This window comes from Reichenbachiella sp. (assembly GCF_965233835.1).
In the GTDB taxonomy this organism is placed as follows: Bacteria; Bacteroidota; Bacteroidia; order Cytophagales; family Cyclobacteriaceae; genus Reichenbachiella.
On the sequence record NZ_OZ247585.1, the window covers coordinates 1,942,672 to 2,000,342 of the forward strand.

Below are 57,671 nucleotides of genomic sequence, written 5' to 3' on the forward strand. Positions count from 1 at the left end.
AAAATGCATTTTTCAAAGTCGACACTAAACTAGCTAAACTGCTAGGTGAAACATATCGTTCAACCGAAGAAGCTGTAAAAGAGCTTATCGATAATGCTTACGATGCGGACTCAGAAAACGTAACAATTACACTTCCAACTGAACTTGAAGCTTCACCTGTGATCTCCATTACAGATGACGGTACTGGAATGAAAGAAAATGAATTAAGGAGTGAATACTTGAACGTTGCGAATAGCCGAAGGTCGAGAAAAGGTGACCGAACACAAGGAAAAAATAGAAAAGTGAAGGGTAGAAAAGGTATTGGTAAATTTTCAGGATTAATGGTAGCCGAAACCATGAAGGTTGAAACTAGTGCCAATGGAATTACTACAATTTTAACAATTAACAGAAATGAATTGGCTAAGGGAGATTATGACTTAGAGAAAGTGCCTTTGCCTATTGAAACCAGAGAATCAAATCCTAATGAACATGGAACAACTATAACGCTGGAGGGACTTAACGATAATTATCACTACCCAAATCCGACAAGACTAAAACAGTTACTCATCATTGATTATGGTAGGGAGAAAGATTTTACAATTAAAATTAACGATGAAGTAGTAGGAGTACTAGATGTTCAAGGCCAATCATATAACGAGGAAATAGAAATTGATGGTGTAAAAGCCCTTCTAAAATATACTGTAGCAGATAAACCTATCAAGCAAGCGGGTATATCTATCAGAGTCAATAATAAGATTATTGGAAAGCCTAAGAATTATTTATCTGAGGATGAATTAATCCCTAAGAAATTGCAAAACAGAATCTACGGAGAAATAATATGTGATGAGTTAGAAAATGACATTACAGCTGATTTTGGAGCGGTTATTGAAAACAGCAAGCTAAATAAGGTGCTTACGGAAAAAACCGTCTCTCATGTCAAAAAATCAGTAGATGCTGTTTTCGCAACTGATATGAAAATGGCTCGAGCTCGTTATCAAAGAAAAATCAATAAGGAGCTTGAAAAGCTAGAAGAGTTCAAGCAGCCATTTGCTAGAAAAGCTCTTTATAAAACACTTGAAAAGTTCTACGGTGAATCCGAAGAAAGAATCAATACAGTCATTTCTGTTATGGTTTCTGCTATGGAAAAAGACCATTATTGGGGAATCATCCAAAGTATTGAAGATACACCAAACCATGATGTAGAAAAGCTAGCTGATGCTCTAGGACAATTCGGTCTCATCGAAATGAGCATTATATCAAGCCAAGCTCTCAATAGGTTACGATATTTAGACGAATTATCCATTATAATCGACAACCCTAAAACTAAAGAAGGAACAATACATAAAGCATTAGAAAACAACACTTGGGTCCTAGGTGAAGATTACTCCGTTCTTATTTCTGATCAAAACTTAAAAGCAGCAGTCAGCAAAATTCATAATAAGAAATACAAGGGTGACAAGGCAAAAAACAGACCTGACTTACTTCGGGGAGAAAATCAACTAACAAGCTTGTCCTAATCGAATTTAAAAAACCTGACGTTACTTTAAGCAGAAAAACTGAGCAACAAGCTCTTGAGTATCGAGATGAATTGAATTCATATTTCCACAATCAAAAGATTGATATAGTATTAATGGGAGGTAAAGTCGTTCAGAACATAAGTTCTCATAACGAAAGAACAGATGTAATCTATAGAACTTACTTTGATGTCATTAGCTCTGCTCAGTCTCGGCTAAACTGGATGCTAAATGAATTAAAGAGCTAAAAAGGCATCTAACAATAGATATAACAGCAGGAAGATTCAGAAATATTGGATTCCATACTCCTTTTGCAAGTTCCATCGATTCTGCGAAGTATCTCATAGTAAATAAAAATGCATGAGTCGAATCATAGATTTGACTATAATCGTACAGAAACATGCCTCAGAACAAGAACTCATAGCATATCTGGGCTCAACCCCCTTCAAAAATCCTTCTTATCCGCCAACCTCAATAAATTCAAAGCAGGCACCAACGTCCAAATAAACAAAGCCAAAAAGGAAAGAACAGCGCCCAGACCAGAACCAAAGAACTTCTGAAAGATGGCACCCGTATAGCCGAGCAAGGCAGCGATATCCAGCTTAAGCAAAATCAAAATTCTGGAGAGATCTATCGGATTGGCGATGCTGGCGATAAGTGCAAACTGGTCCAGTGGGTAATCCTTGAATACCATCAGGAGAATCATGAAAATCCCATCGTACATCACCGCCAGAAAAAGCCACAGAAGAATGGAGTAACTGAAGCCTTTGATTCGGTTTTCATTGGCCAAAGCAATATTGATGGCCAGTCCTACAAATATGAATGTGAGGAAAGTGCCCGTGATGATCAGTAGTGCAAAGTTCCAAAACTCAGAAGACTGACTCACGCCGTAGATCAAAAAAGGAATACCCAGACCAAGGACCAAACTCAGCGATAAAGAAGTAGCAATTCCCAAATACTGTCCCAAAAATATCGTGCGACGTCTGATCGGCTGAGCCAGCAAAAGCTCGGTAAATTCTCGCGCACTATAGTGATACATAATTCCGAATATGGTACCGATCATGGGGGAGAGTACGACGATGATATTCATCAAAGTGATTACTGCTTTGGAGATGCTGCTATTCAAAAACAAAAGCACAAACCCTAGTAATAAATAAAAGGCGAAATAGACATAGCTCCAGCGACTTCTGGCTAGATCATAAAAGCTATATTTTAGAATCTTAATCATTGTAGTATTTGGGCTATAGCGTGTTCTAAATCTGTTTGTTTGGTCTCGGTTTTCAGCTGATCGAGTGTGCCTTTGAAGTAGATCTTTCCGTCGAGGAGGAAAACGATTTCATCCGACAATTCTTCCACCAGGTTCATGATGTGGGTAGTGATAAGAAAGGTCTTGCCTTTGGCCTTTTCTTCCATGATCAACTCTTTGAGCTGAATCAAGGCCACAGGATCCAATCCAGCAGTGGGCTCATCCAAAATGTAGAGTTGGCAATCAAACATGAACGTCAGCACGATGTTCACTTTCTGTCTGGTACCACCAGATAGCTTGCCTAGTTTTTTGTTCATAAATGGCATCAAACCAAATCGATCAATCAACGGTTGGTCATCTGCCTTTTGTTCGCGAATAGATTTGATCATTTCTATGACTTCGCTCACGGTAAGGTTGTCGGGAAATCGGGCGATCTGTGGCAAGTAGCCTATCTGATCTCTATAATCCCAAGCCCTGAAAGTAGACTGACCATTGAGTTTGATGTCTCCATCTTGTGGAAGCACCATGCCCAGAATGCTTTTCAGTAAGGTGGTTTTTCCGGAACCATTGGGCCCCAGCACGGCAAAGATGCCGGGCTGATCTATCTGTAGACTGACTCCATCCAAGACTTGAAGCTGGTCGAATCTTTTCTTTATGTTTTCTATCTGTATCATAGCAATTGCTGCATGGCAGGCGTTGGGTCCAATAAATTATCTGGCGTAAATACCGGAGAGACTTTTTCTGAAAAGTTGATAATATCTACAAACAAGCTTCTGAGTAGCACGATAGATTCCGGACATTGACCGATGATGTACGAGAAGAGCTTCACTGGGCGGTAGGGCACATCCCCAATGCCATCGCGATCGAGATCGTAGCCCGTGTAGCTGCTCCAGTAGTTGTGCGTGAATTCATTGTCGTTCATCTTGCTGTTGTAGGCAATGTCCAGTGCGTTGTTGATGAAATTGTTGTCAAAAAAGCGGTTGGTGTAGCAGCCTCCGGATACCTTGATGCCCCAGCCGTTGTTTAGGAATTGATTTTTTTGGTAATTGATCCTACCCGTACCTTCCAGAAATATGGCTATGGTATTTTCATCAAACACGTTGCCGGTAACTTCTGCATCGTAAATTTCCTTAAGTAGGAGACCATAGGAGGCGGTTCCCCAGTTTTTGGCAAACGTATTTTCCTTCATGATGATGAACTTGGAAAACATCACAGCTACCCCAGCGCCATTGTGGTGGAAGTTGTTGTTCGTGTACTCATCGTGATTTGAAAACATGAAGTGTAATCCATAGCGCACATTGTGGTGGCTGTTGTTGTTCACCACTCTACTTTCTGTCACAAATTCGAAGTAGATGCCATCTCGTAGACCGTAGGTTTCGTTGTCACTGATTACCACTTCTGAGCAGTGCCAAAGGTGGATGCCATTCCCTGAGTCGGTTTCTGTTTTGGTTTCTCCGGAAATGGTATTGTCGCTGATAAGTCCAAAATGAGACTTTTCAATCAAAAAACCGAAATAGGGTTGAATCACTCTATTGTCGCTAAGTACGAAATACTTGACTTTGTGAGCATAAATGGCCGCATAGTCTTTGGTGAAACTTCTGCCTGCGTTGATGAAGGTCAGGCCGATCACCTGGATGCTATCGGCTTGTAAGTGTAGGATATGGCGTTGTGTTTGCCCATCCAAAATAGCATCCTCGTCCCCAAGGATAGTTAGTGGCTTGTCGATGGTGACATCGATTGCCTCATAAGTACCAGCCTGAACATTGATCGTATCGTGAGGAGCTGCCAGAGCTACAGCCAGATCCAGTGCGTTTACAGGACAGGTTTTACAAACAGTAAGCTGACTGGCCTCAACCATCGTAGCTGAAAGTAAAAGCCAAAATAAAAGATATCTGAACATGATTTTGTCAGATTAATTAACTGAAAATTTTAGTTCACTCCAGGTTAGTTTTTGGTCGATAGGATTGCTGGCCAATTCGTCTCGGTTTTCCTTTTTCGAGAACGCGGAAAGATGAGCACCCATTGGGCTTGGTATAGCCTTGCTAATTAGATAGTAAGCATTTTCAGCTTCGATCAATTCCCTGGGTGTGGTGTAGTCTGTGACCAGAATGGTTTGCAGCTCTTCTGCTTTCCATTGTTCCAAGCTCCTTACCATACATTCGATCGCATCGAAAGAATAGGTTCGTCCCTTTTTGGTCATGACTTGTGCTGCATGCTGCTGATCGACAATAGTCATTTTGCAGGAGTGGCAGCTGGAAATGCCATATTCAATAGCTGTGGGTTGACGATTGCAGCTAGTTAGCGTAATAAATAATAAAAGTGTATAAAGTGTTGGTCTGATCATCATTGATAACTGTTAAGTTTTGACTGAGTTTTCCTCTTCTTTTTTTGCAACAAAGAAGGCGGCTAGGGTGATGAACATTCCTCCGAAGAGGCAATAGGCTCCACTCATAGGCAGAGAAATGGCATTAAAATTCAAAATCATTTTTGAGCCAATCAGCGGAGGTTGGTAGGCCATAGGTTCTCCTTTATCGTCCAGAAATTTGATGGCCGCATTTTCTTTCAAGTTGTGACCGTAGTCGTATTCCCAGCGGTAGAAATCGTACATGCCGGCTGTGCCCAGCAAGCTCATTACGATAAACCAAGTAAGGTAGAGTTTCTTGTTGCCGATAAACGCGAATACCGCACCAATAATGGCCATACCAATAATGACAGGGGGGAAGATGTCGAATTCGGCCATTTCTGTAGGTATGTCTTTCATTCCCACATAATGATTCATCAAATTGATGTTCTTGATGTCATTAGGATTATGATCAGCGATTTTATTGATCCAGATGTCCATACCAATGGCTTCTGGATATTGAGGGGCTTCCAGGGTGATGTTCCAGAGTGGTAAGACGAAGAGAAGGAGGATCATCAAAGAACCCACGATCATCATTATTTTAGATAATTTCATTTTTTTGTTGTTTGTGATGGGAAGGGAGTGGTAAAGTAGGGGGACGAACCTTAGCAAACGCCCCCCTCAAACCAACACTTTTTACTCTCCGTCGAGTGTCCAGCTTAGTTCTATGTTAGAACTTGCAGGAGATACTCTTACATATCCTTGCATTTCCTGGTGTAATGCAGAACAGAAGTCCGTACAGTAGAATGGCCATACACCTTCTCCTTTTGGTTCCCAAACAAAGGTTTCTGTTTGTCCAGGCATGATCAAAAGTTCAGAAGTATTTGCACCGATCATACTGATGCCATGAGGTACATCGTAATCCTGCTCCAAGTTGGTGACATGGAAATAGACTCGGTCACCTTCTTTAATCCCTTCGATGTTGTCTGGTGCAAAGTGGCTTCGAATCATAGTCATATAAATATGCACGTCCTTACCATCTCTCACCACCTTGGCGTCCTTCTCAGACTTGGTCACATAAGGGTGCTCGTTTTCTTCCAAAGGATAGATCTTTTTAGAATTCGGCTTAATCAAATCTGCTGGGATACCTGCCGCGTAGTGAGGCTCTCCGAGCGTCGGGAAGTCAAGCAGCAATTCCATTTTCTCTCCAGAGATGTCGTAGAGCTGAGCAGACTGAGTCACTTCTGGTCCGGTAGGCAAGTACCTGTCCTTGGTGATCTTATTCATAGCAATCAGGTATTTACCGAAAGGTGCCTGAGAGTTACCGCCAGGGATCATCAAGTGACCCACAGAGTAGTAGGTAGGTTTTCTATCAATCACTTCCCAAGTGCCCAGTTTCCATTTCACTACTTCAGAAGAGATGAAGAAAGTGGTATAGGCATTGCCTTTGGCATCAAATTCTGTATGCAGTGGACCCAAGCCTGGTTGTACAACCACTCCGGCTAATACGTCTTCGAAGTTTAGGATTGGAATACCATAAGCTTCTCCATCGAATTTTTCGTTTTCGATCGCGTCGATCATTTTAGTGTATGAGTGAACCGTTACGTTAGCAGACAGCTTGCCACTACCCACGATGTACTCACCTGTAGGATCCACATCACAACCGTGAGGAGACTTAGGCATCGGCATGAAATACACCAAACCTGGGCATTTAGCAGGGTCAAGTATTTTTACTTCTTTCTCCCATGTGGTGGTTGCCATGTGCGTTTTTTCATCGTACACATTGTGCGCATAGTTGGTTGCCATGGTAGTGAAATTGCCTTGAGCAATATACTCTTCAGCTTTTTTCCAGTTGATAGCCGCTACGAAATCCTTGTCATTTTGAGAAGCATTTACCTCCATCAAAGTGTTAGCTTCTTCAGTATTGTATGTGGTAAAGAAGAACCAACCGTGAGATTTTCCTCTACCAGGGTGAGCTTTGTCATAATCGAAGCCTGGCATCATGATTTGGAATTCGATGTTCATTTCACCGGATTCCTGATCTACTTTCAAGAAAGACATGGCGCCTTTGAAATTGCCTTTGTAGTCGGCAATTGGCATGTCTCTTTGAGGAACGGGAACAGCGAATCTGGTACCAGCAACTACATACTCAGTATTGTCAGTAACATAAGATGAACTATGGTTACCCGCAGAGTTTGGAATCTCGATAGTCTCAACAGTTTCGAATGTAGTCAAGTCAATACGAGCAATTCTTGGTGTATTGTTTTCATTGATAAATACCCAACGTCCGTCCAGTTTTCCATTAGTTTGAGATATGTCCGGATGGTGGGCATCACCCCAAGGAATGAACCCGTAAGAAGTGTTTAAAAGTGCTTTAGTCTCTTCATTGAAACCATAAGCTTTCTCAGCATCTACGGAAAACACAGGAATGTTTTTAAATACTCTACCTGATGGCATACCGATGACTGATAGTTGGCCATTGAAACCTCCGGAAATGAATCCGTAGAATTCATCATGCTCTCCTGGTGCCACGAATGAACGTGAAGCTAGATCGCCGCTCAGGGCACCACTATTTTCATTGCCTCCTGGCTGGCACCCTACTGCAAAAAGTAAGGCAACACTCGCCAAAATGCTTGTTATGTTTTTAATACTCATTTTATGATCGTTTAATTGATGATTTATAATATGATTTTGTCCACCACATTGATGACTCCATTCGTAGTTTGGATAGTGGCTAAAACTTTAGCACCAGCCACAAAAACATCCTCGCCCTCTACAGTTACTTCCAGATACTGTCCGGTTGCCGTATAAATTTTTCGACCTTTTCTAGCTTCTTTTTTCAAAGCTTCGAGGTCGTAAGACCCTGGTGCTGCATGGCCAGTTAAAACATTGGCGAGCTTGGCCTTATTCTCTGGCTTGAGTAGATCGTCTACGGTGCCCTCGGGCAAAGCTGCAAATGCGTCATTAGTGGGGGCAAATACAGTTAATGGACCAGCGTTGACAAGCACATGTTCGATCTCCGCAGCCTGCACTGCTGCTACCAATGTGCTGTGAGCCTCTGAGCCAATGGCTACTTGTAAAATATTTGCTTCAGAAACATTGTCTTCTACAGAGGCTTGACCTTTAGGATGAGAAGTGGCTGCTTCCGTTTCCGAGACAGGAGCGGTATATCGCTCTACGTTTTTGTTGCACCCGATGGTACCAAATACCATCAGCGCAAAGAGTAGTTTGGTGAATGGGTGAGTTTTCATAGTTTTTTTGTTAGTTGAAAATTCATTTATAGCGTTCTGAAGTATTCCAGAACTGCTCTTGCTTCATCTTCGGTTAAGTTTTGATTGGCCATTGGAGATCCATTAAACTCAATCAATAATTGTTTTGCTAGTGGATCTTTCTGAACCATTTCATCTGGGTTCAAAATCATATTCATGACCCAAGCTGGATTTCTTCTTGTTAGAATGTCCTTCGGAGAAGGACCAATGAATTTTTTATTCACTTTATGGCAAGCTGTACATTTGGCTTCGAAAATCGTTTTACCTTCTTCTGCTTTAGCCTGATCTATATCAGCTGGTAACTCGAATGACGATATGGGCCCCACACCATCATACTTTTGATATTCTTTTTCCATCTCTGCGACGGATTTTGGGACCTTTTTGGCGAACTTCTCTTTCACACTTTCGCTGCTACTTTTTTCGCCGCCGCAAGCTCCCAATAGAAGGAGTAGGCCTAAGAGTGGATATGTTATTTTTTTCATGATACTCGAATTGTTTTGAAGTAAAAGTATGGTCGGATCTTAGCTGAAACTATGACGATGGTCAGGTTTGCATAAGAGAGATGTCAGCTAAATAGGGCGATTGAAAAGTTTTTTCTGTGTCAAATGAGTAGTGTCTGATATCAACACTCTCTTAAAAGAAAAAGAATAGTATGATCAATCATTTGTTAAGAAAATCACGCCACCTATCCTTCTTATTTAGCATTGTTTGTTTGGACTCTTGCGAACAATCGAATTGGGTTGCTGAGCCCGCATCTTTCGTCAATCCATTTATTGGAACTGCAGGTGAAAGAAGTATAACCGATGCTGCCAATACGGTTCCAGGAGCCGTCATGCCATTTGGAATGTTGTCGTTTGGACCAGAAAACTCCTTTAGTGAAGACATGAAAGAGCATCGTAGATACAAAATGGTAAAGGAGTCTAACCGTCGCCTTCCGATCTCACCAGGAGGATACAACTATGCAGCCAGCAGGGTTAAAGGTTTTTCCTTGACCAGACTTTCTGGCACAGGCTGTATTGGTGCCTCTGGCGATATACCCATATTACCTTTCACAAAACCTATGCTACATTCCCCGGATGTTGATACCATGGACGCTTACTATAGCGCTGGTTATTCTCATGAAAATGAACAAGCAAAACCGGGCTATTATCAGGTAGGACTCGATAACGGAGTGAATGTAGAATTAACAGCAACAGAGCGAAGTGGCTTGGCCAGATTTTCTTACCCCGAGGGTCAGCCGGCTACTTTGCTTTTTCGAACTTCGTACTCCCAGTTGGGAAGTGGAAATGCTTCTACCCAAATTAATATTGATGCCAATGAGATCACGGGATCAGTAACTAGTGGTAACTTTTGTGGATACCTGGGAGATTATAATCAAAGAGATTACTACACGCTTTATTTTGTGGCTGAACTTGATGCTGATATTGTTGAGTACGGAGGATGGGAGAATGAAAATATGCTTCCGTCTACTCAAGTCACTAAGGGAGGTATGTCCTATGGAGAAAAAGGAATTCCATCGCTGGGAATGGGGTCTGGTGCCTGGGTCACGGTCGAAGCACGGCAAGGAGTAGTGAATATGCGGGTAGGTATTTCTTACGTAAGTGTGGAAAATGCTCGATTGAATTTACATGAGGAACAAGCCAAAAATGACAATATTGAGACTATCAGTCAAAAGGCTTATCAAGCCTGGAATGGGTCTTTGGCTCAGATTGAGGTTGAATGTGAAGACAAAGAACAATTGACAACCTTTTACACGGCGTTGTATCATTCGCAGTTTCATCCCAACGTATTTAGCGATGTCAATGGCGAGTATGCGGGATTTGACGGGCAAAAGCAGCAGATCAAACCTACCCAAACTGCACAATATGCGAATTTCTCCGGCTGGGACGTGTACAGATCGCAATTACAATTACTGACACTTACTCATCCACAGCGTGCCAATGATATAGCACAATCGCTATTGAATCAAGCAGACCAATACAATGGTGTTTGGGACAGGTGGACGCATAACAATGGGCCTACTGGAGTTATGAGTGGAGACCCGGCAGCCATCGCTATTGCAAATTTTGTAGCCTTTGGTGCTGATAAGTTTGAGGTGGAACAGGCTTATCAGTCATTGGCTACTGCGGCTAAAGTGCCTACTGATCTGGATTTGAGCGACGAGGGATGTCCGATATTCTGTCGTGGACAGAAACCTTCACTCGATCAATGGCAAACGTTGAAATATATCTCTGACTCATCCAATACCTGGGAAGGCGCTTCAGAGACGCTGGAGCAAGCTTCATCTTACTTTGCCCTATCTCAATTGGCAAGTAGACTTGGCAGGAAAGAGGATAGTGAGTTGTTTTTGGAGCAGTCGGGCTATTGGGCCAACCTGTTCAACCCGAATGCAACGGCTGATGAAGGCTATATTCAAGGACGAAACTTGGATGGCAGCTGGAAAGAAGGGTTTGATCCTACCAGCACGCACCTATTAGTGGAGGGTAGTTCTCGTCAATATACCTGGATGGTTCCCTTTGACGGAAGGGGCCTATTTGAAAAAATGGGAGGCCCTGAAATAGCTGCTCGTCGCCTGGACAAGTTCTTTCACAAACCTGATGGAAGCTGGGCGTTGTATAGAGAAGGAGGTGCCTATTCGGACGTATCCAACCAGCCTTCAATCAATGCGCCTTGGATGTATTTGTTTGCAGGAAAGGCCTACAAAACACAAGAAACCGTGAGGGCTACCATGCAGCATCTTTGGAATTCAAGTACCACTGGAATACCGGGACAGGATGACTTGGGTCAGATGTCTTCGTGGTACGTGTTTTCTGCGTTGGGTATGTATCCCTTATATCCCGGGCGTGCAGACTTGGTTTTAGGAAGTCCTTCATTTAGTAAGGCAAGAATAAGAAGAAACACAGGCGATATAGTGATTTCTGCCAATTCGGATAGCCCGTCTCTGTCTTCGTCAGCTATCTATGTTCAGTCGTTGAAAGTGAATGGTCAGGAGTCTCCTAAAGCATGGATATCAGAAGAAGATATACTTAGAGAAGTTAACCTTGAATTTGAAATGGGCAGTGAGCCAAATAAGAAATGGGCAAGTGAGGAGGAGCATCTTCCACCATCTTTTGCCAAATAATTTCATACTATGATTAGTGTTTAGTGGTCAAAAGGCAGTCGAGGTTCGACTGTCTTTTTTTAGGCCTGAGTCTGATTCAGATACCGAAACACCATAGGAACAAATAGGCTAAATAAGGTACGAAGAGACAATAACGCTCTTCGTAGTACATTGGCTACGGATTGCTTTTCCATGTCCATGACTTGAGCGATTTCTTCATAGCTCAAACCAGAATAGTATTTGAGGTAAATGGCCTCTCTTTGTCGGTCAGGTAAATTGGAAATGGCCGCTTTGAGTTTTTCTTGGACAGCTTTGTTGTTTTCATTGTCAATTAGAAACTTCTCGTGGGAGAAACTGAAAAAGTTGCCTTTGGTCTCGGCTGCAAAATTTTCAACTCGATCGACTAGCTTTTGATCCTTCGTGCTGAGTTGGTTGATTACTCGTCGTCTGAGTGACTTGATGAGATAGGCCCTCACCACGTTTACATCTGCTAAGGTGTCACGATGCTCCCACAGATAGATGAATAGTTCCTGGATGCAGTCTTCGACCAAAGACTGGTCTTTAGATATTTTACATCCATAGTTGAAGAGCAGTTGGTAGTGCGAGCGAATGATGGAATTGAAAGCAGTTCTGTCACCTTGCTTCAGCTCACGCCATAGGTTAGATTCCAGGATCTTACTTTTCTTTTTCCCGTCCATTTTCTGCTTACAGTATTCTTTTTTCCGTTAGGATAATATCCTGCGGTATTCAAATATATATGCAAAATCCAGAATAAAAAGGCCTTATGAGTCATTATAAGGTGATTTTGAAAAAATAGTTGATTAAGTGAGTATGTCTTATTTTTTACTCGCTCTTACCTATACGGTAAAATATATAAACATGAAAAAAGTGCTGGTTTGGATAGGAGTTTTGGTGTTGTTGGGCTGTGCTGAACAAACTGAAATTATAGATAAAAAAGAAGTTGATTTCTTTGATATTCTTGGTCCTGAAGAAACTGGAATTGACTTTGTCAACTACCTGAAGGAAGGCGAACGGATGAATGGATTATTTTACGAGTACTTCTACAATGGAGGAGGGGTAGCCGTGGGTGATGTCAACAACGACGGAAAGCAAGACATCTATTTCACATCCAATCTTCAGTCGAATAAGCTTTACCTAAATGAGGGACAAATGAAGTTTCGAGACATAACGAGACAGGCGGGAGTTAGAGGCAAATACGGGTTCAGCACAGGTACCACGATGGTCGATATCAATCAGGATGGGTGGATGGATATCTATGTTTGTAAATCTGGACAATTTAATGATCCGGATAAAAGAAGAAATGAACTTTGGGTAAATCAGGGAGTGGATGAATCCGGAGTGCCTACCTTTGTGGAAAAAGCAGCCTCCTACGGCTTGGATTGCCCTCAGTTTTCTACGCAAGTAGCATTTTTTGATTTTGATCGCGATAATGACTTGGACATGTTCTTGATTAATCATGGTATCAAATCTTTTGAAGGAGGTCGAGTGGCAGAGTTGGCCAAAGAGCAAGGTGATTTGCGTGGAGAGCGTCTTTTTGAGAATCGAGATGGTTTTTATCATGATATCACACAGGAAGCAAAAATCATAAATAACAATCTGGGTTACTGTCTGGGGTTGGGTATTGGAGATTTGAACAATGACCAGTGGCCGGATGTCTACGTGAGTGTGGATTATTCAGGTAAAGATCACTTATATATCAATCAGCGAGATGGTACTTTCAAAGAAAGTATTATTGAAACTACAGGTCATATCTCTAACTTCTCTATGGGCAATGATATTGCCGATTTCAATAATGACGGTCGGGCTGATATCGTGGTAGTTGATATGGCATCTGAATCTTACTACGATATCAAAACCAGCATGGGAGGAATGAACCCAAAGAAATTCAATGAATTGGTAGACCTCAACCAGCACTACCAATACATGTTCAATACCCTTCAGCTAAACAGGGGAGTGAGTTCGGAAAAGGAGCTTCCAAGGTTTTCGGAAATTGCTCAAATGAGCGGTGTGTCCAGTTCGGATTGGAGCTGGGCACCTCTGCTTTTTGATATGGATAATGATGGCCAAAAGGATCTATTTGTTTCCAACGGTATCAAAAGGGACTTTAGGAATAATGACTTTGTTATTTATCGAAAAAAGCAGGATGAGAAAGTAAAACAAATTATTAAGGAAGGAAAAAAATGGGATATCAAGCGATACGTAGAGGATCTGCTTCAAAGAATGCCATCCAGAAAGAAACCTAATAATTTCTACCTCAATGAAGAAGGCTTACGTTTTTCTAAAATAGAAAAAGAGACATTGCAGCAGGCCAGTTTTGCCTCCAATGGAGCGGCTTATGCCGACTTTGATCAAGATGGTGATTTAGATTTAGTAGTCAATAACTCAGATGACCCTGCTTTCATCTATCGCAATAATGCAGACCAAAAAAATGACAACAACTATTTGAATGTAGCACTCAAAGGCCCTCAAGGAAATATCAATGGTTTGGGGGCCAAGATTGCTCTTTTAAGTCAAGGTCAATGGCAATACGTGGAGCAATTTACTTCTCGTGGTTTTCAATCCTCAGTAAGTAACGAAATCCATTTTGGCGTAGGGCCGGCAGAGGATATTTCGGAGCTAAGGGTAACATGGCCAGATGGCAAACAGCAAACTCTCGGAGGTTTGGAAGTGAATCAAAAGATCACCCTAAATCATGAAAATGCTGCTGATTCAGAGCTTGACACTACCATTCAAACCACTTGGTTTTCTGAGACTTCTAGAGAAACCTTGAATTTTAAGCACAAAGAAAATGGCTTTGACGATTTTTCGAGAGAGTCCTTGCTTCCACATCAAATGTCTCGTTTCGGTCCGTCTTTGGCCGTAGCCGATGTGAATGGAGATGGGTTGGAGGATGTTTATCTAGGAGGAGCTGTAGGCCAGGCGGGTACCTTGTTTTTGCAAACTACAGCGTCCAGTTTCAGAAAAGTTAAAGGCCAACCTTGGAGTATGGAAAAAAATTGTGAGGATGTAGATGCGCTGTTTTTTGATGCAGACGGCGATGGTGACAATGATTTGTATGTAGTGAGTGGGGGTAATGAGCATGAAGTCGGTTCAATTCAATATCAGGATAGACTATACCTAAACGATGGGAAAGGTACCTTTAGTAAATCTCAAGCTTTACCGCGTTTTCCTAATAGTGGATCAAAGGTTGTTTCATCTGATTATGATCAGGATGGTGACCTGGATTTGTTTGTTGGCGGTAGACAGGTTCCAGGTCAGTACCCATTACCTGCGAGTAGCACCTTATTGAGAAATGATTCTCAAAGAGGTAAGGTGGTATTTACAGATGTAGCTGAACAATTGGCTCCAGGTTTACAAGGTGTCGGAATGGTTACAGGTGCCTCTTTTGGGGACTTTAATCAAGATCAGGTGGTGGATCTAATGATTGTTGGAGAATGGATGAACCCCGTATTGCTTGTCCAGATACAAGGCCGGTTTGTTAACCAATCTGAAGATTTTGGATTGCACAATGAAAAGGGCTGGTGGTTCAGTTTGCTTTCTTATGACTTCGATCAAGACGGTGATTTAGATTTTGTGGCAGGCAACCTTGGGGAGAACTATAAATATCACGCTTCGCCAGAGGAACCGTTCGAAGTGTATGCTCATGATTTCGATGGAAGTGGTTCGTTGGATATTGTTTTAGGGTATCAAAAACAAGGCAGTCAGTATGCACTTAGAGGGAGAGAATGCTCAAGTAATCAAATGCCCTTTATCAAAGAGAAATTCCCCACCTATGACCAATTCGCCAAAGCAAGCCTGGTTGAAGTATATGGAGAAGCCCCCTTGCGGGATGCGTTGCACTACCAGGCGTACAATTTCAATACGACGTATTTTGAAAATGTAAACGGAGCAGGTTTCGAAGCTCGACCCCTCCCTGTAGAAGCCCAACTCTCCGTTGTGAATAGCTTACTTTCTACGGATGTGAATGAAGACGGTCATATGGATATCATCATGGCGGGAAATCTGTTCGTAGCGGAAGTAGAGACGGTTAGAAGTGACGCAGGGATGGGCATAGTTTTGCTTGGGGATGGTAGCGGAAATTTTACCCCTGTAGAATCGGAAAAATCAGGTTTGTTCCTTCACAAGGATGTAAGAGGAATAAAAGCCATTTCTTTGGGAGAAAAGAAGAACAAAGGCATAATTGTGGCCAATAATGATGACTATGTCCAAGTCATTCAAAAAAATATGGATTAGGGTGAGTATTTCTATAGGAAGGAACGCTCTACTGATTAATACGCGTAACTATTAAGAATAAAGAAGACAATGAAGTACAATTACTTTTCGGCTGAAGACTTCGCCTTGGATGACGCTTTTAGGGCTCATGTATTGCGTCCGAATGCAGAATCAGAGGTATTTTGGGAAGAATGGATCGAAGAGAACCCAGACTATGCTGAGGAGTTAGAATTGGCTCGTCAAATGGTGCTTTCCATTCAGTTTTCCGAGATTTCGATATCGGAAGAGAAAGTGGACTCGATGGTTCAACAGATCAATGAGGCCATTGATAACCAGCCATCTCAAACCAGGAAAAGAGGGTATGTTTTTTGGGGGAGTAGAGTGGCTGCCGCGATACTTCTATTAGCTGTTTCTGTGCTTTCCTATCAGAGAATAATGAACCAACAAGACGTGGACCTGGAAGTAGTGGAGGTAGCTTATGTGACCAAGGAGGTGCCATTAGGGCAGAAATCAACGATTACTCTTGGTGACGGAACTAAAGTTAAGCTCAATTCAGGCAGTACTTTCCGTTTTCCCGAGACCTTTTCAGATACTTTGAGAGAGGTTTACTTGACTGGAGAGGCCTTTTTTGATGTAGCAAAGAATCCTGATAAACCATTTGTGATTCACTCTCAAGGGGTAGAAACTCGAGTTTTGGGAACGTCATTCAATATTAGTGCTTACCCCACATCCGAAAATGTATCAATCGCGGTAGCTACTGGCAAAGTCAAGGTCAAACTCAGCGAGAACAAGAAGAGGTCAGAGGTGCTGATTCCTAACCAAATGTTTGTCTACCATAAATCTAAAGGACGAGCCTTTAAGGCAGAGGACATCAATCTAGCTGATTTATTGGCATGGAAAGACAAGAGAATTGTATTCAATAAGTCACTTCACGACGAAATCATTGAAACCTTAGAAAGGTGGTACGGTGTCACTTTCGTTGTCAACAAAAAATTAGAAACCGGTACTGGGTATACCGCTCAGTTTAAGCCCAATAAGTCTCTGAAAGCTACTTTGGAATGTATGAAATATTCGTTGGGCTTCGAATATAAACTCGAAAATAATATCGTAACCCTTAACTAATATTTAATCAAAACAATGCCTATGAAACATAACTAGACAACCACAAAAAATCCGACAACGCAACCGGGAGGGTCGTGTCATCGGAAATTTTTTTAAACGCTTGCGCCTACCAAAAGGCCTTCAACTCCATTCCGGCAGGATCAAGCGAATCGTTAATTAAAACTTTATAAAATTATGAATTTAAGGATACTTAAGCAAATACTGAGTATGACTAGATACGCATTTTGGGGAATTGTACTGCAAGCTACCGTGGCCAATATGATCATGGCGGCAGGTGCGGGGACAGCGCAATCTGTGAGTATCAATCAGGTATATCTCACAGTAAATGCTGGAAATAATGTAGCAGATGTTTTTAGCGAAATAGAACGGCAAACAGATTTTAGGTTTGCATACAAAAATGATGCACTGGTGGAGCAGAATGCAGACTTAACCAGAAGCAAAAATGAAAGTTTGGGCAATGTACTCAGACAAATTTCTAAGAGTACCAATCTCAAATTTAGAAGAGTTAATGATTTGATTCTGGTGAGTGAAAAGCCTCAGACTAAGAAGGCAGCCAAACGTGCTGCGATCGTAGAAGAGACTATTAATATAAAAGGTACGATTACCGATCAGGATACGGGTGAAACGCTTCCTGGTGTTAACGTTGTGGTGAAGGGAACGACAAGTGGTACTGTGACTGATATGGATGGACAGTATACCATTGAGGCTGAAGCTGGAGCCACATTGGTATTTAGCTATATCGGTTATCTATCTCAGGAAGTTACTGTTGGAACTCAATCTGTTGTGGATGTATTGTTGGCTGTAGATGCTAAGCAATTGGAAGAAGTTGTCGTAGTAGGATATGGTACACAGAAGAAGGCTCACCTGACAGGTTCCATAGCCAGTGTCAGTAGTAAGGATATCAATCAAAGTGCTTCAACCAATGTTACTAATGGACTGGTAGGTCGAGTGCCTGGTTTAGTGGGTATTCAGCAAAGTGGTCAGCCAGGAGAGGATGTAACTCCTTTCTACATTCGTGGCCAAAACTCCCTTAACGACGGTTCTACCCCATTGATTTTGGTAGATGGAGTGCAACGAAGCATGAACCAACTGAATGGTTTGGATATAGAAAGCTTCACTGTGTTGAAGGACGCATCTGCTGCTGCCGTATATGGTGTCAGAGCAGCTAATGGTGTGATTTTGGTCACGACTAAAAGAGGGCAATTGAATCAAGCTCCAACGGTTAGTTATTCTGGAAGTGTGAATTTCGCAACGCCAACTATATTGCCAGAAATGGCTGGATCTTACGATTTTACTAGGTTATTCAATGAAGCCAATGCCAACGATGGCAATCCGGCTGCCTATACAGATGATGAAATTGAAGCCTATAGAAATGGTTCTGATAGAGAACTTTATCCCGATACCGACTGGATCAGTGCAGGACTTAGAGACAGACAGACTACCACGAGCCATAGCTTAGGCGTGCAAGGTGGAGGCGAGCGCTTTCGATACTATATTGGTACTGGTATTCTCGATACTGAGGGTTTGGTGGCCAATGTTGGATTTAAACGTCAAAATTTCTTAGCCAATTTGGACTTTGATGTTACCGAGAATTTGGCGATCAAGCTTGACCTTCAAGGCAGACACGAAAAAAGAACAGCACCAGGAAGTGGAGGAGGAGATGCTCCATCTATTATGGGCAACTTCTATTCAATGTGGCCAGTGTATAAAGACAGATATAGCAATGGTTTCTGGGGAAGAGGCCGAAACGGAAACAACCCAATCCAGCAAATGTATGAGTCTGGCTTTTCTGAAGACAATAGAGACATCTATACCAGTACCATAGGCTTCGAATACAAATTGCCAGTGGATGGATTGAAGATTGTAGGTAACTACAGTTTTGATAGAGGAAACCAGCATTCTAAAGTATTTGAAAAGCCGTTGACTTCTTATCAAATGACTGGATACGATGCCAACGGTGAAGCTGTCTTTGATAAGAGTAGCGCAGGCCAAATTACTTTGCAAGAATCCATGATCATTCAGAACCTGAATCTGTATGAGACTTCTTTGAATTATGAAAAGGAGTTTGGGAAACATATGATCAAAGCCTTGGCTTTGTATTCTCAGCAGGAAACAAATACAAGATTTATCAGCGCTGGTCGTATCAATTTTGCTAGTGATCAAATTGCTCAACTATCGGCAGGTAGTGCCAACAAGGATGATCAAAATAACAACGGTGGTGAAGACATCACCCGTCGTTTAGGTTTTGTGGGAAGAGTGAATTACGTCTACAATAATAAGTATTTGATTGAGGCGAGTTTGAGATACGAGGGTTCAGAGAAATTCTCTGAAGATGAGCGTATGGGTGTATTTCCCGCGGTGTCCGCTGGTTGGAATATCGCAGAAGAAAACTTCTTAAGCGGTGTAAGCTGGTTAACTCAGTTGAAAGTTAGGGGGTCTTGGGGTAAGCTAGGTTTTGACGGCATCCCTCCATTTAGATTCCTGTCATTCTACCAAAATGGTGCAGGCTATGTATTTGGTGGAGCTAGTCCAGTAGCGGCATCTAGTTTGGTGTCAGGTGCGATTCCAGACCCGACAGCTACTTGGGAAAAATCTACGACCTCCAATGTGGGTATGAACGCAGATTTCTTGGATGGTAAATTCGGCTTAGAAGCTGATTTATTCTGGAGAAACACGACTGATATTTTGGTGCCAGACGAAGGAGAAATACCTGCTACCATTGGGGCTACATTGCCAGATCAAAATATCGGAGAGGTGAATAGCAAAGGCTGGGAAGTTAGCTTGACACATAGGAATAAGATTGGACCTGTGGATGTAAATGCTAACATCAACTATACGCAAAACTCCAATGAAATTATTTCTACTAGTGAGCCGGCTACACTAAGACCTGAGTGGAGTCAGATTGGTAGATCAGTGGGAACTGGCCTATTGTACGATGCGATAGGATTGTTCCAAACCCAAGAGGAGATCGATAACTCTCCAGTACAAAGAACCGGAGGTAACCAGCCTGGGGACATCAAATACAGAGATGTAGACGGAAATGGAGTCATCAACGAAGACGATCGAGTGAGAATGGATATGAATACCATTCCTAGAAAAGTGTTGGGAGTCATCTTAGGTGCTAATTATAAAGGGTTCTCTTTGAATTTTCGTTTTCAAGGACAGTTCGATTTCAAAACTTATTTGAATTCTACGATAACCAAAGCCTTTATTGATGGAGCCCCATTACCTACTTGGATCAGAGATGATCACTGGACGGAGGACAATAGAGATGCTGGCTACCCAAGACTGTCGGCAGAGCGTGATGGTAGTAGAGATGCCGCCTCAGATTTTTGGTTGAAGAACTCATCTTTTGTGAGATTGAAAGAAGTAGGTCTAACCTACAACTTGCCTGGTGATTTGGTCAATAGATTGCGCATGCAAAGAATGAGTGTATATGTCAAAGGTTTCAATTTGATTACCTGGAGTGATTTGGATATTGTTGATCCTTCTGCACCTAGTGGTGAAGGAGCAAGCTTCTATCCAGTTATGAAGAACTATGAAATGGGTATTAATATCACCCTGTAGTCATTATCAACAAAAAGAGAAACAAGATGAAATATATAAATATAAAGTCACTAATTGTTGCCGTCTTAGTGTTGGCAGGATGTGAAGAGAACTTTTTGGAAAAGCCACCATTAGATCTGTATTCGGATGCAAACGTTTGGTCTGATCCGGTATTGGCAGAACAGTATGTAAATGAAATATACGCTGGCCTTAAATCAGGCTGGACATGGTCTCCAGGATTTGGGCTGATCGGGAGATATCATTTGGCTGGAGCTACAGACGATGCCGAGGTAGGTTATCAGTGGGCGAGCTCACATGAATTGAATCGTGGTGATGTGACCACTGCCAATGCACCCTTTAACGAGCATTGGGCAGATGGATATCGCTCCATCAGACAGACCAATGAGTTTTTTGAGAAGATAGTCGATTTCGAATCAGACGATCCTGATCAGGAAGCACACGTCGACCGTTTGAAGGGTGAAGTTCATTTTCTAAGAGCTTTGACTTATTTCAAGTTGATGAGATTGTACGGAGGCGTACCAATCATTACTGAAGCGCAAGGGTTGGATGATGACCTGAACGTATCCAGGTCAACATACGAGGCTTGCACGGATTATGTGATTGCAGAATTGCAAGAGGCTTACGATCTACTTCCTACTTCCTACGATGACGCTAATAATGGTAGAGCAACCAGATATGCAGCGAAGGCTTTGGAAGCAAGAGTATTGCTATATGATGAAAGATGGTCAGGCGCGGCTACTGCTGCCAAAGATGTTATTGACAATGGCGGGTACTCTCTCTTTCCAAGTTACGAAGGTTTGTTTTGGGAAGAGAATGAGAACAATCAGGAAGTGATATTTGATATCCAATATGCTGTGGCCGCTGATCGTGGAGTTTATATCAATAGATTGAACAATGTTGATTCCTACGATAACGGGTGGGGAGGAACTACTCCTTCACAAAACTTGGTAGATGCTTACGAAATGACCAATGGTTTGCCAATTACCGATGTGGCTTCTGGTTATGACCCTGATAATCCTTATGATAATAGAGATCCTAGATTGGATATGACGGTTAATCACAATGGCTCCATGTGGCGAGGAAGAGAATTTGAAATCAGATACGATGGGATTGATGCCATAGGCTCTCACCCTACTGACGCTACTAAAACAGGCTATGCACTTAGAAAGTGGATGGATGAGGATCATGCTGATATCAAAAACACTGATGCGGGCATCAACTGGATTGAGATTCGTCTGGCGGATGTTTTGCTGATGTATGCAGAAGCACAAAACGAGGCCGCAGGGCCAGATGCCAGTGTTCATGATGCTGTCAATCAGGTTCGTGGTCGAGCAGACGTAAACATGCCGAATATTCCAGCAGGTCTTTCTCAGTCGGAAATGAGGGATAGAATTAGGCAAGAACGTAGAGTAGAGCTGACTTATGAAGATCATCGTTATTTTGATGTGCGACGCTGGGGTATTGCCGATCAAGTATTGAATCAGACGATCCAAGGCATCTGGATTGGACCTAATGGAGAAACTACAGGTTCGATCACGGAGGATGATGTGACACAGGAGTTTGGTATATTCGATTATGAAGAGCGAGTATATAAGTCGCAGCACAGATGGCAGCCTATTCCGCTATCTGAAATCGAAAAGAATGAAAATCTGGAGCAAAACCCAGGTTATAATTAAAATAATGAATGCCCTTGTGACTCAATTGGGTTAATTGATTCACCTGTTTGAGGCTGTGTCAAAAGTCTTGACATCGTCATCACGAGTGCAACGAAGTGATCTTAGAGTCCATTTCCGGATATGATGTTAAGATTGCCTCACGTTGTTCGCAATGACGGTTAACTTTTGAGACAGCCTCTTTTACAAGAGATTTGAAATGATAACTGAATATATGAAGAGTAGACTAATTATTGGAATTTTGATCTTTACAGGACTATTTCAATCAGCTGAAGCGCAACAAACAAAGAAAGACAAATCCCCATATGACTATGTGAACCCATTTATAGGTACGGGTGGTGATGGACATACTTACCCTGGTGCTACGGTACCTTTTGGTATGGTACAGCCCAGTCCGGATACAGGCATCAAAGACCTGACCGTCGATAGAGGGGCAGCCTATCATTGGTGTGCAGGTTATCGCTACGAAGACACGTCTATTGCTGGTTTTAGTCACACACATTTCAGTGGTACTGGGCATGCCGACTTGGGTGATATACTTGTTATGCCAACTGTTGGCTCAGTGAATTTCAATAGGGGAACAGTGGAAAATCCTGATGAAGGTTATCGTTCAAGGTTCGACCATGAAAATGAATCTGCGGCACCAGGCTACTACCAAGTAAAACTCCAGGACTATGGAGTAAATGTAGAATTAACGGCTACCAATCGTGTAGCTCTACATAGATATACTTTTCCTGAGAGCAAAGATGCTCACGTGCTTCTTGATTTGACTACGAGCATGCACGACTACCCAGGCAAGGTGATATGGTCTCAACTCAGGGTAGAAAATGAAACTACCGTGACTGGCTTTCGCCAAACCAGAGGCTGGGGAGCAACCAGATATGTCTATTTCGCTATTGAGTTTTCTAAGCCTATCAAAAACTATGGTTTATTAGACGAGGATCAAGAGGTGAAATATACTGGTTTCGGCTATCGCGGACAGCGTGTGGAGAACTATCCAGAGAAATTTGGAAAGTTACTCAAGGCAAATTTTGATTTTGAAACCAAAGACAACGAAGAAATTTTAATGAAGGTGGCTATATCTGGTGTAAGCACAGAAGGAGCCATGAAAAACTTAAAAGCTGAAATCCCGCATTGGGATTTTGAAAAAGTAAGAAATGAAGCCAAAAAGGCCTGGGAAAAAGAACTTGATCAAATCGTAATTGAAGGAAACGATCGAGATAAAGAAATTTTCTACACCTCTACCTATCGCACCATGTTGGCACCTGTTACTTACATGGATGTTGACAATAAGTATCGAGGAATTGATCAAAACATTTATACCGCAGACGGTTTTACTAACTACACCATATTCTCATTGTGGGATACGTATCGAGCCTTGCACCCACTGTTTACTATTACGCAGCCAGAAAGAACGGTCGACATGATTCAGTCCATGCTGGTTCATCAAGAGCAAAGTGTGCATGGATTGTTGCCGGTTTGGTCTTTTCACGCCAATGAAACCTGGTGTATGATTGGCTATCATGCGGTGCCTGTGATTGCGGATGCTTATGCAAAAGGCATAAGAGGTTTTGATGAGGGAAAAGCGCTCAATGCCATGACTGCCAGTGCCACCAATCCGCAATATGGCGGTCTCAATTTTTACATGGACAAAGGTTATATTCCATTCGATAAGCACAGAGGGTCCTCCGTTTCGAAAACACTGGAATATGCTTATGATGATTGGACCATATCAAAAATGGGTGAGCTACTTGGTGAAAATGAAACGGTTCAAACCTTTAGAAAAAGGGCACAATACTATCAAAATATCTTCGATACCTCAATTGGCTTCACCAGAGGTAAAAAAAATGATGGGACCTGGAGAGAAGATTTTGACCCGATCACACCGAGTACGCTAGGTGGAGGTGATTTCACAGAAGGAAACTCATGGCAATACTCTTGGTATGTACCACACGATATGAATGGTGTGATCAACCTCTTGGATGGGGAAGACAATTTTACGGCCAAGTTAGATTCTGTATTTGAAGTGCAGTTAGACAAGTCGAAGTTCGATCATGTTGAAGATATGGTAGGTTTGATAGGACAATATGCTCATGGCAACGAGCCTAGCCATCATATTGCCTATTTGTACAACTATGGGGGTAAGCCCTGGAAAACGCAGGAAAGAATTCATCAGATAATGAATAACCTGGTAGATAATACACCGGATGGCTTGGCTGGCAATGATGATTGTGGTCAAATGTCTGCTTGGTATGTTTTTAGTTCTCTTGGTTTTTACCCTGTTTGTCCGGGGTCCAATGAATATGTTTTTGGGAGTCCATCAGTGCAGGCAGCAGTGATTAATTTACCTAATGACCTTTCGTTTGAGATAAAGGCGAAAAAACTATCCAAGAAGAATATATATATTCAAGGAATAAAGCTAAATGGTAAACCATACAATAAATCTTATCTGCGTCATGAAGACCTGATGAAAGGAGGAACATTGGAGTACCAAATGGGCAGCAAACCCAATAAGTCTTGGGCTGCGGCAGTAGAAAGTAGACCCTTTTCTATGTCAACGCTCGATAACTAATCCTCAGATTCATCATAAAATTCCAATAACATGGCCATAGGTACGATCAAAACACCTCCTACACCTGCAGCTTCAGAAGGCGCACAAAAAGACTACACGCCAGCGTTGGTCACGCTGACTACTTTATTCTTTATGTGGGGATTCATGACTGTAATGAATGATATACTCATTCCTCACCTACGAAATATTTTCGAGCTGGACTTCTTCAGATCTATGCTTATCCAAACTGCTTTTTTTGGAGCCTACTTCGTGGGGTCTGTGGTTTATTTCATCATATCCTTCAAAAGCGGAGATCCGATCAATAAGATTGGATACAAGAATGGAATCATTTTGGGTTTGTTGATATCAGCGATTGGCAGTGCCATGTTTTATCCAGCTACTTATATCAATGCTTATGGGTTCTATTTGTTCGCATTGTTCGTGCTAGGGTTAGGATTTACGGTGTTGCAGATCGCAGCCAATCCTTATGTGGCTATTTTGGGTAGTCCACAAACAGCCTCAAGTCGCTTGAATTTGGCTCAGGGTTTTAACTCACTTGGAACTACTTTGGGGCCGATCATAGGAGGAGTCTTAATATTTAAGTTTTTCGCAGGGCCAGATGCGGTAAAAGTGCCATACTTGATGATGGCAGCTATGCTTGTCCTTTTGGCGGTGGTGATCAAATTCGCAAAGCTTCCTGAGTTTACCAATGAAGAAACCATAGAGCGTGGACGAGGAGCACTGAAGTTTCCAAACCTGACACTCGGGATGATAGCCATCTTTATGTATGTAGGGGGTGAAGTAAGCATAGGTAGCATCTTGGTGAATTATTTTGGACTGGCTCATATAGCGGGTATGGAAGAACATGTAGCTAGCGGATACCTTAGCTTGTATTGGGGAGGTTTGATGATTGGACGGTTTTCTGGAGCTATTTATTTGAGTGAAATCAATCAGCAGACTAAGAAAATAGGATTAATGACTTTAGCTGCCTTATCTGCCTTTGGCGTTATATACCTCGCCAATTACCTCAAAGGTGGTATGCCGCTAGTTGAGATATTGCCTTTACTGCTCTTTGTTGCGATAGCTTTTGTTCTGTTTATTGTTGGCAGATCCATAGCCTCACGAACGCTTTATTTGTTTGCCTTATTGTCGATAGGACTCCTTCTCATTACTATTTTTGGTTCAGGACCATTGGCGTTTTGGTCAGTGATTGGTATTGGCCTGTTCAACTCTATCATGTGGTCCAATATATTCACGCTGGCCATTGATGGTCTGGGTAAATACACAAGCCAGGGATCTTCACTACTTGTGATGATGATATTGGGAGGAGCTATTGTGCCTCCTGTTCAGGGAATTTTGGCCGATTATCTAGGGATTCAATTGTCCTTTATTGTTCCGGTTTTCTGCTATCTATATATTTTTTACTACGGCTTTTCGGGCTACAAATCAACCTCAAAATGAATCGTTCCTTAGTCACTTTTGGTGTAAATTTAAATTCAAGATTGCATTCCATTATGTTATTGCAAAAGTTGAAAATTTCATATTTTATTCTGCCCATTTTGTTGTTGCAGGCCTGCGATTCTAAAAAGGAATCAACTGAAGAGGTGACCCAATCCGCCTCCACGTGGGAGGAATTTCATTATCCAGAAGTTGAATTCGTATTGGACGATCCACAAGGGAGGGCAAAGAACTTCAAAGAGTTTGTTCCGGACTTGGAAGAACTTATAAAAGAGGAGGCACTGGCTGTCTCAAAAATTTTATACGAAAAGCCCAATGAGGTTCCCCGTGTCGATTCTGTTATTTATACCGTTTGTGAGTTTGAAGGGCTCTCAGGCAAGGGTGGGGTTAGGCCCATCATTCACTTTGTTTTTGGTAGTCAGTACTTTGCTACTATGCTGGATTCTTTAGACAAAGAGGCTATTCGGGAAGAAATCATCGGGGTAATGGTACACGAAGTGGCACATGCTTATCAAAAAGACTGTAAGTACGAAGGAGATGGCTGGAGTGTAATAGAAGGAATTGCTGACGCAGTGCGTTATTTAGAAGGATACGTTGACTTATCGCATCAGAAAGTAGGGGGTTCTTACCAAGATGGATATAAGACTACAGGGTTCTTTATGGTCTGGATCATGCAGAACAAAGACAAAGACTTTCTAAAAAAATTAAACAAATCTTTGGAGGAAAACTATGATTGGAAATGGGATGAAAATATTCTGAACCTGACTGGTCAGTCTGTGGATAGTCTCTGGGAAGAATACCAAAACTATTTGCAAACCAATGAAGCTGCGGCTCCTCTCTCTTAAATTCCACCGCAAATTTTAATCAAAATCTAAAAACATTTTAAAAATGAAAAGATGTATTTTTTACCTACTTATGGTAGGTCAACCGGGTATGTTATGTCAATGCAAATCATCGAATGAACAACCTGAAATTATAGAAGAAATTGACGTTTGGTCAACTTTTAGTTATCCGCAAGTAGATTTCACCAATGAAGACCTCGAAGGCAAAGGAGCGGAGTATGCGACCTATATTCCCAATCCAGAGCAAATGATTAAGGAAACGGCCCTTCGTGTTTGTCAGCAACTTTATCTTAATCCTGAAGAGGTACCCAACGTGGAAAAGATCGTGTATCGCGTACATGATTATGACGGCATATCAGGAAAGGGGGGCGAACCTCCAGTGATCCATGTGTCTTTTAGCAGTGATTATTTAGATAAGCAGATTAAGGCGGGAGCTTCTAAAGAAACTATTGTAGATGAAGTAGTAGGAGTTTTGGTTCATGAAATGACCCATGCCTACCAGCAATCTTGCAAATACGAAGGAGATGGATGGAGTGTGATAGAGGGAATTGCTGATGCCGTTCGCTATCGAGAAGGTTTTATTGATTCGTCTTTAAGACAGCCTGGCGGATCCTGGACAGACGGCTATAAAATGACTGGTTTTTTTATCGCTTGGATCACGGAATATAAAAAACCTGAGTTTCTATGTGAACTCAATCAAAACGTAGGTCAGGACTTCGATTGGGCCTGGGAGCCAAACATTCAAAAGCTGTTGGGCGTGTCGGTGGAAAGTCTATGGGGTGAGTATCAAAGCCATTTGAAAACACTCGAAAGCCAGAATTAAAGCAAATCGAACTTATCTTAAATTTTCAATTTGACAATAAAACACCAGTATTATTAAATAATATACCAGAGAAATTCACTATTACTTAGTACGTTTGCAATGCGCTAGCGCCCATAATGCAACTAACCCAAAATTGTATTTCTAGTAGGAGTATAAAAAATAAGCATACTATGGTAATTGGTGTAGTGAAATGTACAGAGGAGAATCTGGTGGCTTTGGTGCCACAGGTTGCTACCAAACTGATAAAAGACGAATATCAAATCGTTGTAGAATCAGGAGCTGGCAAACTCTCTGGATATAATGATGAACTGTACGAGTCTACAGGCGCAGTGATTTCTTCTCGCAAGGAAGTCCTTTCCAAAGCAGATATTATTCTTACTGGCACCAGTATTCCTAAATCAGACATTGATCAAATCAAATCCAACGCACTATTAGTTGGTAAATTCAATGGTCGTGTAGAATCAGAGTTAATCACTAATCTAAGGACGTCTAAAGCTCAAGTATTTAGCCTTGATTTATTGCCTAGATCCACCATAGCTCAATCGATGGATGTACTTTCATCATTAGCTTCTCTTTCAGGTTATAAAGCGGTGCTTACCGCAGCCGATGAGTTTGCGGGTTATTTTCCTATGATGACTACGTCAGCGGGTACTATACCACCAGCTCGTGTTTTGGTATTAGGCGCTGGAGTAGCGGGATTGCAAGCCATAGCCACAGCAAGAAGACTAGGAGCTATTGTAGAAGCTTTCGATGTGCGAACAGCGGTAAGAGAAGAAGTACAAAGTTTGGGGGCTAAATTCATCGAAGTGGAGGGTGCTCAGGAAGATAGCGCTGCCGGAGGTTATGCTGTGGAGCAATCCGATGAATACATTGCTAAACAAAAAGAACTCATCCACGAGACTGCAGTGAAGGCGGATGTGGTAATTACTACAGCCAATATCCCTGGAAGAAAAGCACCTGTTTTGATAGAAAACAGGACAGTAAATGCTATGAAGCAGGGCAGTGTCATTGTGGATATGGCCTCAGCGAGTGGCGGCAACTGTGAGTTGTCTAAAGATGATCAAACGATCGATATCGATGGCGTTACCATCATTGGTGATGCGAAACTCTATAATCAGATGGGCAAGCAAGCCAGTTTGTTGTACAGCAACAATATTTACAATTTCTTGAAATACATTCTCAAAGAAGGCAAGGAAAATTTACCCTATGACAGTGAGATTGTTAGCCAGTCATTGTTGAAGACAGAAGAGAAATCTGCCGTTACCGCCTAATTATTACCATTAAATTCAGAAAACATGTTAGAGATATTAGATTATCTGAAGGATCATGTGCTTATGATCAACCTATTAATTATCACTATTTATCTGGGCTTTGAAGTCATCTCCAAGGTGCCTACCGTCTTGCATACTCCATTGATGTCCGGGTCGAATGCAATCAGTGGTATCGTTATTATTGGGGCTATTATTTTGGTTCGACAGGCAGAAGCGACTGACTATATAACCTTAGGGTTGGGAGCTTTAGGAATAGTGTTGGGTACTATCAATGTGGTAGGCGGTCATGCCGTGACCAACCGTATGTTGGAAATGTTTAAGAAGAAATAAGATGCAGTACATAGAACTATTATATATCGTCTCAACTGTATTGTTGATCATAGGCTTAAGAAAATTGAGCAGTCCATCTACAGCGAGAAACGGAAATGTGATTGCTGCATTGGGTATGGGCTCGGCTATTCTTGTGGCCATATTCAGTCCAATGACAAATGATCAGGGTAACCTGTTGTATATTTTTGGAGCTATAGCTGTAGGTTCCGCCATCGGCTTGGTGTATTCCAAGAAAGTAGAAATGACCGGTATTCCAGAATTGGTTTCAGTGTTTAATGGCTTTGGTGGTGCGTGTGCAGTTAGTATTTCGATTCTTGAGGCTAATAAGTTTGATGTCTCTTCTTCTTATGGATTGATGGCTACCACTTACATGGCATTATTTATTGGTGGTGTAGCGTTTACCGGTAGTTTGATTGCTTATGGAAAACTAGCTGGTAAAGTCAAGGATTGGAGAAGTGCAATCTCTTCCTATTTCAACCTGATCTGGTTGGTGCTATGCTTAGGTCTTATTGTATTTCAAGTGGCTAACCCTGCTGCTTATGAATACTTGCCTTTAATTATTCTTGCCGTTTCACTTATTTACGGTTTGACTTTTGTCTGGCCAATCGGTGGAGCTGATATGCCAGTTGTTATTTCTTTGCTCAATGCTCTGACTGGTATAGCTGCGGCTCTAGCAGGTTTGGTCTATGGTAATATGGTCATGTTACTAGGTGGTGTATTGGTTGGCTCCTCCGGGGCCATACTCACCGTCTTAATGTGCCAGGCTATGAACCGATCTTTGATCAATGTGGTAGTCGGTGGCTTTGGTGGTTCTGCAGGGGCTACTGCAACTGATCAAGGCGACATCAAAGAAACAACAGCTAACGACACAGCTATTATGATGCGTTACGCGCAAAACGTAATGGTCATTCCTGGTTATGGTATGGCGGTGGCTCAGGCGCAAAAGGCCTGTAAAGAATTAGATAAGAGTTTAACCTCTAGAGGAGTGAATGTTAATTATGCCATACACCCAGTGGCGGGTCGTATGCCAGGTCACATGAATGTGCTTCTTGCGGAGGCAGATGTGCCGTACAATAAACTTATTGATTTGGATGCTGCCAATAGTATGCTGATCGATACGGATGTATGTTTGGTAGTAGGCGCCAATGACGTGGTGAATCCCTCAGCACTGGATGACCCAGGAAGTCCAATTTATGGCATGCCCGTGTTGGAAATTCTTAATTCTAAAAACGTGGTGGTATTAAAGAGAGGAATGAGTAAAGGGTATTCGGGCATTGAAAACCCATTGTTCTTCAACGATAAAACCAAGATGCTCTTCGGAGATGCTAAGGATACTATCGAAACTTTGAATAATGAAGTGAAAGTGATGGATTAGGTAGTGCAGTTATATGGAATAGGTCAAATCACCAGTGTTTTAATTAGGTATAATAGCCTATTGTTTCTACTCCATTGACAAAGTACATTTGATACAGCAGCATTTAAATGAGATGAATTGAATAGGTCATGAAAAGGTTTCATGATTTTTGGTCTTATTTAATTTTTCACTATGAAAACTAACTTAACCTTAAGCACAATTTTGTGCCTTGTTGTAATCTTATGTCCTTTTCAATCTAATTCTCAGAGTGGCATTTCCTTAGAAAAAATATCAACCTATTACAATGATGTCTTTGATGAGAGTGCTACTGAAATTGTCGCTCATGATCCAGCTACTCAGAGATTATTTGTTACCAATGGTTATACTGGCGCCATAGATATTTTGGATATTTCTTCACCCGAGGCAATCGTCCTACATGCTTCTATTAGTCTCACGGCCTATGGAAAAAGCGCCAATAGCGTAGCAGTTCATAATGGAATTGTTGCCGCGGCTGTAGAAAATGTAGATAAACAGGCTAATGGTAAGGTTGTATTCTTTAATACCAATGGCCAATTTCTGAACGAAGTCGAGGCGGGCGCTTTACCGGACAATATAGTGTTTTCCCCCAATGGTAGATATGTACTTACAGCCAATGAAGGAGAACCAAATGATGACTTTACCATAGACCCAGAAGGTAGCGTTACAATTGTCAATTTACGGAGAGGGGTGCAAAACATAACTCAAAGCGATGTGATTCAAGTAGGTTTTACTAGTTTCAATCATGCGTTTTTGGATCCAAGCATCAGAGTATCTGCTAATCCCGGGTCATCTACTGTTGCACAAGACTTGGAACCGGAGTATATCACAGTATCGAAAAATTCACGATATGCATGGGTGGCGCTTCAAGAAAACAATGCTTTGGCAATCATTGATATTCGAAGGGGAGAAGTAAAGAAACTTGTAGGGTTAGGTTTTAAAGATCATTCACAATATGGCAATGGGCTAGACGCCAGTAATGAAACTTCAGATATTGATATAGCCACATGGCCAATTAAAGGGATGTATATGCCAGATGCCATAGCAAACTATAGAAAGTGGGGGAGAGAGTATATTGTTTTGGCTAACGAAGGAGATAGTAGAGATTATGCAGGATATAGCGAAGAAGTAAGAGTTAAGGATTTAGTACTTGATCCGGCGGTGTTTCCAAATGCAGCTGAGCTTCAGGAAAATACTGCCATTGGTCGTATGAAGACTACTATTGCTACAGGCGATGCAGATGGTGATGGGTTATTTGAAGAGATCTACACTTATGGGGCACGATCATTTTCAATAAGAAGAGCGAATGGTAGACTGATTTATGATAGCGGGGATGAATTTGAGCAAATTACTGCACTTGAGCTTCCTGATAATTTCAACTCATCAAACGATGAAAATGGGTCTTTCAAAGATAGGAGTGATGATAAAGGGCCTGAGCCGGAGGCTATTGAGATAGCGAGGTTCAAGGGGAGGACTTATGCTTTTATTGGTTTAGAAAGAATTGGAGGTATTATGATTTATGATATTTCTAATCCCTTTTACCCTCAGTTTGTGGATTACTCGAATAACAGAAATTTTGATGTTCCAGCTGATACCAGAGCAGCTGAAGACCTTGGCCCAGAAGATGTGCTTTTTGTAAAGAAACGCCACAGTCCTATAAACTCTCCTATTTTGATATCTGCAAATGAGGTGAGCGGCACGATTACGATCTTCAAAGTCAACTCTACACAGTCGAATCAGAGCAATTCTTCTGGAAGAACGGTTGACGTAAATGAAGAAGTAATTGCAGAAGAATTGGAGCAACTGAAAGATGAGCTACTTGTGTTTCCAAATCCAGTGGAGAATGGTATGTTATATCTAAATAAAGCTAGTGATGCTAGTATCTTTAATGTCCATGGACGAAAAGTATTGACCAGTCTTGCGAGCAAAGAGATTGACGTTTCTACATTAAAAAAAGGCCTTTACATTCTTAAAACAAGTGAGCAGGCCAGCGCCAGATTTATTATAAAATAATTCCAATTAATTCTTAACCTAAATTAGATGAAGTCAAAAATATTACTATTGACGGTCATGTTGCTTTCATTTGGTTTGAAAACCATGTCCCAACAGTTAAGCGAAAGAGTCAGAATAAATGGCTACTCCAGTTTTGAATATGAAAACATGATATCTGATGAAGGCGAAGGTGACCCAAATGGGTCATTTGATGCCGATCTGATTGACTTGGTGATCAATATTGATCTTTCAAATAAACTAAGGTTTTCTACTGATTTAACTTGGGAGCATGGTTCAGCAACAGAGGACGGACGAGGAAATGTCGCAGTAGAATATGCATTTCCCGAATATACAGTTAAGGACTGGTTAAAATTTAGAGTAGGAAAGATGTTTGTTCCATTTGGAATATACAACGAAATTCATACAGCAAAACCAGCTTTTCTGGCAGTCAAAGAACCTTTGAGTACAAATAAACCAAATAAGTTTGGTGCCGATGAGCGGTTCTACCCGAGGTGGGCTACTGGAATATCAGTACTTGGAAATTTCATGATTAATTCCATCGAATTTGAATATCATGTGCAACTGAGTAACGGTTCTCAGGAAAACACCAATCCATTCGAAGAAGACGACAATAAAGAAAAGGCAATAGCCTCTAGACTTCTAGTTAGCCCTATCAGTAATCTGAAGTTGGGTGTTTCGACATACTCTGACCGAGTGTCAGAATTAGACGGAGCTGGTGATGATACCGGTAATAGAACAAAGGTCTTCAGTGTGAGTACCCATGCAGAGTATACAGTTGGAAATGCAGGCTTGGAATTGGAATTTGTATCTGGTAAAGTTGCTCCATCAGCTGGAGGTGATTTGAAAAAGAATGCTATTGAGGCAATGGTGTATTATACGTTTATCGAAAGATTAACACCCTATGTTCGCTATGAGTACCTGGATCCGAATAAGGACGTAGATGAAGACCAGGCCAATATGTTTAGTATTGGATTGAATACTCGAATAGATAAAAATTTCTTTCTAAAGACGCAGTATAATTCGATCTCATCGGGAGTTCAAAATTCCGAGTTTACTGGAGTGGATTACAGTGAGTTTCAAGCTGCAATCGTTCTAGGGTTTTAATATGAAAATGATGAAAGAGATGAAAAAGAAAATATCTAAATATGGGTTAGTACTCATTGGATTATTAATATTAATCGCATTGAGCAATTATGAAACTAAAGCACAATCGGAATTTGTGATAGTTGCAAATGCGGATGTTCCGCTTGAGTCTATTGATAAAAACACGTTGAAAAGAGTTTACAATGGATTTACAACACAATGGAAGAATAGTACTAAAATTAAACCGTGCTACATTCAGATCAAGAATGAGGCATTTTGGAAATATATAGGTACTACCAATGCAAATTTTCAAAAGTTTTGGACCAAGAGAGTATTCTCTGGAAACGGAGTTTCACCTGTTGAACACAAAAGCAGTGCTGATTTGATCAAGTATGTGAATGAAATTCCAGGGGCAATTGGGGTCTTAAGCGCTGAAGACCAAAAGTTAATAGGGCCTAATAGCAAAATCCTATCACTGGCAAATTAGAGGATAAAGTGGCTGTGTTAATCACAGCCATTTTCAGATTTACTTCCTTAACCTAACAAATCTAGACATCTTATATGGGCTTAATTAAACGATTCAACATTGGGAAAAAAGTTACTGTAGGGTATGTAGTAATAATTAGTATCACAACAGCCTGTAGTTTTTACAGTGTTCTGAAGCTAAGAGAGAGTCGAAATACTGAAGAAAAAATATCAGAAGTATTTAGTGCTCTACTTATCAAAATGGACCAAATGCAAGATTTGGTGGATAATGCAAAAAAATACTCCAATAACTGGATATATAATCCTAGTGAAGAAGAGAAGACTGCTTTGATTGATCTGCAAAATGAGAAATTTCCAACTTTGGTCGAAGAAATAAATCTGCTTCAGACCAATTGGACCAGAGATAATCGGTTGGATAGTCTTAATCTAATGCTAAGCATGTTTAGAGAGAATATTGGCTATCAAAAGCAGATCATGAATCATTTGAGCACCCTAGATAGCTACACCAATGATTCTATTATATTTTATTTAGCCATTCCCTTATTTGATGAAAAATTAGAGCCGCAGTTAATCAACCTTTCAGAACGATTGGAATTATTTACGTCAGGGTTGAAACAATTTTCAGATGAACTGATTATCGAAAAAAATGCTTCACTAGATAGAGTGGAAAACATAACTATATTGTTGACGCTATTGTCTATTGTACTTGGCATTATAGCGTCATTTGTAGTTACCTCTTCAATCGCAAAACCAATCAAGCTTCTAAATGAAAACATTCAAAAAATGGGCCTGGGGGAGCTGCCAAAATTTGAATTTAAAACTACATCAGATGAAGTTGGGGATATGGTAAAATCTCTAACTCTACTAAGAAACAACCTTGAAGTCACATCAACCTTTGCACTAAATATCGGTGATGGTCAGCTCGAACAAGAATATAAGGTGCTTAGTGAAAAAGATGTTCTTGGAAAGTCTCTGGTTGCAATGAGAAATAATTTAAATAAAGTTATCACTGAGACTCAAGATGTGGTTCAAAAAGCTGGGATGGAGGGCGTGCTGAAAAGCCGGATTGATTTAACTGAAAAATCCGGAGCTTGGAGAGAATTATCTGAAGCTATAAATAACTTATTGATATCAATATCTGAGCCGGTATTGTCAGTGAATGAAATTGTGAATGCCATGGCCGATGGAGATCTGACAAAGAAAATGAAGGACAATTTAAATGGTGATTTTAAAGTGTTGTCAGATAATTTGAATCAGGCGCTAAGTAACCTAAATGGCTTTTTAAATCAGATAGCAAATGATGCCGATTCTATGAATTCGTCTTCTAAGCTCATGCAGGTTTCAAGTGATGAAATGGCGTCAAGCACTAGTGAAATCGCGACTGCTATTGGTCAAATGAGTAGCGGAGCACAAAATCAGGTAGGAAAAGTAGATGAGTCATCTCAATTAATTGAAGGAATTCTGACCTCTTCAAATGAAATGGGGCAAAGAGCAGATAGAATAAATAAAGCTGCTAAAACTGGAGTAGACAATAGCGAGCAGGGAATGAAAATGGTTGAGAAAGTGGTAGTTAATATGAACGAAATAGCTACTTTCTCGGACAAAACCAACGCTTCAATCAATGTACTTACGGAAAGGTCAAATCAGATCACTACTATGTTGGCTGTAATTAGTGATATTGCAGCGCAGACCAATTTACTGGCATTAAACGCTGCAATAGAAGCTGCTCAAGCAGGTGATGCGGGAAGGGGCTTTGCGGTTGTGGCCGAAGAAATTAGAAAATTGGCCGAGAGTTCAAGATCATCCGCAAAAGAAATAGAACTGCTTGTTACAGGCGTGCAGAGCGATACAAAAGAAGCGGCAAAAGTGATTGAAACTATGCATAAAAGTGTGGTGGAAGGTAATACCACTTCTAATCAAGTTTTGGAATCGTTTAGAAAGATTACAGAAGCATCTCATAATACACTAGAATTTTCGGAGGAAATTTTAAATGCCGCTAAAATTCAGATAACGGATATAAACAATGTTGTAAGTATTACCGAAGGAATTGTGGTAATAGCTGAGCAGACAGCCTCCGGTACAGAAGAAGTAGCGGCTAGCGCATCAGAGCTTTCTGCCGGAATGGAAAATTACAACAATAGAACAGCAGAGCTCTCTAATATTGCTAAGAGGTTGAATGAAGGGCTAGGTAAATTTTCTCTTGCAGAAATACAAAATGATATGATTGATGCGCAAAATGAGGAGGACAGCGTAGAAACTTTTGATTCCAGTTCAACACATTCAGAGGTTTATTTTAGTCCAAATTAATTTTTTGTTAGTCAAGACTTTGCCGTTCAGTTCCAACTAGCTTAATTCTACCATTTGAATCCTTGAATATTGATGAAGACTGTTTGAGAACTTGACCTTTCCCTAAATTCAAAACGTTGCGCGGGCTCATATAGGAGAGTAATTCCACCATCCAGCGAAAAAGGAATCTCATCTATTCTTTGATCCTTTACTTTTATGAAAATATTCAATTTTATGCGAATTACATTTTCATATACCACTCTTGTATTGCTGATGCTAAGCTGTGCCCAAAAACCAGTCCTTTACACGGCTGTTGACTTTGCTTTTGTTGGGGAGTTTACCCAAGGACTTGAAGGCCCTGCGGTGGATGCTGAAGGCAATCTCTTTTTTGTAAATCCTGAAAGAAACGGCACCATCGGTAAATTAGATATAAAGGGGAAATTTGAAATCTATATAGATAGCTTACCGAATGGTAGTGTGGCCAATGGTATTCGATTTGATCGGAATGGAATCATGTTCTTAGCGGACTATGTCAATCACAACATACTCACCATAGACCCGGTCCATAAAGATGTTGTGGTTTATGCACATGACAGCACCATGAATCAGCCCAATGATGTTGCTATTTCTAGTAACGGTACGTTATATGCCAGCGACCCTAACTGGGCAGAAAGTACAGGCAACCTTTGGAAAGTAGATAAGGGAGGAGATTTTGTTTTGTTAGAATCAAATATGGGCACAACTAATGGTGTAGAGGTAGCACCAGGAGATAGCTTGCTCTACGTGAATGAAAGTGTACAACGGAAGGTTTGGGCATACGATTTATCCCCAGAAGGCAAAGTTTCCAACAAGCGTCTACTTATAGAGTTTCCTGATCATGGATTGGATGGTATGCGTTGTGATGAGGAGGGTAACCTTTACATTGCGCGATATGGCAAGGGAACAGTTGCCATGGTTTCTCCTGTCGGAGAATTGCTAAATGAAGTTAAACTCAAAGGCCAGAAGCCCACCAATATTACTTTCGGAGGGCCCGAAGGTAAAACTTGCTACGTGACTTGCCAGGACCGAGGGTATATTGAAACTTTTGAGGTTCCGTCTGTCGGAAGATCCTTTTCTATCCGCAAATAAACAAAACTTACACACTGAGTTAGATATTTTTCTTAGTTTAGAGATTGAATCATTTTAATCCTAAATAATGAATTTTATGCTAACTAGACTTTTTAGCTTTCTTCTTACACTTGTTGTATTATTCACGTCCTGTGAATCAACTAAGGAAGCGGCAGATTCAGGATTCTCTATTGAGTCCGAAAAATACCAATTGGCTAATGGTTTGGATGTTATCCTACATCAGGATAAATCAGACCCAGTAGTCTCTGTAGGGATATTGTACCATGTAGGTTCCAACCGTGAAAAGCCAGGACGTACTGGTTTTGCTCACCTTTTCGAACATATGCTTTTTCAGGAATCTGAAAATGTGCCTCAAGATCAATTTTTCAAAATTGTACAGAATGTAGGAGGAACGCTCAATGGTTTTACCTGGAAGGACGGTACCATGTATTTTGAAATTGTACCAAAAAATGCATTGGAGACCATGTTATGGTTAGAGTCTGACAGACTCGGTTTTTTGTTGAATACCGTTACCGAAAGTGCATTTGCTAATCAGCAGGAGGTAGTTCAAAATGAAAAAAGACAGCGTGTGGACAACAGACCCTATGGCCATACGAACTACGTGATTGACAAAAACATGTATCCAGAAGGCCATCCATACAATTGGCAGGTGATCGGAGAATTGGTGGATTTGCAGAATGCGACCGTAGCGGATGTCAAGGAGTTTTACAACCAATTTTATGGTCCGAACAATGCTACTTTGGTCATAGCTGGGGATTTCGAAAATGCTGAAATCAAACCATTGGTAGAAAAGTACTTTGGCCCGATTGGAAAAAGGGGAGAGGTATCAGAAATGAAACCTCAACCAGTAAAACTGGATAAGTCCAAAAGATTTTATCATGAGGATAACTTTGCGACAGCTCCCCAGCTGAATATGGTATGGCCTACGATCGAGGAGTATAACGAAGACGCCTATGCACTGGATTTTCTGGCTGAAATTTTATCAGATGGTAAAAAAGCACCGCTTTATAAGGTACTGGTGAAAGAAAAAAATCTAACATCTAATGTAGCTGCCTGGAATAGATCTCAAGAACTGGCGGGCTCCCTAAGAATATCAATAAATGCAAACCAAGGAGTTCCTTTGGACTCTATTGAGTCAGGTATATATGAGGCTTTCGCACGTTTTGAAGCGGATGGAGTAACAGACAATGATATTGCTCAGGTAAAGGCAAAAATAGAAACAGATTTTTATAACGGCATCAGTAGTGTGTTCAACAAAACATTCCAAATTGCCTACTACAACACCTTTGCTGGTAGCCCTGATTTCATTGAAAAGGATGTTGCCAATATTCAAGCGGTTTCTAAGGAGGATGTCTTAAGGGTGTATAATGCTTACATTAAGGACAAACCCTTTATTCTTACAAGCTTCGTCCCTAAAGGAATGATGAATTTGAGTGCCTCCAATTGTGAAAAGGCGACCGTAGTAGAGGAGGTTATTCAGGAAATGGTTGCAGACAATTCGAATACAGAAGAGACTGCAGATGAAATAGTAAAATCAGAAACCACATTTGATAGAACCGTCGCTCCAGAGATTGGGCCAATGCCTGAGCTTACTATACCAGTTCAGTGGAATACCACATTGCAAAATGGCTTAGCCGTTTACGGTATTGAGCAAAGAGAACTTCCATTGGTTCAAGCTAGCTTAGTGATTAAGGGAGGACATCTTATGGATGATTTGAACAAGATTGGAGTAGCCAACTTGATGACTGATATCATGAACGAGGGAACGGCCAATAAAACTCCTCAAGAATTGGAAGAGGCTATTGCTCTGCTAGGAGCAGATATTAGCATGTTCACTTCGGAAGATGCGATTACTTTCACGGTCAACTCTTTGGCTAGGAATTTCCCTGCAGCGATGTCATTGCTAGAGGAAATTGTTTTAGAGCCGCGTTGGGATGAGGAGGAGTTTGATTTGATCAAAACAAGAACCATAAATATCGTAAAAAGAAGAAATGGTGACCCTGGCGCGGTAGCCGGCAAAGTTTACAAAAGATTGTTATACGGAACAGATAACATTCGCGGCTACTCCACCATGGGAACTGCTGAAGATGTGGAAAATATCAACTTAGAAGACCTCAAGGCTTTTTATCAGAATAATTTCTCACCTTCAATTTCTACGTTCCATGTAGTGGGCGATATTTCTCAAGCGGAAGTAGTCAAGGTGCTTGGTGGACTGGAGTCAAAATGGAAAGCGAAGGAAGTGCAAATACCTTCGTACGAAGCTCCTTCCGGCCCTGATAAGCCTTCCTTGTATTTTGTTGATTTTCCTGATGCAAAACAATCTGTGATCAATATTGGGTACTTGTCTATGCCAAGAACAGATCCTGATTTTTACGCAGCCACGGTAATGAATTACAAATTGGGAGGGTCTTTTAGTGGTAACGTCAATTTGATTCTAAGAGAAGAAAAAGGTTATACCTATGGAGCCAGAACCGGATTTGCTGGTGATGTCGACTCCGGTGAGTTTACGGCGAGTTCAAGTGTGAGAACCAATACTACTTTTGAGTCTGTGAAGATCTTCAAAGAAGAAATGGAAAAGTACCGAGAAGGGATTAGCGAGGAAGATCTTGAGTTTACCAAAAATGCCTTGATCAAATCTAATGCTAGAAGATTTGAAACCTTAGGTGCTTTGAGAGGAATGATAGAAACCAGAAGTAAATACGGTTTTGGTCCTAACTACATCAAGGAAGAAGAAAACGTGGTTAGAAATATGACTTTAGAAGAGCATAAGGCTTTGGCCCAAAAGTATATCACACCCGATCAAATGGTTTATCTGGTATCAGGAGATGCAAAAACGCAACTGGAACAGTTTCAGAATACTGGTTTTGATAAAGTGGTTCTTTTGGATAAAGAAGGAAATGAAGTCGAAGAGTCTATTATTCTTGTGAAATAGGGAGACTACAAAGATTAACAAGAGGCCGATAGAACATGTGTTTTGTTGGCCTCTTTTTTGTTTTTTTTGAAACTAAAAAAGACGAAATGGGTACATTTATAGCATGTACGTCTCCATAACCCGTCTCAAACTTAAATCCATTTGGCTGCTGCCAAAATTTGCTGGTCAATCCAACAAAGTGGCTCGTCAAGCCAATCAATCTTCTGGCATATTGAAGGTACGGTTGTCCAACCGGTGGTTTAAATATTTTTACACTATGACGCATTGGAATAGCAAGGAGGCCATGCAACAATTTATGATCAATGGAGAACATAAAGTGGCCATGAAACAATGGAGTGACTATGCGTCTGAAGTAAAAGCATACGGCTTTGAAACCAATGATCCACCCAAATGGAAAGAGGCAAGGTCGCTTATCAAGAAACAAGGAAGGATAACCAACTAAGCTATGAATAGAATCGATCGACTCACCGCCATTATGCTCAAGTTGCAGAGCAAAAGACATGTAACCATAGATGATATTTCTGATCATTTTGATATCAGCGAGAGAACTGTCTTTCGTGATATTAAAGCGCTTGGAGAAGCAGGAGTGCCTATAGGATTTGAAAAAGATCGAGGGTACTTTATTGTCGAGGGTTATTATATCCCACCAGTGATGTTTACGAAGGAGGAGGCTGGAGCCATATTATTGGCCGGCAAATTATTGGAAAGGCAAGGAGACAAATCTTTGGTAGATCAGTTTCAGCAGGCGCTTACCAAAGTAAGAGCGGTACTCAAGAATACCCAAAAGGACTATGTGCAGGAATTGGAAAAATATATTGAGATAGTTTCTCCTACCATTCCGGTAGAGCAGGCTTTCCCAGATCTTTTTTTGAATGATATAAAGAATGCCTTGATTAATCATCAGGTTTTGTCTTTTGAGTACTATGCCAACTACAGCGACTCATATTCTTCAAGAGAGGTGGAACCATTAGGTATTTGTCATTACGCGAATCACTGGCACTTGATTGCCTACTGCAGAATGCGTAATGGAGTGCGTGACTTTAGAACTGACCGTATTAGTAAACTGAATGTGTTGGATCAGCATTTCGACCCTTCCTTAAGAGACGATTTTAAAGATCACATATTTGTGAGGCAAATGCCACAAGATGTGAGTGAGGTGAAAGTGCTGTTTGATAAGAAAATTGCCAGGATCATTGGCGATCAGCGGTACTTCTATGGGTTCATAGACGAAAAGAAAACTGAGCATGGGACAGAAATGACGTTTATGGTAGGAGAGTGCGAGTACTTTGCTCGTTGGCTGCTCATGTTTACCGATTCTGCACGAATTCTCAACTCAGAAAAGATGGAATCGCAGATGCAGAAATTGATCGATGAGCTAGAAAGGCACTATCAAGCTCAATTATTGTCTTAAACAAAAAAGACCAGATGTTAGTCTGGTCTTTTTTGTTTTTTTTAATTGAATTCTTAGTCACATAAGTTGCAAACAACGTTTATTACTATGCTATCTATCTCTCCCGAATCAGCATTATATGCATAAATAGTCTTCTCTCCGTTGCAGTCTGAACTTGCTGTTACAACTCCTGTGTCAGAGTCTACTGTCGTCGGGTCACAAGCTACTGCGGCGGCGGCTGTGCGCGCTTCAGGATGACTTGTTGACCAGTATATTTCTGCATTCGTTGTGTTCTCAGGAAGAACTGTGGCTGAAAGAGTTATAGTCTCTCCTCTTTCTAATTCGATAGCGGCATCTCCTTGATCGATGGTCACACTCGTAGCTAAAATGTCACTAATACTAAGAGCGGCGCTTTCAGAAATGCCGTCATCTACAGAGGCAGTTAACTGTATTGCACAATAGTACTCAACTTTTTTTATTGCAGTTACCAGCCCGTCTTCATCAACTGTAGCAAAATCCGTAACATCGGGAATCTCTAAAGCCGAAACTCGACATGGCGCACTGTCGTCTTCTTCTATCACCCAGGTGATAGTCTGGTTAGTAGCATTGTCAGGTGTAATCGTCGCTGTCATTTGTTGTGTGTCACCAGCATTCATATCCAATGATGTAGGATCCAGAGTTATTCCCGTTACTGCTACATAAGTCACTTTTGCCGTGCGATCACCAGATTTTGCTCCGTCTTCACTGGTAACTACCACTGTCAATCCACAACCATCACAGTCTTTTTTCCCTTTCAAAAGTCCGGTTTCGGCATCTATCTCAGCATAGTAACTAGCATCAACAGCTGCGCCCGTTCTTGCAGCAACTTCGTTGAGTTCCAATGACCAGGTGATTTTTTTATTAGTAGCATTTTCTGGTAAAATAGTAGCAGTAAGTTGAACTTCTGCATTACCTACCACATCTATGGTTTCTTGATCGATGGTTACAATTTCTACAGCCACGTTAGTGATGGAAATGGTTGCGCTAGCAGTAAAATCACCATCTTTTGATTTAGCAGTTACCACTACTTCGCCTGCAGCTATTGCAGTTACCAACCCTGCATCGCTTACTGTAGCTATGTCAGTAGGCTCATCCTCTTTTGTTTTAGAACCTGATGGAAAGGCAACGGACCAAGTAACTCCTTGCTCTGTCGCATCAGCGGGAGCAATTGTCGCTACAAGTTGTAGCGTTTCTCCAACCTTAAGATCCTCAGCTTCTTTGTCAAGAGAAACACCAGTTACAGCCACCAATTTGGCAATGACATTCACATTTACTGTGGCTGTCAAATCTGAGTTGGTTTCAGTAGCAGTCAGTGTAGTTGATCCCACTGCTTCAGCGGTTAGCGTTGTGCCATCCACGCTCACAATATTAGCATCACCCGATGTAAATGTAATATTTGCTTGATCAGCATCGCCACCTGTAACTACCACTGCATCTGAAGCATCGTAGGAAAGACCTTCAGTAACAGTAATTGTGTCACCATCAAAGCTAATACCTGTTATATCCACTTTTTCGTCTTCTGTACAGCCGACGAGAAGGCTGAAAATCATCAGCGAACTGATGACGAATTTTAATTTGCTCATGAGAATATGTTTATGTTTTGCTGGCAATTTATACATTGTTTTCGATCCTCTGGATTGTTTTAGATATAAATCTTATGATCTTAGATGAATGTTATTTTTGGGTCGATTGATAATCGTTTACCATTCCTAATGTCACAAAATTGAAAGGAATTCGACAGATGGATTGATAGTCTTGCCCAGCCTCTAGCATATCGTCATCGTCTGCGTCATGATACCAGGATATAGTCACTGTCAGCCCATAGGATTGTAGCTGCCTGAGAATCTTCATCAGGTCAAACAAGCACTTGGCGGTGCTGCTATTAAAATACGTGAGACTGAAATGAACGGCTAGCCTGTTTTTACCGGTGAGTAAATAATTTTTCAGACCATGAAAGATCAGATTGTAGAATTTCACCGTGTCTTCGGGACTCGATTTGCCTTTAATTAGGCAAACCTGCTGTGTTGGATCTATTAGTACATAGGGAGTGATTTTTGATGGGTAAATTCTAAGTTTTGAATCTTTTGATATCTTTTTTTTAAAGAGCAAAGTCGTCACATGAGGACTTTTCTTTTTCCTTTCCATAGCTGATTTACAATTAATTTCAGTTCAAAGAACGATGAAAAAGGCATGGGGGTAAAAGGATATGTATTACCAAATAATGAATTGAATGTGAAGAGAAGGTAACTTGCATTGAAACATTCTATTGAAGACATGGCAATGATTGGAATTATTTGATTGCTTTGCTTTCTTAATAATTGAGTAATGAAAAACAATGTAACCCAAATTGAAACACCAAATTTGATCCTTCGCATCTTTCAACCACAAGATGCTGAGTTGTTAAAATCAAGGTTGGATGATAACCTAGAAATCATGATGCCTTGGATTCCATGGGCAAAAAACGAACCCGAGCCGGTAGAAGATAAACGGGAGCGAATTCGTAGCTGGATGGGAGACTTTTATTGCAATCGTGAGTACAGCTATGGTGTTTTTGAAAAAACTACTGGTGATTTTGTAGGAAGTAGCAATCTTTTTGGTAGAAGAGGAAAAGGAACCACCGAAATCGGATATTGGATAGATCACCTCAAGTCAGGCAAGGGGTATGCCACAGAAGTTAGTTATGCTTTAACGAAGTTGTCCTTCGAGCACATGAAAATTGAGAAGGTACTACTCTACATTGATACTCGAAACAATGCGAGTCAGCGAATTCCTGCAAAATTGAATTTTACCCATGAGTATACCTACCGCGAGTTGCCAAAAGGTGAAAACGGGGAGAGATTAAAATTTCAAGTTTGGGTAATGTTTGTTGAAGAATTCAAAAAAGTGGATAAATTCGAGGCTGTCGAATTTTTTTATCTCTAATTCGAAGTGCCATTTCAGTGAATTGCACAAGATACTTTTGTTGCTGTAAAATGGACTCTATTTAAACTGAATTGATTTGGAACTGATTGAGGAAGAAAACCTTTTGTACAAAGCCGGTGATACGGGCATTTTTTTAGGAAAAGTTGAAGAAAATACCTTTCATCAACACTATGCTCTTCAGCTTACTATCGGTATTGACCAAGCGTTTGAACTCGAAACTGAAGATGGGATCGTATTGTCAAAATCACTCATTGTGCATCCTGAGGTTTCACATCGATTGGATAGCAAAGGTCAGACGGTTTTAGTCATATTACTCAATCCGGCAAGTACCCTCGGCCACTTTCTGGCGAAACATATGACATCTAACCCTGTAGAAGAGTTTGATGAAGAGTGGGTAGGATATCTACGGATGTTTGTTCAAGATTTATCCAAAAAAGAAATTAATGAAAAAACGTTCTTAAGCGCCTGTATCAACTCTATGGCCGAATTCAACAGTCGTTGCCTAGCCGCTAAACATCAGATTGATAAAAGGGTATTAGCCTCTTTACAATACCTGGATAGGCATACCAGAGAAGTGGTTTCGCTTAAAGAAATCGCAGAAGAGATGTGTTTATCAGAAAGTAGGTTTCAGCATTTATTCAAAGAAGAAACTGGTATTTCCTACCGAAGGATGCAATTGTGGAAAAGACTATTGGCCTCATTTGATGGTATTAAATCCACCAAGACCTTGACGGAGCTTGCGCATCAATCAGGGTTTTCTGATAGCTCACACTATAGCAAAACTTTTAAGGAATCTTTTGGTTTTCCACCTTCTGAGGTGTTTGCTAACAGCCACTTAGTGATGGATTAATCTACTTTAAATACTTCTTAGGAAGAGGATTGTTCTCTGTTTCTGCCGCCCAATACATATTTACAATCCACCAGCGTTCTCCGTCATTCATCAGCTGTATGCTATTAATACCTCGTGCAAAAGGTTTTTCTTCTGGTGCCCATCTCGATTCATAGGTGCTCCATGCATGAGTGATGAGGCCATAGGTCTCCGAAGTTCGAGCTACTTCGTTTTCGAAGAATCCATTATCAATCAGCCATTGATCACCTTGCTCAATAAATTGTTCCAGAGTCAAATAGCAAGGCACACGCTTGGTTTCTGAAGCAGGACGAGTAGGAATGAGACGGGCATCCGGCGTCATTAGAAATCTCAATCGATCCCAATCTCTTCTTTCGCCTTTTGGCCCTGAAATGGTTTCGTACAAGGCTTTGATGATCGCGTCTTCGCTAATTACGTCGTTCTCATATTTCTCTTGAGCCTGAGATAGAGAACTCCAGAAAACAATTATTAATAAAAGAAAGTGCTGCTTACTCATTTTGCAAAAGTAAAACACTAAGCTTTAAAAATTCAAAAGTTGTAATGATTGGTAGTTTGAAGGTGTGATCGGTTTTAATTCTGGCTTTTTTTGATCAAACCTATCAAGAAAATAAAGGTATGAAGTCCGGTACCCGCCAATGAAAGGAAAATGCCGATTCTTGTCATTGCTCTTTCGATATGCCCAAGGTTAGCCTCTTGATAAAATCCATAGAGGAAAATTACGGGTGAGACGAGCAGTAGAATAGAACCAACATATTGCACTTTCTTTTTCCATGCTGCGGTTGAAAACTGGAGTTGGACGCCTATAGAAAGGTTGAGTAGCCCGCTAAACAAAAAGTAAATGTGACCTGCTCTATAAATCATACGCTCTGTATCTGAAAGGTTGCCGATATCATTGGTTTTCATGTACCAGCCAGTTTGTAGGAATATGACAAAAGTGAGTAGTCCTACGATAGCGTGAACGATAGATATTTTGATAGGAGCTTTCATTCTTTACTTGGGACAAAAATATATTTTATTCTCAAGTCAAAAACCATTATAACTATATTTACTCTTTTTAAATGACACCATAAAATGAACTTAAATTTAGAAGGAAAGTCTGCCATAGTTTGTGGTAGTACGCAGGGAATAGGAAAGGCAATAGCAGAAGAACTGGCACAAATGGGCGCGAGTGTGACCCTTGTGGCTCGTAACATATCCAAATTGAGAGAGGTGAAAGACGGTCTGTCGGTGGCGCACAAGCAGGCACATCAATTTATTCAGGCAGATTTTAGTGACCCTATAGGACTTAAGAGTAAGATCACGGAATATTTAAAAGAGAATCCTACCCCAGAAATTTTAGTGAATAATACTGGAGGACCTGCTGGTGGACAGATCATAGATGAACCCTATACTAAATTTATGGAGACCATGACTGCCCATTTGGAATGTAATCATTTGCTTGCTCAAGCTCTGGTTCCAGGAATGAAAGAAAAAGGTTTCGGTCGAATTATTAATATTATTTCTACTTCCGTGTATGTTCCTATTCCAGGATTGGGTGTATCTAATACCGTGCGAGGTGCCGTAGCCAGTTGGGCTAAAACGCTTTCGCTAGAGCTTGGACAGTTTGGTATCACAGTCAATAATGTGTTGCCTGGTTTTACTGACACGGTTCGACTCGAGGGCATAGTTCAGGCTAAAGCGAAAAAGACTGGAAAAACAGAAGAGGAAATAATAGCTGCCATGAAAATGGAAACACCAGCACGTAGATTTGGCCAGGCTGAAGAAACGGCCGCCGCTGCAGCCTTTTTGGCTTCTCCTTCCGCAGGATACATCAATGGAGTGAGCATTCCTGTAGATGGTGGTCGAACTGGATGTATCTAAACCGTAGGACTAACCCAAATAAACTTATGCAAAAAATTGAGAACTACATCAATGGTGAGCTCGTAGCACCCGTTTCCAAAGCATATATTGACAATATCAACCCTTCTAAAGGTCAGGTATATTCTCAAATCCCGGATAGTAATGCGGCAGACGTGAAGCTAGCCGTAGAAGCAGCAAAGGAAGCCTTTCCTTGGTGGTCGACTTGTGGGATAGAAACTCGCGCAAATATCCTGAACAAGATTGCTGACCTAATTGATGAAAACCTTGATGACTTGGCTAAGGCAGAATCTATTGATAATGGTAAGCCTCTGAGTTTAGCCAAAAGCGTGGATATCCCTCGAGCTTCATCAAATTTCAGGTTCTATGCTAGTGGTATTCAGCATTTCGCTGCGGAGTCACATTATATGGAAGGTACCGCCATCAACTATACCAAACGATCTGCTGTAGGTGTGGCGGGTTGTATTTCTCCTTGGAATCTGCCTTTATACTTGTTCAGTTGGAAAATTGCTCCGGCTCTTGCTGCTGGAAATACTGTGGTGGCAAAACCCACTGAAGTAACCCCCATGACAGCCTATTTATTGTCCAAGCTTTGTATTGAAGCAGGTTTGCCTAAAGGTGTTTTGAATATAGTGCATGGCTATGGTCACAAAGCCGGTCAGGCTATTGTTGAGCACAAGGATGTGCCCTTGATTTCATTTACTGGAGGAACAGAAACTGGAAAGAAGTTGGCAGCCACGGCTGCACCGATGTTTAAGAAATTATCTCTTGAATTAGGAGGTAAAAATCCTAATATCATTTTTGCTGATTGCGATTTTGATGAAATGTTGAAAACAACCATTAGGTCATCATTTGCTAATCAAGGTCAAATTTGTCTCTGTGGTTCTCGGATTTTTGTTGAAAGGCCTATCTACGAAAAGTTTAAAAAAGCCTTTGTAGAAAAGGTACAAAAGATGAAAGTAGGAGACCCTTTAAACGAACAAACTCGAATGGGCGCCGTGGTATCAGAAGCTCATATGAATAAGGTGTTGGGGTACATAAAGCTCGCTCAAGAGGAAGGAGGAATGGTGTTGGCAGGAGGCGAACGAGTCATTGTAGATGGCGGCTGTGCTGAGGGTTATTTTATCGCGCCTACAGTGATAGAAGGGCTCAGTCATGATTGCCGAACGAATCAGGAGGAAATCTTCGGGCCGGTAGTTACCATCATGCCGTTTGATACGGAAGAAGAGGTCTTGATGATGGCCAATTCAACACCTTATGGTCTCGCAGCCACAGTTTGGACTCAGAATCTCAAGCGTGCACATCGAATTTCGCATCAAATCAAAAGCGGGATCATTTGGGTCAATTGTTGGTTGCTAAGAGACTTGCGTACACCCTTCGGCGGTATGAAACAATCTGGTGTAGGTAGAGAAGGTGGCTTCGAAGCGCTGCGATTTTTCACGGAGCCTCAAAACGTTTGCATTAAACTATAGCTAGAATGAGAGGCTTGCTCAGGAGGATATTCTATAATCAACTATATGGGAACGGTTTTTCAAGAGCAAAATTTACCCTTTTTGGTGTTTTTATACAGGAGTGTCGAGTCAGCTTTAGGCAGTTTTTTTCGTGGAGATTCCCAATATTTAGTCTTTACAGGCTCGTTATAATTTTCCTGTCATCAGGAGTGAGGTTGCTTCTAGGCCGAAGTTTGAAATATAGCTTTGGGTTTAGTGGAGAAGATAGAATCTTAGAAGGTATTTATAAACCTATCATCGATCAACCGGGTTATTACGTGGACGTTGGGTGCAATCACCCTGTTCATTTATCAAATACCTATGGGCTATATCGAAAAGGTTGGAGAGGGGTATGCATTGATGCCAATATAGACCTTATAAAGAAGCATAAAAAGTATAGGCCTAAGGATAGGGCAATTTGTGCTTTGGTATCCAATGAGGAGAGGGAAAGAGAGTTTTATAAGGTGTCAAACGATGGGTTGTCCACAACAGAAAAGAAAAATTTATCTGAAAAAGAAATTCAAGTATTGGGCTATCAAACTGAAGTTCATCACTCCAAAACTCTAACTAACATATTGAATGAAGTTTCTGCTCCGCAGTGCATTGACATTCTTTCTATTGATGCTGAGGAGCACGATTTTCAAGTGTTGCAGTCTTTAGATTTTGATCTTTTTAAACCTAAGGTGATTGTGATTGAAGATGAGACTTTTAACATTTATAAAACAGCGAGCCATCAGATAGTTGAGTATTTGGATGTCAGAGGATACGGACTGGAAGGTTTCGTATTGAAAAACCTGTATTTCAGGCTTAAAGAGGCAAGTTGATGCTACAAGCCGTTGGACTTCTGTATGGCGAGTCCTTCCTCTGGAATGTACTTCTGAATCAAAAAAGCCATTAAGAAGGAGGCCAAAGCAGCCAGTGTGGCGTTACCGATAAAACCAATGTCAGTATAGATGAAGCCTGCAACAGCGGAACCTAAGGCCATCCCCAGCTGACCGATCGAAATGGTCATGCTCATCATGCGTCCTCGTTGATTGTCTTGGATAACCTCTGAAGCCAGGGCTTGAAAGGGTACCATACGTGCTACAATAAGAAGCATGATGATAAAGAAAACGACGAAGTACATCTCATAGTTCATGTTGAGAAAGAACACGCACAGTGGCATGATGATGACGAGCAATAGATTGGAGAATATAATTATCTGCTTTCTGCCGGTTTTGTCAGAGATCATTCCTGATATAGGCCCCGTAAAAACTGTGGCCAGCCCGCCAATTAAGAACAAAGTGGCAATGTCGTAACTATTTGCGCGAAAGGAATTTTCCAGCCAGGTAGGGAAGTACACTATAAAAGAGGAGATACTCAAAAACATCAACAGATAGCCCATGGCAATGGTTTTTACTGAAGGTACGTGTAAAATCTCCCAATATTTTTTAATCGAGTGATTTAGATTCAAAGGACAAGTAGAACTCTCCACTTGGGGTTGAGGTACTTTAATTAATATCAAGACAAAGGCGAAGACCATGACAAATCCAAAAAATTGAAAGGGGGCAAAGAAGCCAATTTCACCGGCTAAAATGGTTCCGGCAGGAATACCTAAGATTTGTCCAGCGGCACTACCTGTGGCAACTACACCATTGGCCCAACCTCTTTTTTCACATGGAAAGTAATCACCAATGTATGCCACGCATGACCCTGTAAGGATGCCTCCGGCAAAACCTGCTAAGACCCTAAACCCAAGCATAGACCAGTAATCAAAAGCAAACTGATGCATCAATAAGGAAATGGCCATAGCCCCTGCACCAATCAATAGAATCTTTCTTCGTCCCACTCGGTCTGAAATGGGACCAGTGATGAGCGCTACTATCCCCAGTGTAATGGCATAAGCGGTGATCAATGTACCTCTCAGGGATTCTGTAATGTCCAGTTGCTCACCTATCTGAGATAGGATAGGAGACATGATGAAGAATTGGCTACTAGCCGCAAACATCAATAACCATAGAGAGAACAGAATGATTCGAGCGTTGAGTTGACCTTTGTTCATAAATTGAGTAGTTGGCAGGACTAACGCAATGAGGGTCTCTGAGTTACTTTTTTTTGACGAAGTACTTAAATCTTAGGTCAGACGGTATGATGGACTGCATTTTTTGGGAGAGGGTTGAATTTCTACTTTTCCAAAGTTTGAACTTTGGAAAAGTAGAAAAAACATTAATTATTAAGGTGTAGTAAAACCACACTCCGCTACGTTCACAGTAACAGGGGTAGGGTCACTATTCAGCGTCAGTTCAAATAATCGGATATCCAGGGTATTGTCAGCATCAATATCAGGGTGTACGTAACAGGGTACATCAGGTGTGCCGGCGTTGCTATCATGGTCGCAGTCTGCATAGTAGCAGAATGCCGACATGTCAATGCCAGATGGATTGTCAACCGTAGTAAGTACCTTATAAACTTGTACGTTCCACGTGGCTACTGCCCCAGGAGGAGTAGAAGTAGGGTCCGTCGTAGAAAAGTTGTCGAATGGTTCGAACTTATCAGCGTCGGACAAGAAGAAAGTAGAGCTGCTGCAATTCGTAGGGCTATCCACATAGTTGGCTGACTCAAATCCATTCAAGGTACCATTAAATACGATGGACCATCCATTAGTCACTGGATCGAATGCAGGGTCTGTGGAAGCCACACTCAACATGTAGTTACTACCATCCCAACAAATAGCTGCGATAGGGTCAATTGCAGTTGTTGGGAATATAATGTCACCATTTGGTCCGGTGGCACCCAAATAAGGACTTGACCCATCGATATGCGCAATCATTTCGGCACAATTAGGTGTTGCGCCACCACCATCTGTGATTAGTTGATTGCCAGTAGCGGGGGTATTAAAAACGAATAAAGCGCGGGCTACGTCGCCATCGAAAAGCGTGACCGCCGATGGGGCATCTACAGGTAGACGATTGAGTGAAAAAGCATACTTGTGTGTACTCCCAAAAGTGGAAATAAAGCACGGGTCAGTCGACATTGGGGCAGCACAATCATAGGTCGAAGTCAGGTTGCGATAGCGGAAAATAGGTGCATCGGTGCCAACGCGCGTTACTAATTCGATCTGTATGGGTGTTTCTATTTCTTCATTTGTAACCGTTGGGCAGGTTTGTCCATAGGTAAACAAGGCAGAAGTCGAAGGGTCAGACTTAATAATATCCATATTAATAGAACTAAAATGTGCTAATTCTGCCCTGTATACCATTAGTGAATCGTCAAGAACAGCCGTTCCTTCCTCGTTCCAGATGCCGGTTTCTTCATCGAAATAGAGCAGCGGCACGGTGCGTGGAAATTCTTGTTGCAACTCTAATCTCCAGGTTGGAATAGGCATGACCATTTCTGCCGTGATTTTATCTGATTCGTTGAGGTTGTACGATTGCTCCTCGTCAAATACATCAATACTAATGGCACCATAACTTACCATTGTTCCGGATTGGCGATTGCTGTTCCTCGCAATATCATTGCCCGGCATACCGCCTGGAGCAAAAATATCAATGGCACTGATGGCGACCTGAACATTGCCCTGAGCGGGGCTGCCAGATCTGTTGACCAACGCATTGCCAGGTATCCTTACACGTGTAGCGGATAAATTCATTTGTTTTTTCATTTGTGCATCCCACACGTCTTTCAAAGCTGCAGGCATACTAAAACTTGCTACCCTACCAGAATCGTCGAGTACCATGGGCAATGTTCCTGTAGGTAACTCTGTCCAATCTGCCTGACTGGAAGCACTTCCGCGGCTTTGTGTATTGGTTACGGAGACTGTGCCACCTGCGGTAGCATCGATAGTGACTACCGTGGCCTTATTCAGATAATAAGTGTCTTCTGGGATTGAATCCAGTCCATTTTCATTTTGAAAAATGGCCGAAGCAAAGCCGAATCCCTTTTTAGAAATATTCAGCGTGTATTTGACAGATTTGTCCACTTTGAGATCAAAGTTACCTTCGGTGTTGGTAGACCCTTCGACCTTCAAAATTTGACCGTCGACAGTGTAGTATACCACTACATCTGCTTCGTTTATGGGATTCATATCATAGTCCAGTACAAGTCCTCGTACGCTAATGCTGGGGTCCTCGCATAGGTCTGGGAAAAATTCACAGCACCCACTCATGAGTGCTACCATAAAAATTGTGGTGATTGATTTTAGTAAATGTAGTTTCATTTGGTATTCGGTTAATTTTCCTTATTTGCTTTTCTCCTTGTATGCAATTTTATTGTTGGTTGGTTGTTTTTGCCCAATCAATTCAAATAGCTGCTCGATCTTTTGTTCCTGATTATATAGGAGTGCCTTCATCTCATTACCTTGATTTTTTAGATTGGACAGTTCCTCTCTTGTGTTTTCCAACGCTTCACGCAATTCGTCAATTATTTTTTGCTGCTCTTGGATGGCTTTGATTGCGACTGCACTTAGTGAGGAGTAGTTTACTGTGTAGAAGTCGTTCTCCTTGGAGTACTGCACCATAGATGGAAATATGGGTAAAAGATCCTGCGCGATTGTACCAATTTTTTTCTGTTCAGCGTCTTGTTGGCTATTGTAGTGGTAGCTATAAATTGGCACTTGAACTACTTTCTGAAGAATGTTGTCCAAATCACTGATGTTCTTCTTTATTCTTCGGTCGGATGAATTGGTATATGCCCCGTCGGTATTGCTGAATATACCCCTGAGGCTACTTGTTCCATAATAGAGATAAAGTTCTCCGCCCGACTGAGCCGCAAATGTCCATCGTGCCGAGCCATTCAGGAGCGAAAGCCCTTCGCCTGATGAGGGGTTGCCATTGCTATGCGTCACTTGCAAGGTGGTAGTGCCTGAACCTCCTACCGCGAGATCGCCTGTAGTTTGAATATCCTGTGTGCCAAAATCAGGGTCTACTAAAGTACCTGTGAGTGAACCATCGGCCAGGTCCTGCAGATCCGCATCCAGCCTGCCATTACCGACAGTTCCAGTTGTGATATTTCCAGCATTAATGCCTGTACCCACAAGCGATCCGGAGAGCTCGCCATCAGCCAAATCTTGAAGTTGAGCATCTAGTCGGGCATTTAGCAATGTACCTGTGGTGATATTATCGGCGCTTATTCCAGTGCCTACTTTCGAACCAGAAAGTGAACCATCGGCCAGGTCATCTAGATCTGCATCATAGGCTTGCACGTCACTGCCTATTTCCAGTCCTAAATTGGTTCTGGCAGCGGCTTCAGTAGCTGCGTTGGTGCCTCCGTCTTCAATGGCAATGGTTCCGCTTATTTTAGCTGTTGTCATTGTGCCATCTGATATATTTCCTCCACTGATTCCGGAACCAACTTTAGATCCCGTCAATGAACCATCCGCCAGGTCTTGCAAATCCGCATCCAATCTTGTGTTTTCCAACGTGCCAGATGTGATATTGTCGGCTGATATGCCTGTGCCTATTTTATCACCAGACAATTCACCATCAGCAAGATCCTGCAAGTCCGTATCAAGTCGCCCATTGGCGATGGTTCCTGAGAGCTGTGTGGCATCAATCGATCCTGAAATATTAGCACCATCTACATTGTTGGCAGTCTCGGCCTGAAATGAATAAGGTACGGTAGTTAACGGTACCCTTGGAGTCAATTCTGTGCCACCATCTACGGCAATGCCTATGGTATACTCCTCGTCCCATATATCCGTAGGCAGGGCGCTATTGTCGCCTGTGCCACCACCGATAATCACAGAAAATAAGCCTTTGTCTACCTCAGAAGTAATGGTCCGCGACAGCACAGCTGTACCCCCCTCATTATAAAAGGTAAAAACAAAGCTGTGTGTTTCTCCATCGTTGACGGGTTCTCCATCGTTATCGGTGAGATAGCCCTGATAAGATAAGGTGCCATTCACCTGAGCATAGGTGCATAGCGTAAATAATATACTGGCGAATAATAAGGTTAGCCTCTTCATTGCATTATTGATTTATTTGACTACAAATACAAATTCACTTCCGGGAGCGTTGTCTCCAAACTTGCCAATTCGCGGCTCCGGGGTTAGTTTTTCTACATAAGAATAAATCTCGTTGAGCGTCAGTATACCATCACTACCGCCAAAACTATTCAGTGATTCTATTATGTTTTTTGCAAATGGTGAATGTTTTCCAGGAATGCCGTCGCTTACGTATTCCTTACCGCCACTGGTCAGGTATTTTCTGGTTTTGACTGATAGTTTTCTGAGAATATAGTCTGATTGAGAAACCTCTTCATAAATTTCTGCACTTCTGGAAGTGGCAATAGCATTGTCGAATGTGCCACCAAAGCAGACATCCATCATCAGAAATACATGCTCTGAAGGGATGACGTTGAGGATGTTTCGAAGCCTGTTGTACGACACATAGGAGGTTTTTCCAGGATCAGTTTTCAGCGATTCTTTGACAACCACAAAACCCTCTTTGAAACCTTCGTCAAAATAGCCATGTCCGGCAAAAAAAACCATAAGTTGATCCAGTGGCGCATACTCTAGTTCGCTATACTCTCGCAGCTTACTGAAGATAACATCTTGTGAGGGGTTTTCAATAATCTCAATTTCGAAGCCATAGTACTTTTCGAGCAGAGAGGATATGGTGCGACCATCATGGATAGGGTTGACCAAATCGGACCAGTTATCAAACTTATCTGTAAGGAAAAAAACAGCCCGATCTTTTCGATGCAATTTTGCGGCATCCGCCAGGGCAGTTTCTCCTACATGAATGATACGAAAGCTTTTGGATACGATGCCATCGGTATTTTCTACCACAATTTCCAGTACATTAATTCCGTCCATCATAGTGATGTCTCTTTCAATTATCATTTCTTGTTGTTGATGTTCTTCCGGCTGGACAGACATACTACCCCTTAGGGTGGCTTCATCCGAATTGAAGCCTCGCATATTTGCATTGGTATGCTCGTGCAAATTGAGCTTTATATTCTTGATGGGAGAAGCAGATTTGATTTTGAGCTTAGAATACAACTTTTTATCAGTTAGGAAAACGGTTTCATTGGCAGGCTCCACCCACTCTATGAAGGGTACCGAACCACTTTTCAGGTTCTTAGAATCAGTCAGGTTGATATCGAATGCTACACTTTTGCTTTTGAGGCTTTGTGCATGGGTAGTGCACGTCCAAAAAAGAATCGCAGCCATTGCCAGTTTGTAGATGTAATTTTTCATAGCTTTTGAAATTTTATGGGTCAGGAAAGTCGGGATGACCAGGGAGTGGTTCGGCTCCCGCAGGAGTGTTTTCACCACCTCCGGATGAATTTAATAGCAGGTAGGCGCCCGCAGCTATGCCGGCCAATGCACCTATTTTTAGTACAACAGGAATTTTTGGTACAATCCGGAAATATCCCGTATATGTCGACTCATCCCTGTTTCGGGTGTTAGTAAATTTTAGCCGATAGTCTTTACCCGGTTTTACCGAACCGTCGAATGCATACTCATATTTGCCATTATTGGGTACGTTGCGATCTCCATCTATTCTGGATTGATCTCTGTACAATTCTATATCTATCTGGCCGCCCATATTCCCTGATTTCCAAAGCAACGGATAGGTCTGGCCCCTCTTGTACTTGGCTCCTTCGTTGAACCCAGTGATCTTTACAAAAGGAATATAAACCCTGGCCCTGATCTCCAAAGCTAGTTCTCCTTCATACCCACCGATTTCTTCGTAGGCATCCCAACTGATCATGTGGTAAACACCTGGTTTGATTTCGTTGCCTACTTCACCAGTGACCTTAGTAAGCGGAACGGCAAAATTATCCTTGGATGAATAGAGGTCGATCTGGTATTCATGATTGGGGTTGGAATCTTCCAGTGTATAAAATACATTGATCTTGCCATTTGATAATTCAATTTTTTCCATGACGATATTCTGCGCAAACGCCGACACGGTAATCAAGGAGAATCCAAGCATTAATATGAGTTCATATCTAGACATCAATCTGCTATTTTGAAATAAAAATTTTACCAGTAGACCTAATTGCCGGTCGTTGTCCCGATCGGATAATAACATGATAGAAATACATGCCTGATGAGGCTCGAATGCCCTGATCCGAAACGCCGTCCCATTCCAGATGATAAAGGCCTGGGGTCAATTCATCTTTGTATAATTCCTTGATCATTCGACCTTCTTTACTGTAAATCACAGCGTTGACGGTATGATGGTTGTCCAGTGTAGATAATACCAACGGAATGGTCAGGAACGGATGATTGTCAGTAACGGGGTTCGGATATGGTACCCCAACAATTGATTTTTCAGGACTCATTTCTTCCAGCACGTCCTTTCCGTAATAAATCTCAAGCCGGGCATTATTGTCGGCCGTGTAGGTGTTTGTGGTTCTCATGTCTATCAACCGCCGATGAACAGTATCGAACAGGTAAATTTCTACTGAATTGTTGCCAAACCTTCCATTGTCCCATTGAATCGTGATGGGCTTGTTTTCATTGGCATTCAAATCGAATT

At 41.5% G+C, this 57,671-nt stretch carries 45 protein-coding genes (2 of these 45 only partly in view); 26 read left to right on the forward strand and 19 right to left on the reverse strand.

Annotated features, from left to right (window positions below; all coding sequences use genetic code 11):
• Window positions 1–1,496 carry the 3' portion of an ATP-binding protein gene (locus tag ACO6S2_RS08425; RefSeq protein WP_422362051.1) on the forward strand. The gene continues 7 nt to the left of window position 1, outside the view, so the window shows 1,496 of its 1,503 coding nt (coding positions 8–1,503); its start codon lies off the left edge, out of view; the stop codon is at window positions 1,494–1,496.
• A gap of 442 nt (window positions 1,497–1,938) precedes the next feature.
• Here ACO6S2_RS08425 and ACO6S2_RS08430 read toward each other — a convergent pair whose 3' ends face one another.
• From ACO6S2_RS08430 to ACO6S2_RS08465, 8 genes are all read right to left on the reverse strand, one after another.
• Window positions 1,939–2,721 (reverse strand): ABC transporter permease, encoded by a 783-nt coding sequence (locus ACO6S2_RS08430; protein ID WP_422362052.1) that lies wholly within the window; start codon window positions 2,719–2,721, stop codon window positions 1,939–1,941.
• Window positions 2,718–3,413, reverse strand: coding sequence for an ABC transporter ATP-binding protein (locus tag ACO6S2_RS08435; RefSeq protein WP_422362053.1), 696 nt, complete (start codon window positions 3,411–3,413; stop codon window positions 2,718–2,720). Before ACO6S2_RS08435 ends, ACO6S2_RS08430 begins: the two co-directional genes overlap by 4 nt.
• Window positions 3,410–4,639: a nitrous oxide reductase family maturation protein NosD gene (locus ACO6S2_RS08440; protein ID WP_422362054.1), complete on the reverse strand. Its 1,230-nt coding sequence runs from the start codon at window positions 4,637–4,639 to the stop codon at window positions 3,410–3,412. Before ACO6S2_RS08440 ends, ACO6S2_RS08435 begins: the two co-directional genes overlap by 4 nt.
• A gap of 12 nt (window positions 4,640–4,651) precedes the next feature.
• The gene (locus ACO6S2_RS08445; protein ID WP_422362055.1) at window positions 4,652–5,086 is read right to left on the reverse strand and encodes a nitrous oxide reductase accessory protein NosL; all 435 of its coding nucleotides are present in this window, start codon (window positions 5,084–5,086) and stop codon (window positions 4,652–4,654) included.
• Between the two features lie 9 nt (window positions 5,087–5,095).
• Window positions 5,096–5,695: a hypothetical protein gene (locus tag ACO6S2_RS08450; protein WP_422362056.1), complete on the reverse strand. Its 600-nt coding sequence runs from the start codon at window positions 5,693–5,695 to the stop codon at window positions 5,096–5,098.
• An 81-nt stretch (window positions 5,696–5,776) separates the two neighbouring features.
• On the reverse strand, window positions 5,777–7,735 hold the full coding sequence (gene nosZ / locus ACO6S2_RS08455; protein ID WP_422362057.1) for a Sec-dependent nitrous-oxide reductase: 1,959 nt from the start codon (window positions 7,733–7,735) through the stop codon (window positions 5,777–5,779).
• Window positions 7,736–7,758: 23 nt separating this feature from the next.
• Window positions 7,759–8,331, reverse strand: a complete 573-nt coding sequence (locus ACO6S2_RS08460; RefSeq protein WP_422362058.1) for a fasciclin domain-containing protein — start codon at window positions 8,329–8,331, stop codon at window positions 7,759–7,761.
• A 26-nt stretch (window positions 8,332–8,357) separates the two neighbouring features.
• Window positions 8,358–8,831: a c-type cytochrome gene (locus tag ACO6S2_RS08465; protein ID WP_422362059.1), complete on the reverse strand. Its 474-nt coding sequence runs from the start codon at window positions 8,829–8,831 to the stop codon at window positions 8,358–8,360.
• Window positions 8,832–9,001: 170 nt separating this feature from the next.
• Between ACO6S2_RS08465 and ACO6S2_RS08470 the strand changes: the two genes are divergently transcribed.
• A complete protein-coding gene (locus ACO6S2_RS08470; protein ID WP_422362060.1) occupies window positions 9,002–11,470 on the forward strand; it encodes a GH92 family glycosyl hydrolase in 2,469 nt (822 codons plus the stop codon).
• A 59-nt stretch (window positions 11,471–11,529) separates the two neighbouring features.
• Here ACO6S2_RS08470 and ACO6S2_RS08475 read toward each other — a convergent pair whose 3' ends face one another.
• The gene (locus ACO6S2_RS08475; RefSeq protein WP_422362061.1) at window positions 11,530–12,147 is read right to left on the reverse strand and encodes an RNA polymerase sigma factor; all 618 of its coding nucleotides are present in this window, start codon (window positions 12,145–12,147) and stop codon (window positions 11,530–11,532) included.
• Window positions 12,148–12,328: 181 nt separating this feature from the next.
• Here ACO6S2_RS08475 and ACO6S2_RS08480 point away from each other — a divergent pair, with 181 nt between their 5' ends.
• The 19 genes from ACO6S2_RS08480 to ACO6S2_RS08570 all read left to right on the forward strand — a co-directional run bounded on the left by ACO6S2_RS08480 (window position 12,329) and on the right by ACO6S2_RS08570 (window position 42,048).
• Window positions 12,329–15,703 carry a VCBS repeat-containing protein gene (locus ACO6S2_RS08480; RefSeq protein ID WP_422362062.1) on the forward strand — a complete coding sequence of 1,125 codons (3,375 nt, stop codon included), beginning with the start codon at window positions 12,329–12,331 and terminating at the stop codon, window positions 15,701–15,703.
• Window positions 15,704–15,772: 69 nt separating this feature from the next.
• The gene (locus ACO6S2_RS08485; protein ID WP_422362063.1) at window positions 15,773–16,804 is read left to right on the forward strand and encodes a FecR family protein; all 1,032 of its coding nucleotides are present in this window, start codon (window positions 15,773–15,775) and stop codon (window positions 16,802–16,804) included.
• 207 nt (window positions 16,805–17,011) lie between these two features.
• The gene (locus ACO6S2_RS08490) at window positions 17,012–20,371 is read left to right on the forward strand and encodes a SusC/RagA family TonB-linked outer membrane protein (protein ID WP_422362064.1); all 3,360 of its coding nucleotides are present in this window, start codon (window positions 17,012–17,014) and stop codon (window positions 20,369–20,371) included.
• Between the two features lie 26 nt (window positions 20,372–20,397).
• Window positions 20,398–22,047: a RagB/SusD family nutrient uptake outer membrane protein gene (locus tag ACO6S2_RS08495; RefSeq protein WP_422362065.1), complete on the forward strand. Its 1,650-nt coding sequence runs from the start codon at window positions 20,398–20,400 to the stop codon at window positions 22,045–22,047.
• A 211-nt stretch (window positions 22,048–22,258) separates the two neighbouring features.
• Window positions 22,259–24,616, forward strand: coding sequence for a GH92 family glycosyl hydrolase (locus ACO6S2_RS08500; protein WP_422362066.1), 2,358 nt, complete (start codon window positions 22,259–22,261; stop codon window positions 24,614–24,616).
• Window positions 24,617–24,646: 30 nt separating this feature from the next.
• Window positions 24,647–26,056 (forward strand): sugar MFS transporter, encoded by a 1,410-nt coding sequence (locus ACO6S2_RS08505; protein ID WP_422362067.1) that lies wholly within the window; start codon window positions 24,647–24,649, stop codon window positions 26,054–26,056.
• A 68-nt stretch (window positions 26,057–26,124) separates the two neighbouring features.
• Window positions 26,125–26,898, forward strand: coding sequence for a basic secretory protein-like protein (locus ACO6S2_RS08510; RefSeq protein ID WP_422362068.1), 774 nt, complete (start codon window positions 26,125–26,127; stop codon window positions 26,896–26,898).
• A gap of 43 nt (window positions 26,899–26,941) precedes the next feature.
• Window positions 26,942–27,718, forward strand: a complete 777-nt coding sequence (locus ACO6S2_RS08515; RefSeq protein ID WP_422362069.1) for a basic secretory protein-like protein — start codon at window positions 26,942–26,944, stop codon at window positions 27,716–27,718.
• A 170-nt stretch (window positions 27,719–27,888) separates the two neighbouring features.
• Window positions 27,889–28,989: an NAD(P) transhydrogenase subunit alpha gene (locus tag ACO6S2_RS08520; protein WP_422362070.1), complete on the forward strand. Its 1,101-nt coding sequence runs from the start codon at window positions 27,889–27,891 to the stop codon at window positions 28,987–28,989.
• 24 nt (window positions 28,990–29,013) lie between these two features.
• The gene (locus ACO6S2_RS08525) at window positions 29,014–29,319 is read left to right on the forward strand and encodes an NAD(P) transhydrogenase subunit alpha (RefSeq protein ID WP_422362071.1); all 306 of its coding nucleotides are present in this window, start codon (window positions 29,014–29,016) and stop codon (window positions 29,317–29,319) included.
• A 1-nt stretch (window position 29,320) separates the two neighbouring features.
• Complete coding sequence (locus ACO6S2_RS08530; protein ID WP_422362072.1) at window positions 29,321–30,694, forward strand: NAD(P)(+) transhydrogenase (Re/Si-specific) subunit beta; 1,374 nt, start codon at window positions 29,321–29,323, stop codon at window positions 30,692–30,694.
• Between the two features lie 171 nt (window positions 30,695–30,865).
• On the forward strand, window positions 30,866–32,722 hold the full coding sequence (locus ACO6S2_RS08535) for a choice-of-anchor I family protein (protein WP_422362073.1): 1,857 nt from the start codon (window positions 30,866–30,868) through the stop codon (window positions 32,720–32,722).
• A 27-nt stretch (window positions 32,723–32,749) separates the two neighbouring features.
• On the forward strand, window positions 32,750–33,826 hold the full coding sequence (locus tag ACO6S2_RS08540; RefSeq protein ID WP_422362074.1) for a hypothetical protein: 1,077 nt from the start codon (window positions 32,750–32,752) through the stop codon (window positions 33,824–33,826).
• 19 nt (window positions 33,827–33,845) lie between these two features.
• Window positions 33,846–34,292, forward strand: coding sequence for a hypothetical protein (locus tag ACO6S2_RS08545; protein WP_422362075.1), 447 nt, complete (start codon window positions 33,846–33,848; stop codon window positions 34,290–34,292).
• Between the two features lie 260 nt (window positions 34,293–34,552).
• Window positions 34,553–36,598, forward strand: coding sequence for a methyl-accepting chemotaxis protein (locus ACO6S2_RS08550; RefSeq protein ID WP_422362076.1), 2,046 nt, complete (start codon window positions 34,553–34,555; stop codon window positions 36,596–36,598).
• 213 nt (window positions 36,599–36,811) lie between these two features.
• Entirely contained in the window at window positions 36,812–37,705 is an 894-nt protein-coding gene (locus ACO6S2_RS08555) for an SMP-30/gluconolactonase/LRE family protein (RefSeq protein WP_422362077.1), read from the forward strand.
• Between the two features lie 76 nt (window positions 37,706–37,781).
• Window positions 37,782–40,637, forward strand: a complete 2,856-nt coding sequence (locus tag ACO6S2_RS08560; RefSeq protein ID WP_422362078.1) for a M16 family metallopeptidase — start codon at window positions 37,782–37,784, stop codon at window positions 40,635–40,637.
• Window positions 40,638–40,740: 103 nt separating this feature from the next.
• The gene (locus ACO6S2_RS08565; RefSeq protein WP_422362079.1) at window positions 40,741–41,079 is read left to right on the forward strand and encodes a hypothetical protein; all 339 of its coding nucleotides are present in this window, start codon (window positions 40,741–40,743) and stop codon (window positions 41,077–41,079) included.
• A gap of 3 nt (window positions 41,080–41,082) precedes the next feature.
• A complete protein-coding gene (locus tag ACO6S2_RS08570; protein ID WP_422362080.1) occupies window positions 41,083–42,048 on the forward strand; it encodes a helix-turn-helix transcriptional regulator in 966 nt (321 codons plus the stop codon).
• Between the two features lie 53 nt (window positions 42,049–42,101).
• On the opposite strand, the gene ACO6S2_RS08575 is transcribed toward ACO6S2_RS08570, so the two are convergent.
• Both ACO6S2_RS08575 and ACO6S2_RS08580 read right to left on the reverse strand, forming a co-directional pair.
• A complete protein-coding gene (locus ACO6S2_RS08575; protein ID WP_422362081.1) occupies window positions 42,102–43,649 on the reverse strand; it encodes an Ig-like domain-containing protein in 1,548 nt (515 codons plus the stop codon).
• 91 nt (window positions 43,650–43,740) lie between these two features.
• A complete protein-coding gene (locus ACO6S2_RS08580; protein WP_422362082.1) occupies window positions 43,741–44,211 on the reverse strand; it encodes a DUF1987 domain-containing protein in 471 nt (156 codons plus the stop codon).
• Between the two features lie 180 nt (window positions 44,212–44,391).
• Between ACO6S2_RS08580 and ACO6S2_RS08585 the strand changes: the two genes are divergently transcribed.
• Window positions 44,392–44,988, forward strand: coding sequence for a GNAT family N-acetyltransferase (locus tag ACO6S2_RS08585; protein ID WP_422362083.1), 597 nt, complete (start codon window positions 44,392–44,394; stop codon window positions 44,986–44,988).
• 76 nt (window positions 44,989–45,064) lie between these two features.
• Window positions 45,065–45,838 (forward strand): helix-turn-helix transcriptional regulator, encoded by a 774-nt coding sequence (locus ACO6S2_RS08590; protein WP_422362084.1) that lies wholly within the window; start codon window positions 45,065–45,067, stop codon window positions 45,836–45,838.
• 1 nt (window position 45,839) lies between these two features.
• Here ACO6S2_RS08590 and ACO6S2_RS08595 read toward each other — a convergent pair whose 3' ends face one another.
• Together ACO6S2_RS08595 and ACO6S2_RS08600 are read right to left on the reverse strand one after the other, a co-directional pair.
• Window positions 45,840–46,352, reverse strand: a complete 513-nt coding sequence (locus ACO6S2_RS08595; RefSeq protein ID WP_422362085.1) for a hypothetical protein — start codon at window positions 46,350–46,352, stop codon at window positions 45,840–45,842.
• Between the two features lie 74 nt (window positions 46,353–46,426).
• Window positions 46,427–46,843, reverse strand: a complete 417-nt coding sequence (locus tag ACO6S2_RS08600) for a hypothetical protein (RefSeq protein ID WP_422362086.1) — start codon at window positions 46,841–46,843, stop codon at window positions 46,427–46,429.
• Between the two features lie 84 nt (window positions 46,844–46,927).
• On the opposite strand from ACO6S2_RS08600, the gene ACO6S2_RS08605 reads away from it, so the two are divergent.
• The 3 genes from ACO6S2_RS08605 to ACO6S2_RS08615 all read left to right on the forward strand — a co-directional run bounded on the left by ACO6S2_RS08605 (window position 46,928) and on the right by ACO6S2_RS08615 (window position 50,027).
• Window positions 46,928–47,716 carry an SDR family oxidoreductase gene (locus ACO6S2_RS08605; RefSeq protein WP_422362087.1) on the forward strand — a complete coding sequence of 263 codons (789 nt, stop codon included), beginning with the start codon at window positions 46,928–46,930 and terminating at the stop codon, window positions 47,714–47,716.
• Between the two features lie 26 nt (window positions 47,717–47,742).
• Window positions 47,743–49,185: an aldehyde dehydrogenase gene (locus tag ACO6S2_RS08610; RefSeq protein ID WP_422362088.1), complete on the forward strand. Its 1,443-nt coding sequence runs from the start codon at window positions 47,743–47,745 to the stop codon at window positions 49,183–49,185.
• Window positions 49,186–49,397: 212 nt separating this feature from the next.
• A complete protein-coding gene (locus ACO6S2_RS08615) occupies window positions 49,398–50,027 on the forward strand; it encodes an FkbM family methyltransferase (RefSeq protein WP_422362089.1) in 630 nt (209 codons plus the stop codon).
• 2 nt (window positions 50,028–50,029) lie between these two features.
• On the opposite strand, the gene ACO6S2_RS08620 is transcribed toward ACO6S2_RS08615, so the two are convergent.
• The 6 genes from ACO6S2_RS08620 to ACO6S2_RS08645 all read right to left on the reverse strand — a co-directional run.
• Window positions 50,030–51,244, reverse strand: coding sequence for an MFS transporter (locus tag ACO6S2_RS08620; RefSeq protein WP_422362090.1), 1,215 nt, complete (start codon window positions 51,242–51,244; stop codon window positions 50,030–50,032).
• A 171-nt stretch (window positions 51,245–51,415) separates the two neighbouring features.
• Entirely contained in the window at window positions 51,416–53,398 is a 1,983-nt protein-coding gene (locus tag ACO6S2_RS08625; RefSeq protein WP_422362091.1) for a hypothetical protein, read from the reverse strand.
• A 21-nt stretch (window positions 53,399–53,419) separates the two neighbouring features.
• Complete coding sequence (locus tag ACO6S2_RS08630) at window positions 53,420–55,144, reverse strand: tail fiber domain-containing protein (protein WP_422362092.1); 1,725 nt, start codon at window positions 55,142–55,144, stop codon at window positions 53,420–53,422.
• Between the two features lie 12 nt (window positions 55,145–55,156).
• Complete coding sequence (locus tag ACO6S2_RS08635; protein ID WP_422362093.1) at window positions 55,157–56,380, reverse strand: caspase family protein; 1,224 nt, start codon at window positions 56,378–56,380, stop codon at window positions 55,157–55,159.
• Window positions 56,381–56,393: 13 nt separating this feature from the next.
• Window positions 56,394–57,146 carry a hypothetical protein gene (locus ACO6S2_RS08640; RefSeq protein ID WP_422362094.1) on the reverse strand — a complete coding sequence of 251 codons (753 nt, stop codon included), beginning with the start codon at window positions 57,144–57,146 and terminating at the stop codon, window positions 56,394–56,396.
• Window positions 57,147–57,153: 7 nt separating this feature from the next.
• A protein-coding gene (locus ACO6S2_RS08645; RefSeq protein ID WP_422362095.1) for a hypothetical protein crosses the window boundary here: on the reverse strand, window positions 57,154–57,671 show its end. The gene runs 1,288 nt beyond the window's last position; 518 of the gene's 1,806 nt are visible here — the last part of the coding sequence; its start codon lies off the right edge, out of view; its stop codon occupies window positions 57,154–57,156.

What these genes read in the sequence shown, in the direction of transcription:
- ACO6S2_RS08430 (WP_422362052.1), bottom strand. Translation starts at nt 2,721, where the DNA reads ATGATTAAGATTCTAAAATATAGCTTTTATGATCTAGCCAGAAGTCGC.
- ACO6S2_RS08435 (WP_422362053.1), bottom strand. Translation starts at nt 3,413, where the DNA reads ATGATACAGATAGAAAACATAAAGAAAAGATTCGACCAGCTTCAAGTC.
- ACO6S2_RS08440 (WP_422362054.1), bottom strand. Translation starts at nt 4,639, where the DNA reads ATGTTCAGATATCTTTTATTTTGGCTTTTACTTTCAGCTACGATGGTT.
- ACO6S2_RS08445 (WP_422362055.1), bottom strand. Translation starts at nt 5,086, where the DNA reads ATGATGATCAGACCAACACTTTATACACTTTTATTATTTATTACGCTA.
- ACO6S2_RS08450 (WP_422362056.1), bottom strand. Translation starts at nt 5,695, where the DNA reads ATGAAATTATCTAAAATAATGATGATCGTGGGTTCTTTGATGATCCTC.
- nosZ (WP_422362057.1), bottom strand. Translation starts at nt 7,735, where the DNA reads ATGAGTATTAAAAACATAACAAGCATTTTGGCGAGTGTTGCCTTACTT.
- ACO6S2_RS08460 (WP_422362058.1), bottom strand. Translation starts at nt 8,331, where the DNA reads ATGAAAACTCACCCATTCACCAAACTACTCTTTGCGCTGATGGTATTT.
- ACO6S2_RS08465 (WP_422362059.1), bottom strand. Translation starts at nt 8,831, where the DNA reads ATGAAAAAAATAACATATCCACTCTTAGGCCTACTCCTTCTATTGGGA.
- ACO6S2_RS08470 (WP_422362060.1), top strand. Translation starts at nt 9,002, where the DNA reads ATGATCAATCATTTGTTAAGAAAATCACGCCACCTATCCTTCTTATTT.
- ACO6S2_RS08475 (WP_422362061.1), bottom strand. Translation starts at nt 12,147, where the DNA reads ATGGACGGGAAAAAGAAAAGTAAGATCCTGGAATCTAACCTATGGCGT.
- ACO6S2_RS08480 (WP_422362062.1), top strand. Translation starts at nt 12,329, where the DNA reads ATGAAAAAAGTGCTGGTTTGGATAGGAGTTTTGGTGTTGTTGGGCTGT.
- ACO6S2_RS08485 (WP_422362063.1), top strand. Translation starts at nt 15,773, where the DNA reads ATGAAGTACAATTACTTTTCGGCTGAAGACTTCGCCTTGGATGACGCT.
- ACO6S2_RS08490 (WP_422362064.1), top strand. Translation starts at nt 17,012, where the DNA reads ATGACTAGATACGCATTTTGGGGAATTGTACTGCAAGCTACCGTGGCC.
- ACO6S2_RS08495 (WP_422362065.1), top strand. Translation starts at nt 20,398, where the DNA reads ATGAAATATATAAATATAAAGTCACTAATTGTTGCCGTCTTAGTGTTG.
- ACO6S2_RS08500 (WP_422362066.1), top strand. Translation starts at nt 22,259, where the DNA reads ATGAAGAGTAGACTAATTATTGGAATTTTGATCTTTACAGGACTATTT.
- ACO6S2_RS08505 (WP_422362067.1), top strand. Translation starts at nt 24,647, where the DNA reads ATGGCCATAGGTACGATCAAAACACCTCCTACACCTGCAGCTTCAGAA.
- ACO6S2_RS08515 (WP_422362069.1), top strand. Translation starts at nt 26,942, where the DNA reads ATGAAAAGATGTATTTTTTACCTACTTATGGTAGGTCAACCGGGTATG.
- ACO6S2_RS08520 (WP_422362070.1), top strand. Translation starts at nt 27,889, where the DNA reads ATGGTAATTGGTGTAGTGAAATGTACAGAGGAGAATCTGGTGGCTTTG.
- ACO6S2_RS08525 (WP_422362071.1), top strand. Translation starts at nt 29,014, where the DNA reads ATGTTAGAGATATTAGATTATCTGAAGGATCATGTGCTTATGATCAAC.
- ACO6S2_RS08530 (WP_422362072.1), top strand. Translation starts at nt 29,321, where the DNA reads ATGCAGTACATAGAACTATTATATATCGTCTCAACTGTATTGTTGATC.
- ACO6S2_RS08535 (WP_422362073.1), top strand. Translation starts at nt 30,866, where the DNA reads ATGAAAACTAACTTAACCTTAAGCACAATTTTGTGCCTTGTTGTAATC.
- ACO6S2_RS08540 (WP_422362074.1), top strand. Translation starts at nt 32,750, where the DNA reads ATGAAGTCAAAAATATTACTATTGACGGTCATGTTGCTTTCATTTGGT.
- ACO6S2_RS08545 (WP_422362075.1), top strand. Translation starts at nt 33,846, where the DNA reads ATGAAAAAGAAAATATCTAAATATGGGTTAGTACTCATTGGATTATTA.
- ACO6S2_RS08555 (WP_422362077.1), top strand. Translation starts at nt 36,812, where the DNA reads ATGCGAATTACATTTTCATATACCACTCTTGTATTGCTGATGCTAAGC.
- ACO6S2_RS08560 (WP_422362078.1), top strand. Translation starts at nt 37,782, where the DNA reads ATGCTAACTAGACTTTTTAGCTTTCTTCTTACACTTGTTGTATTATTC.
- ACO6S2_RS08565 (WP_422362079.1), top strand. Translation starts at nt 40,741, where the DNA reads ATGTACGTCTCCATAACCCGTCTCAAACTTAAATCCATTTGGCTGCTG.
- ACO6S2_RS08570 (WP_422362080.1), top strand. Translation starts at nt 41,083, where the DNA reads ATGAATAGAATCGATCGACTCACCGCCATTATGCTCAAGTTGCAGAGC.
- ACO6S2_RS08575 (WP_422362081.1), bottom strand. Translation starts at nt 43,649, where the DNA reads ATGAGCAAATTAAAATTCGTCATCAGTTCGCTGATGATTTTCAGCCTT.
- ACO6S2_RS08580 (WP_422362082.1), bottom strand. Translation starts at nt 44,211, where the DNA reads ATGGAAAGGAAAAAGAAAAGTCCTCATGTGACGACTTTGCTCTTTAAA.
- ACO6S2_RS08585 (WP_422362083.1), top strand. Translation starts at nt 44,392, where the DNA reads ATGAAAAACAATGTAACCCAAATTGAAACACCAAATTTGATCCTTCGC.
- ACO6S2_RS08595 (WP_422362085.1), bottom strand. Translation starts at nt 46,352, where the DNA reads ATGAGTAAGCAGCACTTTCTTTTATTAATAATTGTTTTCTGGAGTTCT.
- ACO6S2_RS08600 (WP_422362086.1), bottom strand. Translation starts at nt 46,843, where the DNA reads ATGAAAGCTCCTATCAAAATATCTATCGTTCACGCTATCGTAGGACTA.
- ACO6S2_RS08605 (WP_422362087.1), top strand. Translation starts at nt 46,928, where the DNA reads ATGAACTTAAATTTAGAAGGAAAGTCTGCCATAGTTTGTGGTAGTACG.
- ACO6S2_RS08610 (WP_422362088.1), top strand. Translation starts at nt 47,743, where the DNA reads ATGCAAAAAATTGAGAACTACATCAATGGTGAGCTCGTAGCACCCGTT.
- ACO6S2_RS08620 (WP_422362090.1), bottom strand. Translation starts at nt 51,244, where the DNA reads ATGAACAAAGGTCAACTCAACGCTCGAATCATTCTGTTCTCTCTATGG.
- ACO6S2_RS08625 (WP_422362091.1), bottom strand. Translation starts at nt 53,398, where the DNA reads ATGAAACTACATTTACTAAAATCAATCACCACAATTTTTATGGTAGCA.
- ACO6S2_RS08630 (WP_422362092.1), bottom strand. Translation starts at nt 55,144, where the DNA reads ATGAAGAGGCTAACCTTATTATTCGCCAGTATATTATTTACGCTATGC.
- ACO6S2_RS08635 (WP_422362093.1), bottom strand. Translation starts at nt 56,380, where the DNA reads ATGAAAAATTACATCTACAAACTGGCAATGGCTGCGATTCTTTTTTGG.
- ACO6S2_RS08640 (WP_422362094.1), bottom strand. Translation starts at nt 57,146, where the DNA reads ATGTCTAGATATGAACTCATATTAATGCTTGGATTCTCCTTGATTACC.